Origin of the sequence: Actinoallomurus sp. CA-150999, from assembly GCF_050942425.1 — a bacterium.
GTDB lineage: Bacteria > Actinomycetota > Actinomycetes > Streptosporangiales > Streptosporangiaceae > Actinoallomurus.
In genome coordinates, this window is the sequence record NZ_CP192063.1 from 9,086,772 (window position 1) to 9,144,442 (window position 57,671).

46 protein-coding genes, 2 tRNA genes, 1 pseudogene and 1 riboswitch (2 of these 50 cut by a window edge) are annotated in these 57,671 nt (G+C 70.3%); of the genes and pseudogenes, 28 read left to right on the plus strand and 21 right to left on the minus strand.

Annotation, left to right across the window (positions count from 1 at the left end; translation table 11 throughout):
* From ACQP2O_RS42015 to ACQP2O_RS42025, 3 genes are all read left to right on the plus strand, one after another.
* Positions 1-414: the 3' portion of a 1-phosphofructokinase family hexose kinase gene (locus ACQP2O_RS42015; RefSeq protein ID WP_433174784.1), read on the plus strand. 645 nt of this gene lie to the left of the window's left edge; only the last 414 of its 1,059 coding nucleotides appear in the window; its start codon lies off the left edge, out of view; the stop codon is at positions 412-414.
* Positions 324-1,151, plus strand: coding sequence for a class II fructose-bisphosphate aldolase (locus ACQP2O_RS42020; protein WP_433174785.1), 828 nt, complete (start codon positions 324-326; stop codon positions 1,149-1,151). The genes ACQP2O_RS42015 and ACQP2O_RS42020 overlap by 91 nt, the downstream gene beginning before the upstream one ends.
* 684 nt (positions 1,152-1,835) lie before the next feature.
* A complete protein-coding gene (locus ACQP2O_RS42025) occupies positions 1,836-4,016 on the plus strand; it encodes a transglycosylase domain-containing protein (RefSeq protein WP_433174786.1) in 2,181 nt (726 codons plus the stop codon).
* A gap of 53 nt (positions 4,017-4,069) precedes the next feature.
* Here ACQP2O_RS42025 and ACQP2O_RS42030 read toward each other — a convergent pair whose 3' ends face one another.
* Positions 4,070-4,435 carry a hypothetical protein gene (locus ACQP2O_RS42030; RefSeq protein WP_433174788.1) on the minus strand — a complete coding sequence of 122 codons (366 nt, stop codon included), beginning with the start codon at positions 4,433-4,435 and terminating at the stop codon, positions 4,070-4,072.
* Positions 4,436-4,544: 109 nt separating this feature from the next.
* A riboswitch (SAM riboswitch) is annotated at positions 4,545-4,658 on the plus strand.
* 35 nt (positions 4,659-4,693) lie between these two features.
* Here ACQP2O_RS42030 and ACQP2O_RS42035 point away from each other — a divergent pair.
* From ACQP2O_RS42035 to ACQP2O_RS42050, 4 genes are all read left to right on the plus strand, one after another.
* Entirely contained in the window at positions 4,694-5,947 is a 1,254-nt protein-coding gene (locus ACQP2O_RS42035) for an aminotransferase class V-fold PLP-dependent enzyme (protein ID WP_433174790.1), read from the plus strand.
* 143 nt (positions 5,948-6,090) lie between these two features.
* Entirely contained in the window at positions 6,091-10,119 is a 4,029-nt protein-coding gene (locus tag ACQP2O_RS42040) for an SseB family protein (protein WP_433174791.1), read from the plus strand.
* A complete protein-coding gene (locus ACQP2O_RS42045) occupies positions 10,116-10,484 on the plus strand; it encodes a hypothetical protein (RefSeq protein ID WP_433174792.1) in 369 nt (122 codons plus the stop codon). Before ACQP2O_RS42040 ends, ACQP2O_RS42045 begins: the two co-directional genes overlap by 4 nt.
* Before the next feature lie 348 nt (positions 10,485-10,832).
* Positions 10,833-11,642, plus strand: a complete 810-nt coding sequence (locus tag ACQP2O_RS42050) for a hypothetical protein (protein ID WP_433174793.1) — start codon at positions 10,833-10,835, stop codon at positions 11,640-11,642.
* Between the two features lie 377 nt (positions 11,643-12,019).
* On the opposite strand, the gene ACQP2O_RS42055 is transcribed toward ACQP2O_RS42050, so the two are convergent.
* The 4 genes from ACQP2O_RS42055 to ACQP2O_RS42070 form a co-directional block, all read right to left on the minus strand.
* Complete coding sequence (locus ACQP2O_RS42055; RefSeq protein WP_433174794.1) at positions 12,020-13,258, minus strand: RNA polymerase sigma factor; 1,239 nt, start codon at positions 13,256-13,258, stop codon at positions 12,020-12,022.
* A gap of 4 nt (positions 13,259-13,262) precedes the next feature.
* A complete protein-coding gene (locus tag ACQP2O_RS42060; RefSeq protein ID WP_433191334.1) occupies positions 13,263-13,679 on the minus strand; it encodes a YciI family protein in 417 nt (138 codons plus the stop codon).
* Between the two features lie 162 nt (positions 13,680-13,841).
* Entirely contained in the window at positions 13,842-15,149 is a 1,308-nt protein-coding gene (locus tag ACQP2O_RS42065) for a carotenoid oxygenase family protein (RefSeq protein ID WP_433174795.1), read from the minus strand.
* The gene (locus ACQP2O_RS42070; RefSeq protein WP_433174796.1) at positions 15,149-15,712 is read right to left on the minus strand and encodes a hypothetical protein; all 564 of its coding nucleotides are present in this window, start codon (positions 15,710-15,712) and stop codon (positions 15,149-15,151) included. The genes ACQP2O_RS42065 and ACQP2O_RS42070 overlap by 1 nt, the downstream gene beginning before the upstream one ends.
* Positions 15,713-15,801: 89 nt before the next feature.
* Between ACQP2O_RS42070 and ACQP2O_RS42075 the strand changes: the two genes are divergently transcribed.
* On the plus strand, positions 15,802-16,350 hold the full coding sequence (locus ACQP2O_RS42075) for a PadR family transcriptional regulator (RefSeq protein WP_433174798.1): 549 nt from the start codon (positions 15,802-15,804) through the stop codon (positions 16,348-16,350).
* Positions 16,351-16,440: 90 nt separating this feature from the next.
* Here ACQP2O_RS42075 and ACQP2O_RS42080 read toward each other — a convergent pair whose 3' ends face one another.
* The gene (locus ACQP2O_RS42080) at positions 16,441-17,109 is read right to left on the minus strand and encodes a C39 family peptidase (protein ID WP_433174799.1); all 669 of its coding nucleotides are present in this window, start codon (positions 17,107-17,109) and stop codon (positions 16,441-16,443) included.
* Positions 17,110-17,271: 162 nt separating this feature from the next.
* On the opposite strand from ACQP2O_RS42080, the gene ACQP2O_RS42085 reads away from it, so the two are divergent.
* A complete protein-coding gene (locus ACQP2O_RS42085) occupies positions 17,272-18,219 on the plus strand; it encodes a DUF5996 family protein (RefSeq protein WP_433174800.1) in 948 nt (315 codons plus the stop codon).
* A 21-nt stretch (positions 18,220-18,240) separates the two neighbouring features.
* Here ACQP2O_RS42085 and ACQP2O_RS42090 read toward each other — a convergent pair whose 3' ends face one another.
* Entirely contained in the window at positions 18,241-19,176 is a 936-nt protein-coding gene (locus tag ACQP2O_RS42090; RefSeq protein WP_433174801.1) for a TrmH family RNA methyltransferase, read from the minus strand.
* Positions 19,177-19,584: 408 nt separating this feature from the next.
* Between ACQP2O_RS42090 and ACQP2O_RS42095 the strand changes: the two genes are divergently transcribed.
* The 6 genes from ACQP2O_RS42095 to ACQP2O_RS42120 all read left to right on the plus strand — a co-directional run bounded on the left by ACQP2O_RS42095 (position 19,585) and on the right by ACQP2O_RS42120 (position 29,828).
* Positions 19,585-22,059 carry a substrate-binding and VWA domain-containing protein gene (locus tag ACQP2O_RS42095; protein ID WP_433174802.1) on the plus strand — a complete coding sequence of 825 codons (2,475 nt, stop codon included), beginning with the start codon at positions 19,585-19,587 and terminating at the stop codon, positions 22,057-22,059.
* Between the two features lie 79 nt (positions 22,060-22,138).
* On the plus strand, positions 22,139-23,728 hold the full coding sequence (locus tag ACQP2O_RS42100) for an RNA polymerase sigma factor (RefSeq protein WP_433174803.1): 1,590 nt from the start codon (positions 22,139-22,141) through the stop codon (positions 23,726-23,728).
* 71 nt (positions 23,729-23,799) lie between these two features.
* The gene (locus ACQP2O_RS42105) at positions 23,800-25,485 is read left to right on the plus strand and encodes an AMP-binding protein (protein ID WP_433174804.1); all 1,686 of its coding nucleotides are present in this window, start codon (positions 23,800-23,802) and stop codon (positions 25,483-25,485) included.
* Between the two features lie 185 nt (positions 25,486-25,670).
* Positions 25,671-27,110, plus strand: coding sequence for a sigma-70 family RNA polymerase sigma factor (locus ACQP2O_RS42110; protein WP_433174805.1), 1,440 nt, complete (start codon positions 25,671-25,673; stop codon positions 27,108-27,110).
* 332 nt (positions 27,111-27,442) lie between these two features.
* Entirely contained in the window at positions 27,443-28,900 is a 1,458-nt protein-coding gene (locus ACQP2O_RS42115) for a hypothetical protein (protein ID WP_433174806.1), read from the plus strand.
* Between the two features lie 139 nt (positions 28,901-29,039).
* Positions 29,040-29,828, plus strand: coding sequence for an isocitrate lyase/PEP mutase family protein (locus ACQP2O_RS42120; RefSeq protein ID WP_433174807.1), 789 nt, complete (start codon positions 29,040-29,042; stop codon positions 29,826-29,828).
* Positions 29,829-29,939: 111 nt separating this feature from the next.
* Here ACQP2O_RS42120 and ACQP2O_RS42125 read toward each other — a convergent pair whose 3' ends face one another.
* Positions 29,940-31,010 (minus strand): phosphotransferase family protein, encoded by a 1,071-nt coding sequence (locus ACQP2O_RS42125; protein ID WP_433174808.1) that lies wholly within the window; start codon positions 31,008-31,010, stop codon positions 29,940-29,942.
* A gap of 279 nt (positions 31,011-31,289) precedes the next feature.
* Here ACQP2O_RS42125 and ACQP2O_RS42130 point away from each other — a divergent pair, with 279 nt between their 5' ends.
* Positions 31,290-31,979 (plus strand): hypothetical protein, encoded by a 690-nt coding sequence (locus tag ACQP2O_RS42130; RefSeq protein ID WP_433174809.1) that lies wholly within the window; start codon positions 31,290-31,292, stop codon positions 31,977-31,979.
* Here the strand turns inward: ACQP2O_RS42130 and ACQP2O_RS42135 are convergent.
* Positions 31,903-33,312 (minus strand): PLP-dependent aminotransferase family protein, encoded by a 1,410-nt coding sequence (locus ACQP2O_RS42135; protein ID WP_433174810.1) that lies wholly within the window; start codon positions 33,310-33,312, stop codon positions 31,903-31,905. The genes ACQP2O_RS42130 and ACQP2O_RS42135 overlap by 77 nt on opposite strands.
* A gap of 68 nt (positions 33,313-33,380) precedes the next feature.
* Between ACQP2O_RS42135 and ACQP2O_RS42140 the strand changes: the two genes are divergently transcribed.
* The 8 genes from ACQP2O_RS42140 to ACQP2O_RS42175 all read left to right on the plus strand — a co-directional run bounded on the left by ACQP2O_RS42140 (position 33,381) and on the right by ACQP2O_RS42175 (position 38,390).
* Complete coding sequence (locus ACQP2O_RS42140; protein WP_433174812.1) at positions 33,381-34,049, plus strand: pyridoxamine 5'-phosphate oxidase family protein; 669 nt, start codon at positions 33,381-33,383, stop codon at positions 34,047-34,049.
* 26 nt (positions 34,050-34,075) lie between these two features.
* Complete coding sequence (locus ACQP2O_RS42145; RefSeq protein WP_433174813.1) at positions 34,076-35,242, plus strand: DUF2510 domain-containing protein; 1,167 nt, start codon at positions 34,076-34,078, stop codon at positions 35,240-35,242.
* A 20-nt stretch (positions 35,243-35,262) separates the two neighbouring features.
* Positions 35,263-35,859: an oligoribonuclease gene (orn, locus tag ACQP2O_RS42150; protein WP_433174815.1), complete on the plus strand. Its 597-nt coding sequence runs from the start codon at positions 35,263-35,265 to the stop codon at positions 35,857-35,859.
* Between the two features lie 47 nt (positions 35,860-35,906).
* Positions 35,907-35,982, plus strand: a tRNA-His gene (locus ACQP2O_RS42155).
* Positions 35,983-36,184: 202 nt separating this feature from the next.
* Positions 36,185-36,736, plus strand: a complete 552-nt coding sequence (locus tag ACQP2O_RS42160) for a response regulator transcription factor (RefSeq protein WP_433174816.1) — start codon at positions 36,185-36,187, stop codon at positions 36,734-36,736.
* Between the two features lie 75 nt (positions 36,737-36,811).
* A tRNA-Lys gene (locus tag ACQP2O_RS42165) sits at positions 36,812-36,884 on the plus strand.
* Between the two features lie 496 nt (positions 36,885-37,380).
* A complete protein-coding gene (locus tag ACQP2O_RS42170; RefSeq protein WP_433174817.1) occupies positions 37,381-37,686 on the plus strand; it encodes an integrase core domain-containing protein in 306 nt (101 codons plus the stop codon).
* Between the two features lie 203 nt (positions 37,687-37,889).
* Positions 37,890-38,390 (plus strand): hypothetical protein, encoded by a 501-nt coding sequence (locus ACQP2O_RS42175; RefSeq protein WP_433174818.1) that lies wholly within the window; start codon positions 37,890-37,892, stop codon positions 38,388-38,390.
* A gap of 500 nt (positions 38,391-38,890) precedes the next feature.
* Here the strand turns inward: ACQP2O_RS42175 and ACQP2O_RS42180 are convergent, their stop codons facing one another.
* Positions 38,891-39,094 (minus strand): hypothetical protein, encoded by a 204-nt coding sequence (locus ACQP2O_RS42180; protein WP_433174819.1) that lies wholly within the window; start codon positions 39,092-39,094, stop codon positions 38,891-38,893.
* 112 nt (positions 39,095-39,206) lie between these two features.
* Here ACQP2O_RS42180 and ACQP2O_RS42185 point away from each other — a divergent pair, with 112 nt between their 5' ends.
* Complete coding sequence (locus ACQP2O_RS42185) at positions 39,207-42,686, plus strand: hypothetical protein (protein WP_433174820.1); 3,480 nt, start codon at positions 39,207-39,209, stop codon at positions 42,684-42,686.
* A gap of 338 nt (positions 42,687-43,024) precedes the next feature.
* Here ACQP2O_RS42185 and ACQP2O_RS42190 read toward each other — a convergent pair whose 3' ends face one another.
* From ACQP2O_RS42190 to ACQP2O_RS42215, 6 genes are all read right to left on the minus strand, one after another.
* Positions 43,025-43,969 (minus strand): peptidase inhibitor family I36 protein, encoded by a 945-nt coding sequence (locus tag ACQP2O_RS42190; RefSeq protein WP_433174821.1) that lies wholly within the window; start codon positions 43,967-43,969, stop codon positions 43,025-43,027.
* 35 nt (positions 43,970-44,004) lie between these two features.
* Positions 44,005-44,892 (minus strand): peptidase inhibitor family I36 protein, encoded by an 888-nt coding sequence (locus tag ACQP2O_RS42195; protein WP_433174822.1) that lies wholly within the window; start codon positions 44,890-44,892, stop codon positions 44,005-44,007.
* Positions 44,893-44,933: 41 nt separating this feature from the next.
* On the minus strand, positions 44,934-45,785 hold the full coding sequence (locus ACQP2O_RS42200) for a peptidoglycan-binding domain-containing protein (protein ID WP_433174824.1): 852 nt from the start codon (positions 45,783-45,785) through the stop codon (positions 44,934-44,936).
* 353 nt (positions 45,786-46,138) lie between these two features.
* Positions 46,139-46,549 carry a hypothetical protein gene (locus ACQP2O_RS42205; RefSeq protein ID WP_433174825.1) on the minus strand — a complete coding sequence of 137 codons (411 nt, stop codon included), beginning with the start codon at positions 46,547-46,549 and terminating at the stop codon, positions 46,139-46,141.
* Between the two features lie 283 nt (positions 46,550-46,832).
* Positions 46,833-47,810 (minus strand): helix-turn-helix domain-containing protein, encoded by a 978-nt coding sequence (locus tag ACQP2O_RS42210; RefSeq protein ID WP_433174826.1) that lies wholly within the window; start codon positions 47,808-47,810, stop codon positions 46,833-46,835.
* Positions 47,811-48,285: 475 nt separating this feature from the next.
* Positions 48,286-49,035 carry a TetR/AcrR family transcriptional regulator gene (locus ACQP2O_RS42215; RefSeq protein ID WP_433174827.1) on the minus strand — a complete coding sequence of 250 codons (750 nt, stop codon included), beginning with the start codon at positions 49,033-49,035 and terminating at the stop codon, positions 48,286-48,288.
* A gap of 69 nt (positions 49,036-49,104) precedes the next feature.
* Here ACQP2O_RS42215 and ACQP2O_RS42220 point away from each other — a divergent pair, with 69 nt between their 5' ends.
* The 3 genes from ACQP2O_RS42220 to ACQP2O_RS42230 are packed head-to-tail and all read left to right on the plus strand — an operon-like array spanning position 49,105 to position 51,185.
* Complete coding sequence (locus ACQP2O_RS42220; protein ID WP_433174828.1) at positions 49,105-49,410, plus strand: hypothetical protein; 306 nt, start codon at positions 49,105-49,107, stop codon at positions 49,408-49,410.
* Complete coding sequence (locus tag ACQP2O_RS42225; RefSeq protein ID WP_433174829.1) at positions 49,411-50,391, plus strand: ATP-binding cassette domain-containing protein; 981 nt, start codon at positions 49,411-49,413, stop codon at positions 50,389-50,391.
* Positions 50,388-51,185 (plus strand): ABC transporter permease, encoded by a 798-nt coding sequence (locus ACQP2O_RS42230; protein ID WP_433174830.1) that lies wholly within the window; start codon positions 50,388-50,390, stop codon positions 51,183-51,185. The genes ACQP2O_RS42225 and ACQP2O_RS42230 overlap by 4 nt, the downstream gene beginning before the upstream one ends.
* A gap of 229 nt (positions 51,186-51,414) precedes the next feature.
* On the opposite strand, the gene ACQP2O_RS42235 is transcribed toward ACQP2O_RS42230, so the two are convergent.
* The 5 genes and pseudogenes from ACQP2O_RS42235 to ACQP2O_RS42255 all read right to left on the minus strand — a co-directional run.
* A complete protein-coding gene (locus ACQP2O_RS42235; RefSeq protein ID WP_433174831.1) occupies positions 51,415-51,951 on the minus strand; it encodes a hypothetical protein in 537 nt (178 codons plus the stop codon).
* 258 nt (positions 51,952-52,209) lie between these two features.
* Positions 52,210-55,323 carry a WD40 repeat domain-containing serine/threonine protein kinase gene (locus ACQP2O_RS42240; RefSeq protein ID WP_433174832.1) on the minus strand — a complete coding sequence of 1,038 codons (3,114 nt, stop codon included), beginning with the start codon at positions 55,321-55,323 and terminating at the stop codon, positions 52,210-52,212.
* 418 nt (positions 55,324-55,741) lie between these two features.
* A complete protein-coding gene (locus ACQP2O_RS42245; protein ID WP_433174833.1) occupies positions 55,742-56,818 on the minus strand; it encodes a hypothetical protein in 1,077 nt (358 codons plus the stop codon).
* A 548-nt stretch (positions 56,819-57,366) separates the two neighbouring features.
* Positions 57,367-57,627 (minus strand): annotated as a pseudogene (locus tag ACQP2O_RS42250) (hypothetical protein); the annotation flags it as partial.
* A gap of 7 nt (positions 57,628-57,634) precedes the next feature.
* Positions 57,635-57,671: the end of a hypothetical protein gene (locus tag ACQP2O_RS42255; RefSeq protein ID WP_433174834.1), read on the minus strand. The gene runs 821 nt beyond the window's last position; only the last 37 of its 858 coding nucleotides appear in the window; its start codon lies off the right edge, out of view; it ends in the stop codon at positions 57,635-57,637.

Consider the following 57,671-nt stretch of genomic DNA (forward strand, 5'->3'; position numbering starts at 1 on the left):
GTCGCGGGCGCCCGTGCGCTGCGCGCCGGCGCGGACCATGCCGTCACGGGTGACCGGTCGCTCGGCGCACCCGCGGTCGTCGTCTCGCTCGGCGGCGAGGGCCTCATGGCCGTCGTCGGCGACGAAGTGCACCGCGTGGCCCCACCCCAGGTGGTGACCGGCAACCCGACCGGCGCGGGCGACGCGGTCGTCGCCGCGCTCGCCGCCGGGATCGGCTCGCCCTGGCCGGACCTGCTCAAGGACGCCGCCGCGCTGTCGGCCGCGGCCGTGCTCGCACCCGTCGCGGGAGCGTACGATCCCGCCGCCTACGAAGGATTCCGCAGATGCCTCTCGTCTCCGCAGGAGAGATCGTCGTCGCCGGACACGGCGTCGGCGCCTTCAACGTCATCCAGCTCGAACACGCCGAAGCGCTGATCGACGGGGCCGAGGCGGCAGGTCGCCCGGTCATCCTGCAGATCAGCGAGAACTGCGTGCGCTACCACGGCGCGCTCGAGCCCATCGCGCTGGCGACCCTCGCCGCCGCCCGCCAGGCGAAGGTCCCGGCCGCCGTCCACCTGGACCACGCCACCTCCCCCGAACTCGTACGGGAGGCGGTGGAGCTGGGGCTGGGCTCGGTGATGTACGACGCGTCCGCCCTGGACTACGACGCCAACGTCGCCACGACCGCCGAGATCACCGCGTACTGCCACGAGCGGGACGTGTGGGTCGAGGCCGAACTCGGCGAGGTCGGGGGGAAGGACGGCGTGCACGCCCCGGGCGCGCGGACCGAGCCGGAGGAGGCCGCCCGCTTCGTCGCCGCGACGGGCGTGGACGCGCTCGCGGTCGCGGTGGGCACCTCGCACGCGATGACGGACCGGACCGCGGCCGTCGACCTCGACCTGATCGCACGACTGTCCGCGGCCGTGCCGGTGCCGCTCGTCCTGCACGGGTCGTCCGGGGTGCCGGACGCCGACCTCACCCGCGCCGTCGAGGCCGGCATCGTCAAGGTCAACATCGCCACCCACCTGAACAAGGTTTTCACCGACGCGGTCCGGGGATACCTCGCCGACCATCCGACGGTTGTGGACACCCGAAAATATCTGGCACCGGGGCGGGACGCCGTGGCACGTGAGGTGGCGCGATTGATCGGCACGGTGCTCACCAGGGGCTGACGTGCCTTTTATCCTTCGTGGCTTAGGATCGTCAAGCCCCCGGACGCCCGGCACGCCGATCGGTGAAGCCGCGCCCCTCAGGTACCTTCGGGGGTTCACGCAGGTCACGGGGGACGAGTGAGTGACAAGGACACCGGCGTCGGAGCCGGTGAATCGCAAATGCCCGACACCTCTGCCAACGACGGCGATCCCACGACGCCCGTGGACGGCACCGACGGCGCCACGAGCGGAAGCGCGGCGGGCGGTTCGGGCTCTCCGCCTGCCGCGGCGGACGGCGCCGGCTCTCCGCCTGCCGCGGACGGTGCCGAGACTTCGCCGGATCTTACGAAGAGCCCGGGAACCTCGCCGACCGCCACGAACGGCAGCGGATCCGCGCAAGACGCGACGGACGGCACCGGCACCTCGCGGGACGACGCCGAGACATCGGTGGACCTCGTCAAGGTCCCCGGAACCTCACTGGCCGCGAACGAGGCCGGATCTTCGCAGGGCGGGACGAACACCGCCGGATCTTCGCCAACTTCGGGGGCGTCCGGTGCGTCCAACAACGATGACGCCGTAGGGCTCGAGGCCGCGGCCGGAGGGGAAGCCGCAGCCGATCCGCGCGGCGTCGCCGCACCGGCATCTGCCGTGGAGTCCGGAGCCGCTGATCGCGATGACGCCACTCGACCCGACATGGCCCCGCCCGTGGAACCCACGGCGGGCAGTCTGGTCCTGGCCGACGAAGGCCCGTCGGCCATGACCGCCGTACACGCCCTTCCCGAGGGCGAGAAGTCCAAGAAAGAGCCGAAGAAGCCGAAGAAGAAGCGGAGCCGGCGGGCCAAGTGGCTGCGCCGCTCGGCGTACGTGCTGGGCGTGCTCATCCTGCTGCCCGTCGCCGGCTTCATCGTCGCGTACCTGATGACGCCGGTACCGACCTCCTCCCAGCCCCTGGCCAACGCTCAGCCGTCGACGTTCTACTTCAGCGACGGCAAGAGCGTCATCCTGACGAAGGGCACCAACCGGCAGCCGGTCCCCCTGTCCAAGGTGCCGAAGCCGGTACGGGACGCCGTGATCTCCGCGGAGAACCGCAGCTTCTACAGCGATCCCGGGGTGTCATTGAAGGGCTCGGCCCGTGCGATCTGGGCGACGGCGACCGGCGGCTCCATGCAGGGCGGGTCGACCATCACCCAGCAGATGGTCCGCAACTACTACAGCGGCCTCAGCCAGCAGCGCACGGCGTCGCGAAAGCTGAAGGAGATCATGATCGCGCTCAAGGTCGGGCGCGAGAAGGACAAGAGCTGGATCCTCCAGACGTACCTCAACACGATCTACTTCGGCCGGGACGCCTATGGCATCCAGGCGGCCGCCCAGGCGTACTACAACAAGGACGTCCAGGACCTGACACCCGCCGAGGGCGCCTACATCGCCGCGGCCATCCAGGTGCCCACCACCGCGACCGACACGTCCAACCCTCGAGCTCGCGCCTACATGCAGAGCCGCTGGAAGTACGTCGTCGACGGCATGGTCCAGATGAGGAGCATCACCCCGCAGCAGGCCGCGGCCATGCGGTTCCCCTTGCCCAAGAAGGAGAAGATCAAGTCCATCTTCGCGGGCGAGAAGGGCTACATGTACGACCTGGCGAAGGCCGAGTTGCTACGCATGGGCTACACCACGGACCAGATCAACTACGGCGGGCTGAAGGTCCGTACGACGTTCGACAAGGACCTGATGGACGACGCCAAGGCGGCCGTGGAGGACAGCATGCCCTCGAGCGCCTCCAGCAAGATCATGGCCGGCCTGGTGTCCGTCGACCCGTCGACCGGTGAGATCAACGCGTTCTACGGCGGCAAGCAGTACCTCGACAACAACTTCAACAGCGCGTTCGACGCCAAGGTGCAGCCGGGGTCCGGTTTCAAGCCGTACGTCCTCGCCGCGGCCCTGAACGACGGGATGTCCCTGGACGACCAGGTCGACGGCAGCGACGACCAGACGTTCGACGGCAGCAAACAGCCGATCCAGAACGACAACCACGAGGACTTCGGCCCGGTCAACCTCGTCACCGCGACCCAACAGTCGATCAACACCGCGTACGTCAACATCGCCCAGAAGATCGGGAACGACAAGGTGATGGAGATGGCGGAGAAGCTCGGCATTCCCAAGGCGCAGCTGACCGCCAACGGCGCCAACACCGCCGTCACGTTCCCGCTCGGCGTCATCGACGTCAGCGTGGAGCAGCAGGCCGCCGCGTACGCCGCGTTCGCGTCCGAGGGCGTCTACCACGCGCCGCACGTCATACGGTCGGTGACCGACCGGAACGGCAAGAAGCGCGTCGTCCCGACCACCGGCAAGCGGGTCTTCAGCACGCAGATCGCCCGGGACGCGACGTACGCGATGCAGAAGGTCGTCGACGCGGGCACCGGCACCAATGCCGCGCTGCCGGACCGGAACGCCGCCGGAAAGACCGGGACGACCTCGAGCGGCAAGCAGATCTGGTTCAACGGGTTCATCCCGCAGCTGGCCGCCTCGGTCGGCATCTTCCGGAGCGACAACAAGGCGCTGAGCCTCCCCGGTTACTCCTCGTACGGCGGTGACCTGCCGGCCACGATCTGGCACAACTTCCTCGTCAAGGCCGACGCGGACATGCCGGTGAAGTCGTTCGGGGATCCGTCGGTGTACGTCGGCGGGCGCCAGTACCCGACGACTCCCGTCCAGCCGCAACCGCACCCGAGCTTCTCGAGGCCCCGGACGACCAGGCCGTCCCACCCGTCCTCGCCGACTCACCATCCGCCGACCGGGGGCCCGCCGAGCCACCCGCCGACCGGCGGCCCGACCGGCCAGCCCACGGGCCGCGTGTACGAGGGCGGCGACCCCAACTCCATCTTCTGAGCGTTCTGAGCGGCTGAGCGCCCGCGGCCCTGCGGCGGCGGGCGCTCACTCGTTCACTTGCAGGCCGTGGCCAGGGCGGTGGGCTGGTGCTGGACGACGCTCTGCATGCGGGAGATGTCGCGTGGGCTGATGCCCGTGCTGACGCCCCGCCATTCGGTCGCCATGCCGCTCAGCGTCCGGCTCAGCTTCTTGTCGTCGGACTCGCGGGCGAGCGCGTCGAACCGCGTGGCGAGGGACGCCGCCGCCTGCTTCCACTGGGTGATGTCGTCCGGTGAGATGCGGTTCAGGGTCGCGTTGTAGGACCCGACCGCCTTGACGGCGTCCTTGCAGACCTGGCCCTTGTTCGTGCCGACGCCACACCCGGCCGCGCACACCGCGACCAGGACGACCCCCGCCGGCCGCCGCCATCCACCCCGCATCGCCCTGCTCTCCCTTCGTCGAACTCCCGTGCCCGTATTCAATCGTGGAGAAGCGGTCACGCGACGCCGAAACGGCGTTCTTCGGGCGGGTGCTCTATACTCGCCGTCAGGTCACGAGTGCCAGCGCGAAGCCCCGGCTTGCTGGCCGGCAACCCTCCGTCCGTGGCGGGGTGCCCCGGGTGATGACCGGGTCCGACACGACCGTGCCGGACAAGCGCGGACCCCTCGCGGGGTCCCAGGCCCCGCTGGAGGTGTGTGTTGTCCGCTGTACTCGATCTGCCCCCCATCACCCGTCCCGCCCTGCGCGTCGTGGGTGAAGGCGTCCCCGTGCCCCTCGCCGACGGCCGGACCGTTCCGTACGCGAACCTCGACTACGCGGCGAGCGCGCCCTGTCTGGAGGCGGTGCGCGACGCGCTCGACGCCGCCCTCCCCTACTACAGCAGCGTGCACCGCGGCGCGGGATACGCCTCGCAGGTGACGACCGACCGGTACGAGCGCGCCCGCGAGGTCGTCCGGGAGTTCGTCGGCGCGTGGCGGCGCGACGCCGTGGTGTTCACCCGCAACACCACCGACGCGATGAACCTCCTCGCGCACGCCCTGCCGCGCGGCACCACGGTCGTCGTGTTCGAGTCCGAGCACCACGCGAGCCTCCTGCCCTGGGAGCGCGGCAACCGCGTCGTACGGCTCCCGGCTCCCGAATCCCCGGCGGCGGCCCTCGCGGCGGCCGGCGAGGCACTCGCCGCGGCGCCGGCCGGGCCGCGCCTGCTCGTCGTCACCGCCGCCTCCAACGTCACCGGCGAGCTGTGGCCCGTCGCCGAGCTCTCCGCCGTCGCCCGCGCGCACGGCGCCCGCATCGCGGTCGACGCCGCACAGCTCGTCCCGCACCGGCCGTTCGACATGGGCGCGCTCGACGTCGACTACGTCGCGTTCTCCGGGCACAAGCTGTACGCGCCGTTCGGCGCGGGCTGCCTCGTCGGCCGCGCCGACTGGCTGCGCGCCGCCGAGCCGTACCTCCTGGGCGGCGGCGCCACCGCGAGCGTCGGCGAGCACGTGACGTGGTCGGCGGACCCGCAGCAGCGACACGAGGCCGGCACGCCGAACGTCCTCGGCGTCATCGCGCTCGCAGCCGCGTGCGAGGCCCTGACCGACTGGGAGACCCTCGTCGCGGAGGAGGAGCGCCTCCTGCGGCGGCTGCGGACCGGCCTGGCGGCCATCCCCGGCGTACGGGAACTGTCGCTGTGGGGCGACCAGTACCCGCGCGTCGGCATCGTGTCGTTCGTCGTCGAGGGCCGCGAGTCCCGCGCCGTCGCCACCGCGCTGTCCGACGAGTACGGCATCGGCGTACGGGACGGGAAGTTCTGCGCGCACCCGTTCGTCCGGCGACTGGTCGGCGACGGGCGAGGCGGCTGCGGTGACGGCGACGGCACCGCGCTGCGGGCCAGCTTCGGCATCGGCACCACGGACGAGCACATCGACCGTCTGTTGGCCGCGCTACGGCGGCTCACCGCCTGACGATCCGCTCCGCTGCTGGTCAGCGGTATTGAAAGTGACAGTTCGTCCGGGTAAGTCCGATCGGCTGCCGATACTCGTGCGCGCCGCCGGTTTGCTCCCGGTACGGTGGACCTCTTGTGCAAAGAGCTTCCGGGGGGTGGCGAATGACCGGCACATGGGAGCCCGCGAACCAACTCGAGCAGCAGCTGCGCGACGCCCTAGGCGACGGCGACCAGAACGCCTACTTCAAGCTGCTGAGCGTGGCGGAACTCGTCCTTCCGCTGCCACAGGTCGAACCGGACCCCGGACAGCCGGCGTTCACGTGGCCGACCAGCACGCACGAGGGTCGCACCCACATACTCGCCTACACGTCGGTCGAGGCAGCGCGCGCCTGCCTCGGCCCCGGCTACGAGCACTTCGTCCGAATGCCGCTGGCGGAAATGGCGAACACCTGGCCGGACAGCGACTGGTGGCTCGCGGTCAACTCCGGGCTGCCGATCGAGGGGTACCTGCCCGCCTGGTTCGTCGGACAGCTCACCGCGAACCTCCCGCCCGCCCAGGAGGCGCCGCCCGCCCCGGAAACCGGTCCCGCCGGCCAGCCGCCGACGGAGCAGGAGGCGCCTCACGGGACGCACACCGCACCGACCGGGCATGAGGCGATCCACGACTCGTCCGCCGGGCAGGAGATCACTCACGACGCGCAGGCCGACCAGGAGACGCCGTACGGCTCGCAAGCCGAGCAGACGCCCTTTGGTGCACAGGCCGAGCAGACGCCCTTTGGCACGCAGGCTGAGCAGGGAACGCCCTACGGCGCGCAAGCCGAACAGACACCCTTTGGTGCGCAGGCCGAGCAGGGGACGCCCTACGGCGCGCAAGCCGGCCAGGAGATGACGTACGGCGCGGCGGCCGAGCAGGAGGCGACTCACGGGCAGGCCACGCCCACCGGGCAGTACACCGGCGAAGCGGCACCGGACCACGGGTCGCTGTCGTTCCCACCGGTATCGGAGACGTCACTCCCGCCCGTACCACCGGCCGAACCGTCCGCTCTGGAGTCGGGTGCCGTTCCACCGTGGCCCGGAGACGCCTCGGCGCCTCCCGCGGACGCGCATCCTCCGCTGGGCGGACCGGCCCCCGCGCCTTTCGGGGACGCGCACCCTCCGGCCCCGGGCGGACCCACCCCGGCACCTCTCGGGGACACGCATCCTCCGGCCCCGGGCGGACCGGCTCCCACTCCTTTCGGGGACACGCACCCTTCTGCGGCGGGTGAACCCACCCCGACTCCATTCGAAGACGCACACCCGCCGGTCCAAGGTGAACCGGCCCCGGCTCCTTTCGGGGACGCGCACTCGCCGGTCCGGGGCGAACCCGGCCCGGCATCTCTCGGGGACACGCACTCTCCGGTCCGAGGCGAACCGGCCCCGGCTCCTTTCGCGGACGCGCACCCTCCGGCCCCGGGCGAACCCGGCCCGGCGCCTCTCGGCGACACGCACTCTCCGGTCCAGGGCGAACCCGCCCCGACGCCCCTCGAAGACGCACACCCGCCGGCTTCGGGCGAACCGGCCCCGGCACCCGTCACCGACACCGCGCCCTTCCCCGGCCTCGCGTTCCCCACTCCGCCGCCGCAGGGTCCCCCGCCCGCGTCCGGCCCGTACCCGGCCCCGCCGGCCTGGGAGGAGTCGTTCGGCGAGACGACGATCGCGGACGCGCCGACCGCGGAGGCGTTCGCCCGAGAGGCGTCGATCAGGGAGCAGCAGTCCGGCGGAAGGCCGGCCGAAGAGCCGACCGGAGGCGCACCGACCGCAGAGCCGGCCGACGACAGGCCGGCCTGGGGCGGACCGACTGCCGACTCGGCCGGCGGCAGGCCGACCGCGGAGCCGACCGGGAACGCGCCGACCAAGGGGTCGGCCGACGACAGGCTGGACGCGGGCGCGCCGGCCGCAGAGTCAGCCGGCGGCAGGCCGACCGAGGAGTCGGCCGGGGGCGCGCCCGACGGATGGACACCGGCCGGAGAGGCACCGCCGTACCCCTCGTTCTCCACCGCCGGCGCGGTGCCGCCCGCCCCGGCGGAGGGCACCCCACCGGTGGCGGCGACCGCCCCCATGCCGATCGTCTCCGACGACGAACCGATGCCCCCGGGACCCGGCCAGGCGGACGTCGGCCCCACGTCCTCCCCGGCCGACGCACCCACGCCGGGCGAGCCGCGGCCGGTCTCCTCCGACGCGCCCCTCACGCCACACTTCACGCCGGACGCCGACTTCATCCCCCTGGACGAAGAAGAACGCCTGCTCTACGACGCCGCCTCGCGCGACGACCGCGAGGGACTCCTGCGGACGCTCCTGGGCGCAAGCCAGATCTGGGTACCCATGGTCGAGGGCGGCGACCTCATGCTGGGCCCCGGGCGTCCCGGTTTCCAGTGGTACACCCGGGAGTCCGGCGGACGGACCGTCGTGCCGCTGTTCACCGGGCCGAGCCGGATGCGCGAAGCGATGGGCGGCCACCCGTTCATCCTGTCCGACCTGACGAAGATCCTGCGGTACTGGCCGGACCCGGCGTGGGACCTCGTCATGAACGACGGCTCCGCGATCGGCGTCACGATCCCCGGGGACCACATCACGGCGATGTCGCGCCGCGTCGACGACGAGGCCGCCGAACGCCTGGCAAGCGACTTCCCCGCACAGAACGACGCCGAACGGCGCCTGTTCGAGGCTCGGCACGATCCGGACGAGTTCCTGCAGGCGCTGCTCGAGGCCTCGGTCTTCCTGCCGGTCTGGAGCCGTACGCCGCCGACCGTGCAGACGCCGCCGAGCGACCCGGCGTTCCCCTGGGCGGAGGTGTCCGTCCGGGGCCGCGCGTCGGTGCTCGCGTTCACCTCCTTCGACTGGATGAAGGAAGCGGTCGGCACCACCGGGTTCGTCATGCCGACCTTCGCCGACCTCCTCACCGCATGGCAGGAGTCGAGCTGGGACGTCTCGGTGAACCCCGGAACCCCGATCGAGATCGCGTTGTCCGGCGAGCGGATCCACGCGATCGCCACCTCGCTCGCGAACCGCGCCGCCACTCCGACCGCGCCGTCCTCCGCGTTGGCGGCCCCCGGCAACCTCACTCAGAGCGGCTCCGCCGAACCTCACCAGCCCCCCGCCGGGCCACCGCCGGAGCCGATCGCGGCCCCGGGGTCGCTCGCGGCACCCACGGCCCCGCCGCTGCCGCAGCCGGCGCCGGGCCCGGCCGGTATCCCGGTCCCGGCGGAAGCGGCACCGTCGGCCGCCCGACCAGGACCGGCACAGATTCCGGCAAGCATGCCGGTCCCGACGCCGACCGCACCATCGGGCGCCGAACCCGGACCGGCACAGATCCCAGCGACCATCTCGCTCCCGACGCCGACCGCCGAACCGGGACCGGCACAGGCCCCGGCGAACATCCCGGTCCCGACGCCGACCGCACCATCGGGCGCCGAACCCGGACCGGCACAGGCCCCGGCGAGCACCCCGGTCCCGACGCCGACCGCACCGCCGACCGCCGAACCCGGACCGGCACAGATCCCGGCGAGCATCTCGCTCCCGACGGCGACCGCACCGCCGGCTGCCGAGCCGGAGTCGGCACAGGCGCCGACCGGGGTCCAGGTCCCGGCCGAGATGATGCCGCCGACCGCTGCCCGGCTTGAACCCCAGGCCGTGGTCGCCGATCAGGCTGAGCCGCGCACCCCCGCCGACGGGGCGTTCACGATCATGCAGAAGGTGCTGGTCCACGACCAGGTCCCCTGGTACCTCGACAAGGCGTATGACCGGGTCGCCGGATTCGTGCACCGCGTCCAGGACGTCATCGACCTGAACACGCCGCAGCGGCTCTACGAGTGCCTGGGCCTGACCCGCGACGGGTCGCCCTTCACGGTCGACGACCGGGAGGTGTACGTCATCCGCTGGGCGGCGTACCGCGCCGGGCTCTACCGCACGCCGTTCGGCGGCACGAACGAGGACGCCGTCAAGGAATGGGGCGAGGACGGCTGGGTGGTGGAGCCGCCCCCGTTCACGGGCGACGGCTTCGCCCCTGGCAGCGCGGGCAGCATCCCGGAGTACAAGGCTGAAAGTTTCAGGCTCCCGCACAGCTCGGAGATGTACGTCATCAGCAGCGACGGGTCCGAACGGTTCGTCGCCAGGTACGACGCGGATCGGCTCGTGTGGGAGAAGGACAATTGATCAGAGACGGCTACGTCGCTCGTTGGCAGGGCACCGACTATGACGCGGTGCCCGGAGTCGACGGTGAGGTCCGGCTGTACTCCACCGTGCCGGTGGACGGCTTCACCGAGGTACGGCCCGACCGGTTCCTACTGGTCGTCCGCGAGGACCAGGTCGGCGGCCTGCGCTACGTCCGGACCCGCTGTACCTGGCGCGGCGAGCCGTTCGTCGTCATCGGCGAGCATGAGGGCTGGGTACGCGTCGAGTACAGCGGCGGTCGCGCGCCCGTTGCCGCAGCCCTCGAGCTCGAACGCGTGGACATCGGCGTCTATCAGGCCTGGGTGTCCCAGGACGAGATCACTGGGCTTCACCAAGAGCTCATCTAGAGGTTGCTGCGATATAACTCCGTTAGCACGGTTGATTGATCGGCTTTCACGTGATCGCATGATTCATACCTGACTCCCCGGGGTAAGCCGGGGTGATGTCTTTACGGTGCGATGGGGAGGTTGTGAGCAGTGCTCGCACGATCGGCACGAAACCCGCTGGTCATCGTTCTCGGCGCAGGGATCGTCCTGATCGTCGGCAACTCTCCCCCAGCCCTGGCATCCGGTGATACCAGCAAATCGGCGACACCTTCGAGCGGGACGAGCAAGTCTTCATCTCCCTCCACGTCGGCGTCACCGACGAAGAGCTCGACGGACACCCCTACTCCCACGCCGACGCCGGATCCGACTATGTCGGTATCCGTGCTGAACGCTCCTAGTTCGGCGAAGTCGGGCGGAAGCTACGCCCTGGACGTGCTGGTGTCGCCAAAGGGGGGCACGGTTACCGGCGCGGTGCTCACGGTGGACAGCAACCAGGCCACCGTTACCTGCAACGTCACGCACGACCGCGCTTACAGGATCGGGTCGCTTACATACTCCCGGCATGTGGCGATCACGGTCTCCGTACCGAGCAGTTTCACCAAGGGCACCGTCACCGTAAGGGCTTATGTCGCCTCCACCAACGCGAAGGAAGCGAGCGGGGCAGGGAGCTTCACGGTGACGAAGCCGACGCCGTCGAAGTCGTCGACGCCGAAGCCCTCGCACTCGAGCGGATCCGGGTCAGGGTCCGGGTCGGGCAGTGGGTCAGGGTCCGGGAGCGGGAGTGGCTCAGGGGCGTCGACGCCGACGGGGAACCTGAACTCCGGCAGCGGGGCGACGAACGGCGCGAACACGTCGCCGTCGGTCGCCGCGCAGCAGAACCCGGCGCTGCCGAACATCGGGCAGGGCCAGAACAACACTCAGGCGCAGGATCCGGCCACGGCGCCGATGCAGAACGCCGGCAACTCGCAGTCGATGCAGAACGCCGCCGACGGGCCGGACGAGCTGACGTTCGACAAGCTGGCCAGCACGCAGGCGGCCTGGCTCGCCGCGCTGCTGGTGGCGTTCGGGCTACTGCTGACGCAGGTGCGGCTCGGCAAGGCGAACACCAAGGACGCCAACGCCGCCGCCAAGGCGAAGGGCGCTCACCGTAAGGTTCGCGGCCCCCGCCGCGCGCGCTGACGGTCTTCGCATAACGAACGGCCCCCGCTCCCGACGACAGCGTCGGGACCGGGGGCCGTTTCGCGCACGAAGTGCTGTCGGACCGCGCATCCGTCCTGGTCGTCAATGGAGTTACGGGCCATTCGTGTGCGGGCGGGACCGGGTATCGCCGCGCGGCCGCCAAAAAACGGAGACGCGTCCCCGGCCGTACGGAAGAAGGCGGGCTGGTACGCCCCTGGCGCGACGATCCACCGGAAGACTCGACCGTAAGACCCGCGGGCAGGGCCGTCGCCCACGCTAACGCGTCCGCGGCCGGCCGTACGGCCCGGTCCCGGCCGGAGCCGCCGCCCGGCTACCGCACGAGAGGCTCACCTCGCACGCCCGGGCACCGCCTGAGGTCACCGGTCGTCGGTGAGACGGGTGGCCTGGGCGTTCAGGTAACGCTGCTGGGGAAGACTGGTCGTGCGCCGGGCCGCCGCCGCGTAGGCCGTACGGGCCGCTGCGGGATGTCCCGCCATCTCCAGCAGGTGGGCGCGGACCGCGGTCGGGCGGTGGTCCGCCGGGAGCCGGTCCTCCTGTTCCAGCCGGGTGAGCAGGTCGAGGGCCTCTCGTGGGCCGCGGGCCATGGCGACGGCGACGACGTGGTTCAGCCGCACGACCGGGTTGTCGCGGATCCGCAGCAGCAGTTCGTACAGCGCGAGGATCTGCGGCCAGTCGGTCGTCGCGGCGTCCAGTGCCTCGTCGTGCAGTGCGGCGATCGCCGCCTGGAGCTGGTACGGGCCGGGCGGCCCGTGGGAGAGCGCCCGGGTGATGAGCGCGACGCCCTCGGCGATGAGGTCGGCGTTCCAGAGCGTGCGGTCCTGTTCGGCCATGGGGATCAACGCGCCGTCCGGTCCGGTGCGCGCGGTGCGGCGTGCGTCGGAGAGCAGCATGAGCGCGAGCAGACCCGTCACCTCGCCGTCGTCGGGCAGCAGCCGGTGGGCGAGGCGGGTGAGCCGGATCGCCTCGGCCGCCAGGTCCGCCCGCTGCAGGTCCGGGCCCGCGGTGACGGCGTAGCCCTCCGTGAAGACGAGATAGAGGACGTGGAGGACGGCGCCCAGCCGGTCGGCGCGGTCGGCGGCGCTCGGCGGCGCGAAGGGCAGGCCGCTGTCCCTGATGCGCTGCTTGGCGCGGGTGATGCGCCGGGTCATGGTCGCCTCCGGCACGAGGAACGCGCGGGCGATCTCCGCGGTGCTCAGGCCGCCGACCGCCCGCAGCGTGAGCGCGATCTGCGCGGCGGGCGACAGCGCGGGATGGCAGCAGAGGAAGAGCAGGGTGAGCGTGTCGTCCGCGTCGGCGGGCCGGTCCGCAGCGGGCGCGAGCCATCGGTCGGGCGGGATCGACCGGGCGACGAGGTCCTCGCGGCGGCGTCGCGCCTGTTCGCCGCGGAGCAGGTCGGTCAGCCGGCGTGCGGCGACGGTGATCAGCCACGCCCGCGGGTCGTCGGGGAGACCGTCCTTCGGCCACTGGGCGGAGGCGGCGAGGAGCGCCTCCTGCACGGCGTCCTCGGCCGCGTCGAAGTGGCCGTAGCGGCGGACGACCGCGCCGAGGACCTGCGGCGCGAGGCGGCGCATCAGGTCCTCGGTGCCCTCGGTCATGGGTTCACAGGTCCAGCTCCGCCGCCGAGCCGACGATCGGCCTGATGTCCACGTGCCACTCGTTGTCGAGGACGGCGTTCTCCGGATGGGGGGTGTCCGCCAGGCGGGCGGCGATCTCGGTCGCCCGGTCGAAGCTCGCGCAGTCGACGATCGTGTACCCGGCGAGGACCTCCTGGGTCTCCGCGTACGGGCCGTCGGTGGCCACGGGGACGCCGTCGCGGAGGCTGATCCGCCGGGCGTGCACGGGGGCGGTCAGACCCTGGGCGTCGACGAACTCTCCGGACTCGACCAGGTCGTTGTTCCACTTCCCCATGAACCCGTGCAGCGCCGCGACGTCCTCCGGCGACCAGGCCGGCCGGTCGCCGGCCGCCGTCCCGCTGAGGACGTCATAGTCGCGCTGTGATCCGTAAATCAAGATCATGTACTTCACGATCTCTCCTCTCCGCCGGCACCCGTTCCGGTGCCTCTCACCCGGGACGTCGGAGCCGGGGGCACGACCCGGACACGTCTCCGGGACGAAGTTCGCGGATTCGCTGAGGCCACCGTACGGACTCGGCCGCGACCTGGGGAAGCGCCCCCCAGCTCAGTCCGTCAGCCAGTTGCCGTGGAAGCCCGCCGGCACGCGGCGCGGCAGGCGTACGGAGGCGGCGAACTCCAGCTCGGCGGCGTCGAGGACGAGCAGTTCCGAGCCGTCGCCGGCGCGGTCGGTGACGATCGACAGCAGCCATCCGGCGTCTTCGGCGCGGGCGTCGGCCGCGGGGACGAACACCGCCTCGCCGGGAGACTTCCCCAGGTCCCGTACGCGGGCGCCGCCGTCGCGGGTGTCGTACTTGACGATCGCGTCGCCGATGACGGTGTAGAGGAAGCGGCTTCCCCTGCCGAGCCGGTCGTCGTTGAGGGTGGGGAACTCGACGTCGCGGTCGTCGAGCGGCTCCTCCTTGACCGCGCCGGTCGCCGGGTCCAGCGTCCACCGGTACAGGGACGCGCCTCCGCTCGCGGCCGCGGCGGCGGCCGGGTCGGGCGTGCCGCCGATGCTCCTCCAGAGACCGGTGAAACCGGCGCGGGTGTAGCGGACGGCGTCGAGTGTGATGCGGCCCTGGGCGTCCTCGGAGGCGTTGCCGACGTGGAAGACGTAGCAGGGGTCGATGGGGTACCAGCGGGTCTCGCCGCCGTCCCGCGGCATCACCCCGAGCCGTGCGCCGTACGCGTCGTCCCAGCGGTACGGCATACCGGATCCGAGGAGCTCCCGGTCGAACACCACCGGCAGGTCCAGCCAGATCACGTGGTGCTCGGTGATCGTGAAGTCGTGGATCATCGTCGGTCCCGGGACGTCCACGACCCGGCTCTCCACCAGCTCGCCCGCTGCCGAGAGGCGGTGGTAGGTGAGGTACGGGGGGCCGAAGCCATAGCCGAAGAAGTGCAGTTCGCCGGTGACCGGGTCGGTCTTCGGGTGCGCGGTCATGGCGGTCGTCAGCCGGCCGCCGAAGTCGTACGGCCCGACGGTGTCCAGCTCGGGCGTCATCTCGTACGGCAGGCCGGTCTCGACGAGGGCGAAGATGCGGCCCGCGTGCCGGATGACGCTCGTGTTCGCCGGTGTCGCGGTCAGGTCGACCCCCTCCGGGCCGACGAACGGCGCGCCGTCCAGCTCGCGGGTCCGGACCCAGCGGTTGCGGTACCACTCGGCGCGGCCGTCGCGGAGCCGGACGCCGTGGAGCATGCCGGCTCCGGCGAACCAGTGGCCGGGGTCCCGGCCGGGGAGGGGGTTGGGGCCGTTGCGGAAGTAGCGGCCGGTCAGCTCGGGGGGCAGGGTGCCGGTGACGGCCAGGTCGACGGCGTCGATCTCGTCGGGGACCGGGGCCTTCAGGCCGGTGAGGTAGTCGGGGAGGTTCATCAGGCGGCGGCGTTCTGGCGGGCCCGGACGGTCTCGGGGTAGCGGGCGGTGAACAGCGCCGGGAGGACGAAGCCGACGACCTTGACGGCGATGCTCAGCCCGGTGGCGTGGGGCGCGACGTCGACCAGCACCGCCAGCACGATCGCCATCGCGGTGAAGGAGAGCGCCCACGCGGCGGTGATGACGGCGTTGACCCGGTAGAAGATCGGGCTGCCGTGGATCTCCGGCGGGGTCATCGTCCGGGCGATGCCGAGAGTGAAGGGCCGGCGGATGGCCAGGGACCCCCAGGCGACCAGGGCGAGCCAGGCGTCGGAGACGGCCGAACCGTACGCGCCGAGGGGCGCCTTGGCCACGGTGAACGCCGCGATGGCGAGCGCGCCGAAGAACGCCATCGAGGTCACCTCGATGATCAGGGCGTCCCAGGGGCGGCCCTTCCGGCGCTCGGACGCGAGGAGCACGACCGCCAGGACGGCGCCGACGAGCGCGCCGTACCGCGAGTCGTGCGGGGTGCTGATCACCGCGAAGGCGATCCAGGGGAGAAAGGTGCGGAGGTAGCTGAGCACGGGGCGCTCCCGATGACATTCCAGTAGTGACAGGTCGAAAGTAGAACCTCCACTAGCGACATGTCAACAGTGGAATGTAGGCTCAGGTCATGAGCCTCCGACACGCCGTGCTCGGCCTCCTCTCCGAAGGGCCCGCCAGCGGCTATGACCTGCTGAAGATCTTCGAGATCTCGCTCGCCAACGTCTGGCCCGCCACCCAGAGCCAGCTGTACGGCGAGCTCGGCAAACTCTCCGACGCCGGATTCGTCACCGTGGTCGCCGAAGGCCCCCGTGGCCGCAAGGAGTACGCGATCACCGACGCCGGCCGGGCCGAGCTGCGCCACTGGCTGACCGAGGTCGAACCCACCCCGGTGGCCCGCCGCAGCGACATGCTCCTGCGCGTGTTCTTCCTCGGCATCCTCGAACCCGAGGAGGCCCGCGCGTACCTCCGCCGCCGGGCCGAGGCCGCGGAGGAGTATCACCGGAACCTCGGGGAGCTGCTCCCGGCCGTCGCCGAGGGCGAGGACTCGCTGTCGGTGTACGGCCGGATCGCCCTCGAATGGGGCCTGCGGTTCACGGCCACGCAGCGGGACTGGGCCGAATGGGCCGAGCAGGAGCTCGACCGGATCCGGAAGTCTCAGGACGCCCCGGGTTCATGACCCCGGACGCGCGAAAGGCCGGCCCCCTCCGAAGCGTCGGAGAGGACCGGCCGTTGCCGTACGGATGCCGAGGTGAGGCGGGCGTCCGGCTCAGCTGGGGTAGAAGCCGAGGAGGTTCTTGTTGCCCTTCGAGATCGCGGTCCAGGACGAGCTCAGCGACGAGTGGTGGAAGGTGTTGTCCGCCGGGTCCCACCAGTACAGCTGCTTCCCCTTGGAGTCGGAGTGGTAGCCGTAGATGACCATGAAGTGGCCATCCTTGTTGCTCGAATGCGACCAGGGCTTCGCACCGACCAGTACCCGGGCGACGAGCGGGTGCTTCTTGGTGCCGACGTCGTAGGTGACCGCGTTCCATACGAAGCCCGAGGACGTGGGATGGAGGTTCTGGTAGTAGGACCCGAGATGGATGGCCTTGTTGATGCCGATCGCGACCCAGTTGGCGCCGGTCCCGCCCGGCGGCTTGGTGTGCATGTACCCGGCCATCGTCTTCTGGCTGGGCAGGGACTTCTTCGGCAGAAACGACGACACGACGGCGCGCCCGGCGGCCGGGCCACAGTAGTAGTTCTTCGACTGCTCCTGCGTGACCAACTTCAACGACTTCGTGACCGCGGCCGCCGACACCGCGCCGGCGGGCTTGGCCGGAACGGCTGCGGACGAGGAGGCGGAGGAGGAGACGGTGGACGCCTGGGCACCGGTCGCGGCCACGAGGACGAGCGGCGACGTGAGAGCGAGGGCGGAGGCGAATATACGAACCTTTGCCACAAGAGCCTCTTTCGGGGGATTAAAAGCGGCGGAGAGGACCGGTCCGGGTGCTCAGTATTGGGTCCGGATAACGCCGCATACAGAGCCTGGAGCCCTATTTCGGATTGAGCCGCTGGACCCACCGCAGGTCTGGGCGCGGCCCGTGCAGGGAAGAGGGATCGCATGGAGCTGTTCCCCGCGATGCCGCTCGCCGAATGGCGGGACACCAAGGAGACGATTCACCGTTTCGCCCAGGTGGTCGGGAAGGTCCGGCTCGCCGCCGGGATTCGGCGCGACCACTGGTGGGGCGTTCCCTTCCACCTGACGGGACGCGGGCTGACGACGCGGCCGACGGGCCGGGCCGACGGCGGCCCGATCTTCACCATCGACTTCGACTTCGTCGCCCATCGGCTGATCGTCACCACGCTGGACGGCGAGGCGGCGTCGTTCCCGCTGTGCCCCCGATCGGTCGCGGCGTTCTACCGGGACGTCCTGCGCGTGCTGGCCGGCCTGGGGGTCGAGGTCGACCTGGCCATCCCGCGGCCCTTCGACCTGCCGGACTCCGGCCGGCCGTTCGCCGAGGACACCGAGCACAGGGCGTACGACCCCTACCTGGCCACGCGGTACTGGCAGGTGCTGAGCCAGGTGAACCTCCTGCTGGAGGAGTTCGCCGCGGGCTACTCGGGGAAGATCAGCCCGGTCCACCACTTCTGGCACACGTTCGACATCGCGTGCACACGCTTCTCCGACCGCGTGATCGACCAGCCGCCCGAGGCCGATCCGGTGACCCGCGAGGCGTACTCCCGAGAGGTGATCAGCTTCGGCTTCTGGTTCGGTGACGAGGCGTTCCCCGAGCCGGCCTTCTACTCCTACACGGCGCCGGAGCCCGGCGGGCTGGCCGAAGAGCCCCTGGCTCCCGCGGCCGCGCAGTGGACGCCGTTGCGGGGCGGCCACCTGGCCGTCCTGCGGTACGACGACGCGCGGGCCGAGCCGGATCCCCGCGCCGCCGTGCTGGCGTTCTACGAGAGCGCCTACCAGGCCGGCGCCCGCCTCGCCGGCTGGGACGTCACCGGGCTCGCCTCACCGGGCGGCGTCACCGACCCGTACTGGACCGACCCGCCGCCCGCGTGACGAACGCGTCTCGAGGCGGGCTCAGTCGCGGATCAGTTCGTGGCAGGCGATGGCCGTGGCGGCGACCACGTTGAGGGAGTCGACGCCCAGTGCCATCGCGCCCGCGCTCATGGGGATGCAGACCGGATGGTCGGCCTCCCGCAGCCAGCGCGAGGACAGCCCGTCGCCCTCCGTACCGAGCAGGAGGGCCGCCCGCTCGCCCCGCGGCACCTTGTGGAGCGGCACCGCCGACTGGTCCGGGGTCAGGGCGAGCAGCGTGAACCCGGCGGCGCGCACCTCGGCCAGGCCGTCGCGCCAGTCGGCCATCCGGGCGTACGGAATGGCGAACACCGCCCCCATCGACACCTTCACCGACCGCCGGTAGAGCGGGTCGGCGCACCTGGGCGAGAGGATCACGGCGTCGATCCCCAGTGCCGCCGCGCACCGGAAGATGGCCCCGACGTTGCCGTGGTCCACCAGATCCTCGAGCACGAGGATCCGGCGCGGAGGCGCCGAACGTCCCCGGCCACCGGCGTCCCCATCGTCACCGGCCCCGCTGGCAGGCCCGGTGCCGCTCGCGGACCGGGCGGCGTCGCCTTCGCCGCGCCCGCCGGTCCCTCGGGCGGGCCGGTCACCGGCCAGCACGGCGGCGACCGACGGCAGGGGCAGGCGCTCCATCGAGGCCAGCGCCCCGCGATGCACGGCGAACCCGGTCACCGCCTCGACCACGTCATCGTCCGCGACGTACACGGGAGCGTCGCCGAACACGTCGGACAACGACTCGACCCACCGCCGCGCCGTCAGCACCGACCGCACCGGATACCCGGTCGCGACCGCCCGCCGGATGACCTTCTCCCCCTCGGCCATGAACAGTCCGTGCTCGGCCTCCAGGCTCTTGCGCAGGTTGACGTCGCGAAGGCGCACGTAGTCGGCGAGTCGCGGGTCGGCGGGGTCGGTCACGGGGATCAGGCTGGCCATGACCTTCAGTATCGCGTCATGCCGGGAGTGACCACTGCCGACGCCTCCGATGCGGCTGCGGGACGAGAGAGTCACCGGCGAGTTGACCCGCGCTTGACAAAGCGGTCCGCGTCGTCAGTGCGGTGCGGCCGGTGCGACTCCGGGTGACAGAGTGACCACATTCCACGGGCGGGCCGGTGAACGGACGGTAAGAACGTCGACGCCCCGGTCCGGCGCGGTCTCGAAGGGTGATAGCGCGCTCCGGATACCGGAAATGAGCTTCCGAGACGGGACACCGCAGGGTTTGCAGTGGATCTTTACTGGACTGACCTGCGGCATCATCGTATTTGATCATCTTTGTTACGAATTGCGAAGACCGCTACAGTTCCGCTCTACACTCAGCCCAGACCGCCGCGAGATGGGACAGCCGTGAGCCGACGTCGCCGCAACGACATGCCCCCGGGTGAGACACCCGGCGACGGCCATCCGCCGTCGGGAGACGGTCACACGACCGGGCCCCAGGCGTACGGCGACGGTTCCGGTCCCTTCGCGCCGCGCCCGCCCGGGTGGGGCGGTCCCGGCCAGGACGCGCAAGGCGCTTACGGCGGCCCCGGTCCGGCCCCGAATGAGGGGAATGGCTACGGCAACGTTCCCTACGGCACCGGCAACTCCGGCCCAGGCGAGCGCGACGGCCACCGCAGTGGCTCCTACGGACCCGGCGGCGGGCCGAGCGAGCGCGATCCCTACGCCAACGGCTCGTACGGGCCCGGCGGTCGACCAGGCGGACGCGACCCCTACGGCAACGGCTCCTACGGAGCGGGCGGCGGTCAGCCGGGCGAGCGTGACGGCTACGGCAACGGCTCGTACGGACCCAGTGGCGGTCGCCCGGGTGAGCGCGACCCCTACGGCAACGATCCCTACGGACCCGGCGGCAATCAGCCGGGCGACCCCTCGTACGTGGCGAGCGGCGGGTTCTTCGGCCGGCAGGGCGGCGGCCTGGCCGGGCCCGGCGGCGGCTCCGGCTACGGCGGTGGGCCTGGACAGCCGGGCTCCGGTCCGGGCGGTCAGGGTCACGGCCCGGGAGAAGGCGGTCCCGGGGGTCCCGGCCGTCCGGGTTCCGGTGGGCCGGGACAGGGCGGCTCCGACGAGGGCCGATCGGGGCCTCCCGGTGCCGGCCGGCGCCGGATTCAGCGGCGGCGCTCCATCAGCGCCCTGGTCGGCCCGCTGGCGGGTGCGGTCGGGCTGGCCATCCTGCTCGGCGCGGGCGTGTACGCGCTCGCCGACAGCACCAAGTGCGGCGGCACGCCCATCAACCTCAAGGTCGCCGCGGCGCCCGACATCGCCCCGGCGGTCAGCGACATCGCCACGTCGTTCACCAAGGAGAGGCACTCCGTCGACGGCAAGTGCGTCAAGGCGACAGTGAAGGCCTCCGACCCGGCGAGCACGTCCACGATCCTGTCCGGTCAGGGCGCGGTGCCGGGTGACGTGTCCCCGGACGTGTGGATCCCGGACTCCTCGCTATGGATCACGCTGATGCGCAGCTCCCCGAAGGGCGCTGCCGCCGTCAACAGCACGCCGACGAGCGTGGCCGAGACCCCGCTCGTCGTCGCGACCACCCGGTCCTTCGCCAACAAGATCCAGGGCCAGGGCATCCGGCCGACCTGGGACATGCTGCTCAAGGCCACCGACGCCCTCGCTGCGGGCGCGGTCAGCAAGAACGACATGCTGCCCGCCGACTCCGTGCACCTGCAGATCCTCGACCCGAGCCGCAACGCGGGCGGACTGGGCGCGGTCGTCATGACGCGGATGCTGCTGCAGGGCGACCCGAACGCCGACGCGATCTTCACCCAGATCGCCCGCAAGGTACAGAACAGCATCTCGCCGAACACCCAGGCGCTGTTCGCGAGCTTCCACAAGAACCTCCATGGCCGGGCGCCCGTCGTGATCGCGCCCGAGCAGGCCGTGTGGAAGTACAACCAGGGCAAGCCCGCCGCGCCGGCCAGCGCGATCTATCCCAACGAGGGCATGCTCAACCTCGACCACCCCTTCGCGCTGACCACCGACGATGACACGAAGGTCCGTGCGGCGGCGCTGCTGGAGAAGGCGATGAGCACCGATCAGGCCCATGCCGCGGTGCGCGCCCTCGGCTTCCGTACGCCCGACGGCCGGGCGGGCACCGGGTTCGGCAACACGAGCGGCCTGAGCCCGCGAATCCCGCGGGCCCTCCCGACGCCCGCGTCGAACGACGTCACCGACGTCATGCAGGCCTGGACGAAGCTGTCGCTGCGCACCCGGATGCTGACGCTCCTCGACGTGTCCGGGTCCATGTCGCAGCCGGTCGGCAAGGGCGTCACTCGGATGGAGGCGACCGCCCAGGTGGCCCAGGGCGGCCTCGCGATGCTGCCCGACGACACCGACCTGGGGCTGTGGACGTTCTCCACGAACCTGCAGGGCACCCAGGACTACCGCACCGAGGTGCCGATCGGCCCGCTGTCGACCCGACTGGGGTCGGGGACGCGCCGCCAGGCGATCCTGTCCGCGCTCGGCCGCGTACGGCCGAAGCCCGACGGCAACACCGGGCTGTACGACTCGGTGCTGGCAGCGTTCCGGTCGATGAAGAAGACGTACAAGACGGGCTACTACAACTCCGTCCTCGTGCTGACGGACGGCAAGAACGACGACGTCAACGGCATCTCGCTGAGCAACCTGCTCCGGACGTTGCGGAAGGAGCAGGACCCGACCGAACCGGTCATGGTCCTCTTCATCGGGTTCGGCCCGGACGTCGACATGGCGTCCATGCAGCGGATCGCCGCGGAGACCGACGGCGCGGCGTACCAGGCGATGAAGCCCCAGGAGATCCAGCGGATCTTCCTGAACACGATCGCCCGGCGTATCACGCACTGACCTGCGGAAATCCGGCTCGGCGACCCGCCCGCAGAGTCGGCTGAAAAAAATCTGGAGATCGTGTGAACCGTGGTCTCCGATGCGGCGTCTTTCATGTGGAGGCCCGACGGGAGCGGGGCGTCGGGCCTCCTTCTTATTTCCGGGGGCGCGTCCGACACCACACCTCCGGGAGGTCGCTGTGGCCGGTTGGCCCAGTCTCGGTCGCGTCGATGACCGCCGGTTGGCGCAGGAGCTGCGCGCCGGCGACGCCAACGCGCTCGCGCAAATATACGACGTCTACGCGCCACGTCTGTTCGACTACTGCCACGCGTTGCTGCGCGACGAGAACCTGGCGGCGTACGCGCTCCACGATTCCCTGATCGCCGCACTGGTGCACATCGACAAGCTGCGCGAGCCGGAGCGGTTCCGCAGCTGGCTCTACGCGCTCGTGCGCAACGAGTGCCTGCGGCTCCTCCGCGATCCGGAGACCCCGCAGGAGCGAAACCCGGCCGCCGAGGAGGCCGACGACACGTTCCTCGACGCCGAGGAGCGGCGGCGCCGCCTGGAGACCCGCCGGCTCGTGCAGAGCGCCCTCGCCGGGCTGCCGGGCCGGCACCGCGAGGCGGTGGACCTGGCCGTCCGCCACGAGCTGTCCGCCGAGGAGCTGACCGGCGTTCTCGGCGTCTCGGCACAGCAGGCGATCGAGCTGGTCGCCGAGTCCCGCGACGAGCTCGAGGACGCCCTCGCCGCCGCCGTCATCGCGCGCACCGGCCGGGACGACTGCCCGAGCGTCGCCGCGCTGGTCGACGAGCACGAGTGGCCGCTGCCGCCGGAGGTCTCCCGGAGGCTCGTCCGGCACACCGTCTCCTGCCCGACCTGCCGGGAGCGCCGCAAGCGCAAGGTGTCGACGAACCGGTTCCTGCAAGTGCTGCCGGTCGCGGCGCTCCCCTCCGGCCTGCGCGAGGCCGTCCTGTCCCTGGCCGCCGCCCCGGACCGGCACGAGACCCGGATGCACCTCGCGCAGCGCGCCGAGCCGTTCGACGCCTGGGGCTGGCCGGCGAACGCGGAACGCGTCCGGCCGGCCCACGAGGACGCGCGGAGGGGTGTGCCCCCGCTGTGGCCGGCCGTGGGCGCCGCCGCGTGCGTGCTCCTGGTGGCCGGCGCGATCTTCCTGGTCACCGGAGGCTCGTCCTCCCGGCACCCGTCCGGCGACGCGCGGCGCCCCGCCGCGGCCGGGACCGCCGGCCCGTCCGACAGCCCGTCGGCCGAGGACAGCCCGGACTCCCCCGACCCGTCCCCGACGTCCACGACGCCGACGCCGACCCCCACGCGTACGTCCAGGACGCCGACGCCGACACCGTCGAGGCGGAAGGCGACGCCGCGGCCCACCCGCAGCCGGACGCCGACCACGAGCCCGACCCCGGGCACGCTCGTCGTCGCGTCCACCGGGACCGGCGACTCCCGTACGGTGAAGCTCACCGCGCGGGGCGGCACCGTACGCTGGTCGGCGAGCCGGGGACAGTACGTCAACCTCACCGGCCCGACGAGCGGCAGGCTCGCGGCGGGGCAGTCGGCCGTCCTGTCGGTCACGGCCGACACGATCGCCGCGTGCGCCGCGCTCCCGCCCGTGGCGAAGTCCGGTGTCTCCTTCTCCCCCACGGGCGCGGTCGCGCTCTCCTGGACCTGCTGAGGCGGTCCGATCACCGGAGGGAGTGACAAGGCCCTTACGGAACGCGCGGGTGTGGTGCCAAGATTCGCGACATGACTCCTGACGTCGCGACATTCCGAGCCGCCCGCGACTTCCTGCTGGCGAACGCCGAAGACTACGAGACCGCCTACCGGGGCTTCCGCTGGCCGGACGTCATCGGATTCAACTGGGCGCTGGACTGGTTCGACGGCGTGCTGGCCGCCGAGACCCCCGACCGGCCGGCCCTGTGGATCGTCGAGGAGGACGGCTCCGAGCTGAAACTGACCTTCGCCGAGCTGGCCGACCGGTCGAGCCGGGTCGCCGGCCGGCTGCACGAATGGGGCGTACGCCGCGGCGACCGGATCCTGCTCATGCTCGGCAACCAGGTCGAGCTGTGGGAGACGATGCTCGCGGCGATGAAGCTCGGCGCCGTCGTGGTCCCGGCGACCACCCTGCTGACAACGGACGACCTGCGCGACCGGATCGAGCGCGGCGGCGTCGCCCACGTCGTGACCGGCGCCGCCGACACCGCGAAGTTCGCGGGCCTGGAGGGGGACTGGACGCGGATCTCCGTGGGCCCGGCCGAGGGCTGGCTGACGTTCGCCGACGCGTACGGGCACGAGCCGTACGACGCCGTCGGCGAGACGACGCACGCCGGCGACACGCTGCTGCTCTACTTCACCTCCGGGACGACCGCCAGCCCGAAGCTGGTCGAGCACACCTACGCCTCGTACCCGGTGGGGCACCTGTCGACGATGTACTGGATCGGCCTGCGACCCGGTGACGTCCACCTCAACGTCTCCTCGCCGGGCTGGGCCAAGCACGCGTGGAGCAACGTCTTCGCGCCGTGGAACGCCGGGGCCTGCGTGCTGGTCCTGAACTACACGCGGTTCGGCGCGCCCGCGCTGCTGGAGGTCATGCGGCGGTGCGAGGTGACGACGTTCTGTGCGCCGCCGACGGTGTGGCGCATGCTGATCCAGGAGGACCTGACGGCGTGGCGGCTGAGCCTGCGTACGGCGGTCGCGGCGGGCGAGCCTCTCAACCCGGAGATCATCGAGCAGGTCCGCGAGCAGTGGGACCTGACGGTGCGCGACGGCTACGGCCAGACCGAGACGACGGCGCAGGTCGGCAACCCTCCGGGGCAGCCGCTGAAGCCGGGATCGATGGGCCGTCCGCTGCCGGGCTACCGGATCGTGCTCGTCGATCCGGTCAGCGGGGAGCCCGCCGACGAGGGAGAGGTGTGCATCGACCTGGCGGAGCGCCCGCTCGCGCTGATGGCCGGGTACCGCGACCACGCCGGGCGGACCGACGAGGCGATGTCCGGCGGCTACTACCACACGGGTGACGTCGCCTCGAAGGACGCCGACGGCTACGTCACGTTCGTCGGCCGCACCGACGACGTCTTCAAGGCCTCGGACTACAAGATCTCACCGTTCGAGCTGGAGAGCGTGCTGCTCGAGCACGACGCGGTGGCCGAGGCCGCCGTCGTGCCCGCCGCCGATCCGGTGCGCCTGGCCGTGCCGAAGGCGTACGTCTCCCTCGCGGCCGGGCACGAGGCGACGGCCGAGACCGCGCGCTCGATCCTCGCCCATTGCCGGGAACGGCTCGCCCCGTACAAGCGCGTGCGCCGCCTGGAGTTCGGCGAGTTGCCGAAGACCATCTCCGGGAAGATCCGGCGGGTCGAGTTGCGGGGCCTGGAGGGCGAGGAACGCCACGCCGGTGAGTACCGCGAGGAGGACTTCCCGGACCTGACGACCTGAGGGGTTTCGGTCACTCAGCGTCAGGGTTTCTCGCACAACACGGAAATCGATCACTGCCCGTTGTCAGCTATGCCACATTTGCTACCAAAACTGGCGTATCACGGTTTGATTGGTGGCAGGATGCGTAAACCAGTGATGCCTATGGGGCGTCTGTGTCCATTTTGGCGAGCACAACGGGAGGATCAGTGGCCGGGTGGCCGACGATCGACAGGGCCGATGACCAGCGGCTGGCACAGGCTCTGCGAGCGGGTCACACCACCGCGATGGCCGAGCTCTACGACGCCTACGCGGCGCGGCTGTACGACTACTGCCACGTGCTGCTCCGCGACCAGGAGCTGGCCGCGCAGGGTCTGCAGGACTCTCTGATCATCATCCAGGAACGCATCGGATCGCTGCCGGACGCCCGGCTGTTCCGGGGATGGCTGTACGCCGTGACGCGGGCCGAATGCCTGCGCCGCCGCGCCGAGTCGGGGATCCCCGAGAACCGGCAGAAGGCGCGCGAGGCCGAAGGGCTCGTGGAGACGGACGAGTCGACGCGCCGGCTGGTCCACGCCGCGCTGATGGTGCTCGGCGGCCAGCAGCGCGAGCTCCTCGACCTCGCGCTGCGGCACGAGCTCGACCCGCACGAGCTCGCCGAGATCCTCAACATGACGCCGCAGAACGCGTCGGTGCTCCTCGAACAGGCCCGCAACGACCTGGACGACGCGTTCGCGGCCGTCGTCGTCGCGGCGACCGGGCGCGACGACTGCCCCAGCGTCTCGGCGCTGGCCGGCCCGGAGGGCCGGCCGCTGGACGCCGACACCTGCGGCAGGCTGGCGCGCCACATCGGGAACTGCCCGATCTGCGGGCTGCGCGCCAACCGGAAGGTGGCGACCGCCCGGCTGCTCCACGCGATGCCGATCGCCGCCGTGCCGGAGGACATGCGACCACGCGTGCTCGGCATGGCGACGCCCCAGTACGCCGACATGCGGGCGACGGTCGCGATGCGGTCCGACCCGCCGACGCCCGCACCCGACTACGAGCCCGACGACGAACCACGCCGCAAGGCGGGCGTGTGGGTCGCCGTCGGCGCGGCCGCCTTCGGCATCCTGGTCCTCGCGGGGATCTTCCTCGTACTGCCCGGCTCGGGCGGCAAGGAGAACTCCGGCAACCAGGCCGTCGCCGCTCCGCCCAGCGACTCGCCGAGCGGTTCCCCGTCCGATTCGCCGGGCAGCGCGTCGCCGTCCAAGAGCAAGAAGTCGGACACCCCCACGCCGACGCCGACGCCGTCGAAGAGCAAGACCCCGAAGCCGAAGCACAGCTCCCACTCGCCCGGGACGACCACTCCGACCGAGACGTCGCCCGCGCAGCCGCCGACGACCACGGGCACACTGTCCGTCTCCGGATGCGACATGGGGTGGTCGAGCCACTGCAGCGTGACGGTGACCGCGCAGGGCGGGTCCGTGCACTGGGCCGTCAGCGGGACCAGCGGGGCCGTCAAGGCCGGTGGCAGCGGCGACCTCGGCGCCGGCGAGTCGGCCCATGTCACCGTGTCCCGCACGTACCAGGGCATCTGTATCGGCGGCGGCAGCGGCTCGGTGTCCTTCTCCTCCGGCGCGTCGGCCGGCGTGAAGTGGAACTGCTGACGGTTCCGGGCACGGTCCCGGTCGCACTGATCGAGAGCGGCTGATGACGCCGAGCACGGTCCCGCCGCTCTGATCGCGAACCGCTGACGGGGCCGAGCACGGTCCCGTCCCGCTGATCGGGCACCGGCGACCTGGCCGCCCGAGATTTCGGTCGCCCCTGACCGGAGCGCCTCCGGTGCCGGAACGGGCCGTGCGGCACTGTCACCATGAACACATTCATCGCGGAAGACGGCGAATATCCGGCCCGTTGATGGCAGGATTCGTGAACCGTACGGTACGCCTGGGACGACCGGGCTATGGGGGACACGAACCGATCAGCGGGGAGGATCAACGTGGCCGGTTGGCCGGGTATCGACAGGGCCGATGACCAACGGCTCGCACGGGCACTCGAGGCCGGCGACACCAACGCCCTCGCTCAGCTGTGCTCCGCGTACGTCGCGCGGTTGTTCGACTACTGCCACGTCCTGCTGCGCGACCAGGAGACGGCGGCGCAGGCCGTGCACGACTCGCTGATCATGGTGCGGGAGCGCATCTCCGCGCTCCCCGACCAGCGGCTGTTCCGGGGATGGCTGTACGCCACGACCCGCGCCGAGTGCATGCGCCGGCGGGCGGAGCTCCCGGCCGAGCGCCGGCGGGCGCCGGAGGCCGACGCCGAGGGCGGCATCGACGAGGCGACCCGCGCGCTCGTGCACGCCGCCCTGCTGGCGCTCAGCGGACAGCAGCGTGAGGCGCTCGACCTCGCCGTACGGCACGACCTGGACGCCGAGGAGGTCGGCCTGGTCCTGTCGAAGACGCCGCACGAGGCGTCGGTGCTGGTCGAGCAGGCCCGCAACGACCTGGACGAGGCGTTCGCGGCCGTGGTCGTCGCGGCGACCGGGCGCGACGACTGCCCCAGCGTCCCGGCCCTGGCGGGCCCGCCCGGACAGCCGCTGGACGCGGTGCGCTGCGTAACGCTGGCGCGGCACATCGCCGGCTGCCCCATCTGTGCCCTCCGGGTGAACCGCGACGTCCCCACGGCGCAGCTCCTGCGCGCCATGCCGGCCGCCGCCGTCCCGGAGAACCTTCGCGGCCGCACCCTGGCCACGGCGTTCTCCCCGGAGCACGCCCCGGCCAGGGCGACGATCGCGATGCGCCTCGATCCCCCGCCGCCCCCGCCACCCGCCGCGTCGGAGCCCGGGGAGCGGTCGCGGAAGGCGTCGCGCGTATGGGTCGTCGCCGGAGCGGCGGCCTGCGCGGTCCTCGTCCTGTGCGGCTTCCTCCTCGTGTCACCCGGGTCGAGCGGAAAGCGACCCGCCGGCGGCCACGCCGCCGCGGCCGCCCCCGGCGACTCTCCGTCCGAGGACGGAGGCACGTCCTCCCCTTCCGCCGACGTCTCACCGACCGCCAAGAGCGGCTCGCCGACGCCGTCCACCACCCCGACGCCGTCCGTGACCCCGACGCCGTCCACGACGAGCCCGACGGCACTGCCCACGCACCACGCGCGGCCCGGCCACCATCGGCCGCCCTCGTCGGCACCCTCCCCCCAGCAGCCGGGCAGCCTCGCGGTCAGCGGATGCTCCATGGAACACGACGATTACCAGTGCCAGGTGAGACTGGTCGCCGTGGGAGCCCCCGTGAACTGGGCCGTCGCCGAAACCAAGGGCGTCAGCACGGGTGGCAGCGGCACCGCGTGGCCGAACCGTCCCGTGTACCTCAACGTCAGCCGCCCGCACGAATGGTGCTTGGGCGATGGCAGCGGACAGGTCTTCTTCTCCACGGGCCAGGTCGCCCAGGTCACCTGGACCTGCTGACCACACGCGGAGCTCTCCACAGGAGGTGCCGACGGGTCGTACCGTTCCATATCGGGACGGCGGGATGATCGACTGGTTCCCGGCGACGGTCGCCGAGTGGCCATTCCGGCCGCCCGGCCCAGCCCGTACGGTCGGCGTCATGGACCTGTCTGCCAAGAAGGCGCTGCTGCGCGCCCTGCACGAGGAACACCGACCCCTGATCCTGCCGAACGCGTGGGACGCGGCGAGTGCCCGCGTCCTCGTGGACGCCGGGTTCGCGGCCATCGCCACCGCCAGCCACGCGGTGTCCGCGAGCCTCGGTTACGACGACGGCGAGGCGGCGCCGCCCGAGGAGATGTTCGCCGCGGCCGGCCGGGTGACCCGTAGCGTCGACGTGCCGGTCTCGGTGGACGCCGAGGCCGGGTACGGCCTGCCGGCGGCCGAACTGGCCGACCGGCTGCGCGAGGCCGGAGCGGCGGGCTGCAACTTCGAGGACACGTTGCACGGCGGACCGGCCGAGGCGGGCCGCGTCCTCGCCGACGTCGAGCGGCAGGCCGAGCGGATCGCCGCGCTCCGGGAGGCCGACCCCGAGCTGTTCATCAACGCCCGGGTCGACGTGTACGGCAGCGGGGCGATGCCGGACCTGTCGGACGCCGAACGCCTCGAGGAGGCGGTCCGCCGCGCCCATGCCTACCTCGACGCCGGCGCCGACGGAATCTTCACGATCATGGTCGCCGACGAGGCGGTGATCGCCGCTCTCGTCGAGCGGATCCCCGCGCCGCTCAACGTGCTGCACCACCCCGGCATGCCCTCCCTCGCCCGGCTCGGCGAGCTGGGGGTCCGGCGGGTGACGTTCGGGCCCGGTCTGCACAGTGCGACGCTCGGCCTGCTGGGCCGCCTCGCCGAGGGCCTCCAGGCCGGTGAGGCCCCGGACGTCCTCACCTCCTGAGGGACTCTCAGCGAGCGGCCTGACCGTACGGGCGCGACGGCGAGGCCCCGGGCCGCCGCCGAAGTCTCGGCAGGCGGCCCAGCCGCACGAGCGGCGGGGCGGTGTCGGATCTCAGCGGGCGCCGTCGTCGAGGGTGCGGTGGGCGCGGTCGAGGAGGATCGGAACGGACGCGCCGATCCCCTCGAAACCCTCGCCCACCGTCGCCTTCTGCAGGTACCGCACGTGGATGCCCTCGAGCACGACGGCCAGCTTGAAACAGCCGAACGCCACGTAGAAGTCCAGGTCGGTGAGGTCGTAGCCGGTGGTCGCGGCGTAGCGTTCGGCGAACTCGCGGCTCGACAGGAACCCGGGCGCCGTCGTGACGGTCGAGCCCACCGGGATCGATCCGCGCTCGTCGTCGCCGGGATCGGTCCAGTACACCAGTGTCAGGCCGAGGTCGGACAGCGGGTCGCCGAGGGTCGACATCTCCCAGTCGACGACCGCGGCGATCTCGGGCTCCGGCCGGAGCCGTACGAGCGCGTTGTCCAGCCGGAAGTCGCCGTGCACCAGGCCGGTGAGCCCGTCGCCGGGCAGGCGGGTCGTGAGCCGCTCGACGAGCCGCTCGTACGAGGCGCGGGTGGCGTCGGGGAGGGTGGGGTCGGCGGGGACGGACGCGTCCCACTGCTTGCGCCAGCGGGCGAGCTGGCGCGCCATGTACCCCTGGGGACGGCCGAATCCGGCGAGCCCCGCCTTCTCGACGTCGAGGGTGTGGATCGCGGCGAACGCGTCCGCCAGGCGCTCGCTGAGGGCGCGGGCCTCCTCGGGCGTGACGTCGGCGGCGTCCTCGACGGTGCGCAGTACGCGGCCGTCGACGTGTTCCATGAGGTAGAAGGGCGCGCCGATGACGTCCTCGTCCTGGCACAGCGCCAGCGGCGTGGGCACCGGGACGTCGGTGCCGGCCAGCGCGGACAGCACGGTGTGCTCGCGGCGCATGTCATGGGCGGTGGGCAGTACGTGGCCGAGCGGTGGGCGGCGCAGCACGACGCGCCGGTCGCCGAGGCGGATGAGGTAGGTCAGGTTCGACCGGCCGCCGGCGAGCAGCTCGATGCCCGAGATCGGACCGCCGCTCGACAGGTTGTCCGCCAGCCAGGACGACAATCGCGGAACGTCGATCCCGGGAACTCCGGCGACCTGCTCGATCATGGACCCTCCACTCCGTTCCATGGCGACGCGCCGGGTGACGTTCGCCGGTCACGCGCCTATTAGAACGCGACTCGGTCTCGGGACGCCAACCGGCCCCGTCCGGCCGGATCCGGCCCCGGCGGGGTACCGGCGTGTCACCAGGGGTAGGCATTCGGCCCGTTGGGGTATCAGAAAGGCGAAAGGTGACCGTTACCCCAAATGTCCTATCAGTGGGACAAACTTCCTAGTCAGCGGAACACCATCCGGGCACGGATCCGACCCGATGGAGGGAAACCGATAGTGGCCGACGCTTGGCTGCCTGGAGCCGGACGCCTGCACACCGCGCATGACGGTGGATCGCCCAAGGGAGGCGCGCCCCGTGCGGTCTGGCACACCAGCGAGAACGACCCGCACCAGATCTCCGCACGCTCGGTGGCTCAGCGTCTGGATCATGAGGGCCTCAGCGCCCACCTCGTATGGAACCCTTCCACCGGCGAGATCGTGCAGATGGTGCCCGCCACGCGGGCGGCCAAACTGCTTTCCGGCGAGGTCGGCCGAGAGGGCCGCTCGTGTTTCCAGATCATGGTCGTCGGGTTCGCCCGCGAACCGTTCACGGCGGGTCCGCTGAAGGGCCTGGAGAGGATCGTCGGCTGGCTCGACGGCTGGCGCGTGCCGCGCCGCTGGCCCGCCGGCGAGCCGCTCCCCCGGCCGGAGGCGTACGACGCCGTCCGCGAACGCCGGCCCTGGGCCCGCGGCGGGCACTACGGGGCGTCCCAGGTGCCGGAGGCGACCTCCTCGGACCCCGGCCGGATCGACATCCGTAAGATCACCGGCCCGGAGGCACCCATGGGAATCCCGCGACCTCGGATCCCCCCGAGTGAGGAGACCGGACCGGCCGACCCGGACGAACTGCTCAGCCGGCGGCCGCACGCGCTGGGCCGGATAGAGCCTCCCGGACCAGCGCACGCACCAGCGAGCAGCCACTCCTGATCTGCGCGAGCGTGGCACTGCCGTACCCGAGCTCGAGGCCGTGCACCGCCGGCGGTCCGTCGAACCGCCGGTCCAGTGTGGCGAGCAGGACGCCGCGCTCCGCCGCGCGCTCGACGACCCACACGGCGACGTCCCGGGGCAGCGCGACCACGATGTGGAGCCCGGCGGTGTCCCCCAGAAGCGGAAGGTGGCCCAGCGCGTCGACGACGGCCGCGCGCCGGCGCGCGTACTCCGCCCGCATCCGCCGTACGTGGCGGTCCAGGTCACCGCGTTCCAGGAGGATGCGCACGGCCTCCTGCGGCACCACCGCCGTACGGTCGTTGACCTGCTCGCGCACGTCCGTGATCGCCTCGACGAGGTCGGGGCGCCCCACCAGCCAGCCGACGCCGACGTCGGGCGCCAGCGTCTTGGACGTGGTGCCGAGGTAGACCGTCACCTCCGGATCCAGCCCGTACAGCGCGGGAAGCGGCGCCACGTCGTACCGGAACTCGCTGTCGTAGTCGTCCTCGGCGATCAGCGCGCCGTTGCGACGCGCCCACGCCAGCAGCGCCTGGCGGCGGGGCACCGGCAGCCGGCCGCCGAGCGGGTACTGGTGCGACGGCGTGGTGTAGACGATGCGCAGCCCGTCGGGGATCGCGTCGACGATCAGGCCGGACTCGTCCACCGGGCACGGCACCACCTCCGCGCCCCGCATGGCCAGGGTCGACCGGGCCTTGGTGTAGCCCGGCTCCTCGACGCCGACCCGGTCGCCGGGTCGCAGGACCACCGCTCCCAGCAGATCCAGGCCGTTCGTCGCGCCGCGGGTGACGAGCACCCGGTCCACCGGGCACGTCACGCCGCGGCTGCGCCGCAGGTAGTCGACGAGCGCGGCGCGCAGGCCGGGCAGGCCGCGCGGATCCGGCCGTCCCGCCGGGGGCACGGTCGCCGCGAGCCGCCAGGCGCGCCGCCACGCGGGCGTGTCCAGCCCGTCGACCCACGGCATGCCGGGCCGCAGGTCGATGGCCGCCCCCTCGCCCCGGGACCGGTCCTCCGGCACCGGCCTGAGGGCGCGGAGCGACCCGGCGCGCGGCGGCGCGATGTCGGCCACGTAGGTGCCCGAGCCGTGCCGGCCCTCGATCCAGCCCTCGGCGTACAGCTGCTCGTACGCCTCCGTGACGACGGTGCGGCTGACCTCCAGCGCGGACGCCAGCGCCCGGCTGGACGGCAGCCGCTCCCCCGCCTTGAGGCGCCCGTCGTTCATCGCCGCGCGCAGCTGCCCGCCGAGCTGGACGCTGAGGGGCGTCCCGGCCCCACGGTCGACGGTGAGCGGCAGGTCGAACTGGTCCCGCGACAAAGTGGTTCCCTTGTTCCGCAACGAAGTGGCCATACTGGACAGGCCACTTCGACCTTATCGTCATGGCCATGACGACTTCCGCACCGCATGACGCGACCTCTCCGGGCGGCCAGGCGCTGTCGGGGCTGTCCGGCACCGAGCGCACGCGTGTCCGCCGTCTCTCCGAGCGCGGCGCCACCGACCGGCAGGCGCTGTACGAGGTCCTCGACGCCGGGCGGATCTGCCACCTCGGCGTGATCGTCGACGGGAGTCCCCGGGTCCTGCCGACCGGATACGGGCGGGACGGCGACACCCTGTACCTCCACGGTTCCACGGGCGCCGCGAGCCTGCGCGCGGGCGGCGAGATCTGCGTCACCGTCACCCACCTCGACGGCCTCGTCCTGGCCCGCTCGGTCTTCCACCACTCGATGAACTACCGCAGCGCCGTGATCTACGGCCAGCCCCGGCTCGTCACCGACCCGGAGGAGAAGCTCTCCGGGCTCCGCGCGGTGGTGGAGAACCTCGTGCCGGGCCGCTGGGACGCCGCCCGGCAGCCGACCCGCAAGGAACTCGCCGCGACGGCCGTCATCGCCCTCTCGCTCGAAGAGGCGTCGGTGAAGATCCGGCAGGGACCGCCCTCCGACGACGACGAGGACTACGAACTGGACGTCTGGGCGGGCGTGCTCCCGGTACGCGAGGTCCTCGGGGACCCGGTCCCCGACCCACTGTTGCGGCCCGGCATCGGGTATTCCAAATAGTGATATGAGCCACATACTCTGACCCCATGACTCCTGCGGGCTGGTACCGCGATCCGTACGGCAATCCGGGTCTCCTGCGGTGGTGGGACGGTCACCAGTGGACCCAGGCGACGCAGCCCACCGGCGAAGCCTGGGAAGGGCAGCAGACGGTCGGCGAGGGCCGGCAGGCCACCCAGGAATGGGACGGCGCTCAGCCCACCGGCGAGGGCCGGGAGACGCCCCAGGGCTGGAGCGGCGTCCAACCGCCGGGTGGGGGACAACAGGCCACGCAGGAATGGGGCGGTGCCCAACCGCCAGGTGGGGGACAGGGCTGGATCGGCGCCCAACCCCCGGGCGAAGGGCAGCAGGCCACCCAGGGCTGGAGCGGCGTTCAATCCCAGGGGGAAGGGCAGCAGGGCTGGAGCGGTGCCCTCCAACCCCCGGGCGAAGGGCAACAGGCGGCCGGCCAGGGCTGGGGTGGTGTTCAGCCCGCGGGCGGAGGCCCGCAGGCCTCCTGGGAGTGGAGCAGCGCCCCGCCGACGTGGGCACAGAGCGCGCCCGCGCCGTCCGCCGGCCGCCGCTCCCGGCTCCCCCTCCTGGTCGGCGGCGGTGCGGCAGTTGTGATCATCATCACGGTCGTCGCGGTCCTGTTCGCCACCGACGTCTTCGGCGGAGGCAAGGGCGGCCGCTCCCCGGTCACCGGGACGATCACCGACGCCCAGGCCGGGATCTCCTACGCGAATCTGGGCGGAAAGTGGCACACCGAGGCCGTCACGGCCACGAGCCCCCTCGGCAAGCTGGGCTTCGACCAGGGAGAGGCCGCCCAGGTCATGGCCGACTACCAGAACGGCCAGCCGTACCTCGCGAGCGTCTACGGCGGAGCGGCCACCGACACCACCGCCGTCCCGCCGGAGACCGAGGCCAAGGCGCTTCTGGCGGCCTTGGAGCCGGTCGCCTACCCGGCGCACACGCGCCAGGACCTCACCTCCGCCTCCCACCCCGTCGACGGGCACGACGGCTGGCTCCTGAAGGTGAAATTCACCTTCCCACAGGCAAAATCCCAGGGCTGGAACTTCCGTACGGAGACGGCCGCGATCCTGATCGTCGACCGCGGGAACGGCCGATCGCCTGCGGAGTTCTACGTCTCGATCCCCGACAGCCACGGACACCAGGGCGACCTCGATCTACTCCTGTCCTCACTCAAAGTGTCCTGACAGGACTTATGGTGAAGGTCATGAACGACCGGCTGGTCTGGATCGACTGTGAAATGACCGGGCTCGACCTGCAGCGCGACGCGCTGATCGAGATCGCCGCCCTGGTGACCGACAGTGAGCTCAATATCCTCGACGCGGGCATTGACCTGGTGATCAAGCCGCCTCAGGAGGCGGTGGAGCAGATGTCGCAGGTGGTACACGACATGCACACGACCTCCGGGCTGCTCGAGGCGCTGCCCGGCGGCATCACGCTCGCCGAGGCCGAGGACCGCGTCCTCGAGTACGTCCGCGCCCACGTCCCCGGGGTGAAGAAGGCTCCCCTGTGCGGCAACTCCATCGCGACCGACCGGTCCTTCCTCGCCCGCGACATGCCCGCCCTGGACGCCCACCTCCACTACCGCATGATCGATGTGTCCTCGATCAAGGAATTGGCCCGCCGCTGGTACCCACGCGCGTACTTCGCCAGCCCGGTCAAAAAGGGCGGCCATCGGGCCCTCGCCGACATCACCGAGAGCATCACCGAACTCCGCTATTACCGGGAGACCGTCTTCGTCCCACAACCGGGTCCCGACTCCGAGACGGCACGCGCCATCGCGACGAATATCGGTGACCGATGAGGTCCGAGGAACCGCTACACTTCATCAAGCCGCCTAGTGCGGACATGGTGGGTGTAGCTCAGTTGGCAGAGCACCAGGTTGTGGTCCTGGGTGTCGGGGGTTCAAGTCCCCTCACTCACCCCACTACGACGGCCCCAGCGCGCACGCGCCGGGGCCGTCGCCCTTTTCCGGCCCACCCCGACCTTCGACGTCCCGCCCTCACCCGGGTCCGGCTCCCCGCCGAAGGCGCCCGGGTCGGTCTTCCACCGGACACCATCCGGGCCCGTCCCCCCTCGGACACCACCCGGTACGCGCCCCGCCGTGACAGGCGTCCCCCGGAGGCAGGATGAATTCCGAAGGTCCGCTCCCCCTACGGGTCATGGTCGTCGACGGCGACCCCACCCTCCTCTCGTTGCTGGAGGACAGCGACGAGTTGGACGTGGTCAACGAGCCCGGTGATGCCGCCGAGCCCGCAGACGCCTTGGAGGCCGCCGAACGCCTCCGACCCGACGTCGTGATCCTCGGCCCCGAGTTCGCGGCCCACACGGCCCCTCTGAGCCGCAGAGCCCGCGTCTTCGTCGTCTGCAGCGAGCCCACCGCCGCCTCGGCGGCCCTCCGCGACGGCGCGACCGGTCACCTCACCCCCGGCCGGTTCACCGCCCGAGAACTGCTCCAGGTCTTCCGCGACGCCGGCCGCGACGACCTCGACCTGTCCGCCCGCGAAGCCGAGGTCATGGACCTCATCGCCAGCGGCCGCTCCAACGGCGAGATCGCCCGCGAGCTGTTCCTCAGCGAGAAGACCGTGAAGAACCACGTCAACCGCATCTACGCCAAGCTCCGGGTGGGCTCACGAGCCGCCGCCATCACCCTCTGGCAGGCCCGCCGACAACCCCTGTGACCTGGGCCTCCGACGGTGTGGATCATTCGATTCGCAAGCAGGGCAAGGGGGCTGCTAAAGTTACGGACGTCGCAAGCGCCGTTAGCTCAATTGGCAGAGCAGCGGACTCTTAATCCGCGGGTTCGGGGTTCAAGTCCCTGACGGCGCACCGGCAGTGACGGCGGCGATGCCCTACACGGGCATCGCCGCCGATCTTGTATGGGGCCGAGCTGAGGCCGTTGTGAGGCCCGAATCCGGACGACCTGTTCAGGTTATTTCGCACGTCCCTCTCCATGGCGAAGGCGAGCAGGCCAAGCCGCGCGCCGAACCTTTCCTGTTCGACGCATCGCAGGGTGTTCAGTCGGCTCTTTCCGTGAGCTCGGTCGACGACAGTGGGCCCGGGTGAGCCGATGATCTCGGGGACCGGTCGTCAGATCCGGGGTTTGTGTCGTCGGCGGCGGTGAGGCCGGCCGATCTGACGCCCCGGATGAGCCTGCGGGCTTGTGGGGCTCGAAAACCTCAGTCAGGGCTGCTGACCTGCAGCGTTACCGCCCGATCATCGTGGCCGATACGGCAGGATCAGCGCTCGTGCTGGCCTCGTTTCTGTATAAGTCGATCATTCGCTCCGCGACCGCGACACCAAATTCACCGCCGGGTTCGACGACGTGTTCGCGTCGGCCGACATCGAGATCATCAAGACGCCTCCGCGGGCACCGCGGGCGAACGCGATCGCCGAACGCTGGGTGGGCACCGTCCGCCGCGAATGCACCGGCCGAATGCTGATCTTCGGTGAGCACCATCTGCGGGTCGTGCTCACCGAGTACACCCGGCATTACAACGCACACCGTCCCCACCGATCGCTCCAGCAGCACGCACCCGAACCTCCATGCGCAGCGGATATCCAACACGCACGGGTCACCCGCCGGAAGATCCCCGGCGGCCTGATCAACGAATACTCGCAGGTCGCGTAGCCAAACCGAAGTTTTCGAGCCCTACAGGGTTCTGCTGCGACCACGCTCAGGGACCGTAGACCTACTGAATGTAGCGAAAGTTGGGTCCCGGGGATCTGTCGGGAGCCGAATCCGACATGACAGGGTAGCCCGATCCCAGAGAAGCCGCCACGAGCCAGTAAATCATCATAAGGAGGTCCCCGACCTTGCCGAAGAAGACAACGATGAAAGCTCTGATCCACTCGGTGATGGTCACGGGAGGCCTGGTAGCGACGCTGACTCCTGGCGTCTCCGCGCAAGCGCAAACCAGTCCTGCCCCAACGGCTACAAGTTCCACGGTCTACGCAAAGGCCGGATGCCGCGATCACAAGAGCAAGTTGACCCTACCCAAGGAAAAGCCCAAGGGCGTAAATGTCTGGGGCTACATCCACTCCTTCTACAATGAGTACGGAATTTCCTGCAAGACTTCCTATATCTGGCTCAAGGTCACCGACACGGCCAACGACAGCAAGAAGGCCTACGTCAAAATAAAGGCCAGAAGTTGCGACAACGGCTGCCACACATTCTACGACGAAAAAAGAGCGCCGGGCGGCAAGGGGAAGAGCGCCACCATTACATACTACCCGGTTGGATACATAGGCTGGTTCAAAGGCTGCGTCGATAACGACAGCTGGGGAACTAAATCCAAGTGCACTAAATACAAGGTCATGTACAATTACCACTAGAGGATACCCTGGCCCGGAGCGTTACCGATGAAGTAGGGACTCCGGGCTCCACGAGGTAGCGACTCTGGACTCGTCCGCGACTCCCAAGCTCTTAATCCGCTGGTTCGGGGTTCAAGTCCCTGACGGCGCACCGGCAGTGATCGGCGGCGATGCCCCACACGGGCATCGCCGCCGATCTTGTATGGGGCCGAACTGAGGCCGTTGTGAGGCCCGAATCCGGGCGACCTGTTCAGGTCAATTGAGGCGTCCGTGAGTAGTGCGAAGGCGGGTGGGTCAAGCCGCGCGCCGAACCTTTCGTGTTCGGCGCTTCCCGGGCGGACGAAACCGGGCGGCCTTGCGGGCCGCGCCGATGGCGGCGGTCTTCTCCGTCAGGGCCGCTGCCCGCCGGTCGAGCGCGACCGGAAACTCTCGAATCGACGCGAAAGCTAACAAAACTCCCTCCCAGAACCTGCGGAACGTTCGACCGGGATAGGGAGAAGGTTCCACCCACCGCCCCGTCGTCATGTTGAAGCGGAAAGGTCCTCGGGTTCCCCGGGCAGGTTCGTGGCGGGTGGTGGGTCTGGTTCCGGGGTGCGTAGTTCGTGGAAGGCGTCACGGACGAGTCGGCAGGAGCGCAGCAGGTCCGCGAGGGCGGCAGGGAGCCGGGCGGCGGCGTGCAAGATCAGTACGGCGGTGCCGATCAGGGTGAGGATCGTGGTGGCCATACCCCGACGGTCGCCTCGTCGGTTGTTCGGTCGCATCCGGCGCGCGCAAGTCGCGAAGACCCGCTGGAAACGGGCGGTGGGGGATCTAGGCTCGGCGGAGAGACCGAACAGCATGCCGGACAAAGGGCTGGTGGGCGGCGTGGTCGACCCGGACCGGATCCAGACACGCTCTGACCTGCATGCTGCGCTCCGGAGCATGTTCGAGACGTTCGACGGCAGCTATGACGATCTCGTCAACGGCCTCGGGGTCGGGAGGAACACCGCCCACGATTGGGTCTCTGGCAAGAGCTTGCCGCGCTGGGATTCACTCAAGATCGTTCTGCCCCGGTTCGGGATCCCGGCGAGCGGCCTTGCGGCGTGGCGGATGGCTCACTCCCGCGCCGCGGCGCAGCCGCGGCGCGGGCGAACCGGGCCGGGCCATCCGTTGGCGGACTACACCGATCCGTTCGCGCTGGAGGTGCACCCGCCTTTCCGCGTCGATGCCCCTACCTTGCCGCTCCTGCCCGAGTACCAGCCGCGCGCGCACGACGCCGAGTTGTCGGCGGCCGCAGCTGAGGCGGCGACAGGGGTGAGCGGGATGGTCGTGGCAGTGGGCGAGTCGTCGTCGGGGAAGACAAGGGCGTGCTGGGAAGCGTTGGAGGTACTGCGAGCGGACGGTGGCTGGCGGCTGTGGCGCCCGATGGACGCGGCCGAGGCTCTGGCAGGCCTGCCGAAGGTGGAGCCGCGAACGGTGGTCTGGCTGAACGAGGCGCAGCTGTATTTGAGGGACCCCGCAGTGGGCGGACAGGTCGCCGCGGAGCTGAACAGGCTGCTGGACGACCGACTGCGCGGTCCCGTACTGGTGTTGGGGACGCTCTGGCCCCAGCACTGGAAGGAGCTGACCTTCCGCACCGTTTCCGGCGAGCACGAGCAGGTGCGGCGGGTGCTGGAACGCAGGACCGTGAGCGTGCCTGACGCGTTCACCGAGGCCGAGGTACGCGTGCTGGCCGAGCGCGCGTCTGTTGACCCGAGGCTGCATCAGGCCATCACGGGGGCCGCCGACCGGCGGATCACTCAGTATCTGGCTGGGGTGCCGCTGCTGCTGGAGCGGTACCGCCAGCTGGGCGTGGTCTCCACCGCGCTCATCCACGCGGCGATGGACGCCCGCAGGCTGGGGCACGGCCCCGCCTTGCCGCTGCCGTTCCTGGCCGACGCGGCCCCCGGCTACCTGTCCGACGACGACTGGAGCGTGGTCGGGGGTATGTGGGACGTTCGGCTGGCCGAGGCCTTGGCCGACTGCGAGCAGCGGTGCAACGGGATCCGAGGCCCGCTCACCCGCCTCACGCCACGGCCGGGCGATGCCGGAGGCTCGCCTGAGGGGCAGGTCCACCTGCTGGCCGACTATCTGGAGCAGATCGGCAGAACCACGCGCGCCGATCTTCTGCCACCGGCCGGGTTCTGGGTGGCGCTGGCCCGCCACGGCCACCCCGACGACCTCCGGGCGGTGGCGGCCGAGGCGGATGGACGCGGCCTGTACCGCCAGGCTGCCGTCCTCGACGTGCAGGCGGTCGCACGAGGAGGAAGCGGCAGGGCTGAGAACCTGCTCAACCGGCTGGCGCTGGTCGACCCCGCAGGGTTCGCCGAGGCGGCCGAGTGGGTCGCGACCACCGTGACACTGACCAGACCCCGCGACATCGCCGACCTGGCCGACGGCCTCTGGCAGCACAACGCTCCCCCGGCCGGCCGGGCAGCCGATCTGCTGGCCCGCCGTGTCCTCGGCCGTCTGCGTGAGCGGCCTGAGCTGCTGCGGCCCTTCGAGAAGGCGGTCTGCCGGCTGCTGCTGGCGCTGGACGAGCTGGGCGGTGACACCGCGGAGCTGGCGACCCACGTGGCCGACCACGCAGCGCAGGCCAGCCTCGCAGGACAGCTCTCGCTGATCTGGGCGCTGTCGACGACAGACGAATGTGAGCAAGCCGCCGCTGCGATAGGCGCGGTGGGCATGGCCGCAGCGCTGCGGGCGAACCCAGCGGATGTGGCGGTCGTCGCCGAGGTTCTCGACGCTCTGTCACGTGCGGGGGCGAGGGAGGCGATCGAGGTGGTGGCCGCTCGGGCCGTGGCCAGTGCCGACCTCACCTCCGTCGCGGTCCTCGAACCCCTGCTCACGGCTCTGCTGAGGGCGGGAGCGCCCGAGCACACGACCGTACTGCTGGAACGCGCACCGGCCTGCGGTCCCATCTCGAAACTGACCGGTGACCTCCTGGACCTTCTGCACCGGTGGGGGGACCGGGACGCCGTCACCGCCCTGGCGGCCAGAGCGGCGGCCGAGACCGACCCCACCGATCACGACACCGCCATCTCCATGATCAAGACCCTGGGTGTGGTCGGCGCGGACGACCAGGCCACCGTTCTCACCAAGCGGGTGACGGCCGCGCTCGACCGCACCGACCCTGCCACCGTCACCGCACTGCTCGAGAAGCTCAGCTACGCCCAGCAGGACCCCGCGTTCCTCAGCCGCCCGGGTGCGGAACCACGGAGCCACCCCTCGATGACCGCCGCGATCTACGCGGTCCTGGCCCTGCACCCCGAACTGTCGGTGGACCTCACCCACCCCGGCCCCGTCGCCGAGCTTCTGACAATGCTCCACGACGCGGAACTGGACCTGGCGGTGCGGAAGCTGCTGAGTCGCGACCCGGCAGGGCATGCCGACCTCACCGACACCACCGGGGTGGCCGCCCTGATGGACGCGCTCGTCCGCGTGGGAGCCGACGACCAACTGGCCGTTCTGCTCGCCGGCGACCCGGGCGGCCGGGCCGACCCCTCAGACCTCGAGGCAGCGGCCGTCCTGCGGCACGCGCTGCGCCGCGCGGGCGCGGACAGCGCGGCCGCGGTGCTCGAGGCACGGGCCATTCAGCACGTGGACGCCACCGACACCGCCTTCATCGCCTACCACCTGTGCATGGACACCCCGCTGGCCGTCGCCGTCGACCTGCTCATCGCCGCCCACCCCGGACGCCACGCCGATCTCAGTAGCCCGGCAGCGACCGCTCACCTGCTCGCCATGCTGACTGGAGTCGGCGCGACGGAGGAGGTGCGCTCACTGCTGGACCGTGACCCTTTCGCACACCTGAACGTGGCCGGCCCAAGTACCACCGCCGAGGTTCTGAACGCGCTCGCCGCCGTGGGTGCCGCCGAGCAGATCAACGCGGTGCTCGCCCGCGACCCTGCGGGCAAGGCCGCCATCGAGGAACCACGACCGGTCTGTAGCCTGCTCCAGGCGCTCAACGCCGCGGGTGCCACCGACGCGGTGGCCGCTCTGCTGGCCCGTGATCCCGCGGCACACGTCACCCTCACCGATGCGCGCGCGATCCGTGACCTGCTGGGCCTCCTGGACGCGGCAGGCGCCCGCGAACGCGCCGACGCGCTTGCTGTCCGCGCCGCCAATGCCGGGCACTTCTCACTGCTCATCGCCCGGGACACTCGGTACCGGCTGGACAGGGTGGCCGAAGGCCGACCGCCGGCAGGATATTTCCAGAGCAACGAGTTCAGCTTCGGCAGAACTCAGGACGGACAGCCGACGGGAAGATGGACGTGGCGGGGCCTCGGCAGGCCGTAGTGATAAAGATCGCGATGGTCCATCTGAGCCTGTGGGGTACGGAGACAGCCTTGACGCTTCCTTTTATAGGTCCAACTGCGGGCGATCAGCTCCCGGTGCCAGCGCAGCAGAGTCGTCGGCGTCACGAAGAAGACCGGCCACGAGGGGCGGGGCAACAGCCGCGACAGGGCCGCCGGCAGGACACGAGAGCACTGCCGCTCCACGGGTTCTGCGCTCTGGCCCGTGAGGTTCTCATGACCGACTGAAGTGCTCCGCTGGCAACGGATTGCGACGTGAGGCCCGGCAGGCCGCGGTGGTGAGGCCGCTGCCTGCCGGGCCCGCGCCGGTCAGCCCAGCCGTCAGTTGACGGTGCTTCCCCGGTAGTAGTACTTAAGGATCCTGGAGTAGCTCCAGCCCGCTCTGGCCTTGTCGCGAGAGCCGTACTGCGACATCCAGTTCCCGTCGACCCAGCCGCTGCACGCCGTTGTGGTGGAGCAGTACTGGGCCTGCAGGATCTTCCCGTTGCGGGTCATTCGGATGCTCCACGTCGCGTCCACCGCGGCGTTCGTCGACGCCTTCGCGGAGCCGGGTCTGTACACCTGGCTCGCCGTGGTGTCGGTGACGTCGTAGCACTGGCCCCACGGCGTCTTGCTCGCCGAGTGCAGCGCCCAGTACCAACCGAAGCTCTTGACGGCCATCGCCCCGGCCCGGAGGGACTCCCTCGGCCAGCTCGGCACCCACTCGTTGGGCAGGACGTTCTTGACGTAGGTCTTGAACGCCACCCGGTCCACGCGCCCGAGGGACACCCGGTACACGAGGATCGTCGTGGGCAGTTTGCTGTTCGTGCCGTCGGTCTTGCACCCGGTCGGCGGCGTGGAACTCAGGAACCGGTGCGAGGCGTTCTGGTTTTTCAGGCCGGAGTTCAGGTTGCCTTTGGAGCCCGGCTTGAAATCCTGATACCTGCCGCCGTAGTTGCTGTTGAAGTAGACGCGGACGGTCTTGCTGCTGCGATTCCAGACCGAGGCGGCGCTGTTCTTGACGCACTTGCCCTTGCCGGCTCCCGAGCCCTTGAAGTCGAAGCATGAGGGCTGCTTGGCGCCGTAGTCGGCGACCGAGCCGGTGAAGTCCGAGACCGATCCCTTGTTGTTGCTGTTGAAGTAGTAACAGAACTCGCCGCTTTCACACACGCCGTTGCGGCTCGCCGCCGAGGCGGGCGACGCGGTGGCGAGCACCGCCCCACCGAGCGCCACTGCGGCGGTCGCTGCCGCGAGTCGCGCGACCAGCCGTGCAGTTCGTGTCGACACGGTTTCCCTTCGCTGCAGTTAGCGGCCGCAGCGCGCTACCGGACGTTGTAGCCCTGGGAGATCCAGAACGAAGTCGGGTTCGGGTTGTCCAGGTGGGGGTCGCCGACGCTGACGGCCGCGCGCGTCTGCCGTCCGAGGCGCATCTCGACGTGGGTGTGCGCGGCCGAGCTGGACGACACCCCATGCCACGACTCGTCGGCGATGATCTGGCCGCGGCTGATCGTCTGGCCCACGCGCAGGGAGGACCGCGGAGCGGAGTGCAGGTAGATCACCGTCTTGTTCGACGAGGCGTTGTAGACGGAGATCGTGGAAAGCCCGCCACTGCCGGTGCGCCCACGGGCAAGGTAGATGATCTTGCCGCTCACCAGGGCGTGAACATCCGAGCCGACACCACGGGAGATGTCGATGCCTTCATGTCGGCCGGGGGTGGTGGTGTAACCGTCGAAGCCGCAGGTGATCCGGCCGCCGCCGGCCTTATACAGCGCGTACGACATGTTCGTGCGGGATGACGGCGCGAACTGGTGCGAGGCGTTCTGGTTTTTCAGGCCGGAGTTCAGGTTGCCTTTGGAGCCCGGCTTGAAATCCTGATACCTGCCGCCGTAGTTGCTGTTGAAGTAGACGCGGACGGTCTTGCTGCTGCGATTCCAGACCGAGGCGGCGCTGTTCTTGACGCACTTGCCCTTGCCGGCTCCCGAGCCCTTGAAGTCGAAGCATGAGGGCTGCTTGGCGCCGTAGTCGGCGACCGAGCCGGTGAAGTCCGAGACCGATCCCTTGTTGTTGCTGTTGAAGTAGTAACAGAACTCGCCGCTTTCACACACGCCGTTGCGGCTCGCCGCCGAGGCGGGCGACGCGGTGGCGAGCACCGCCCCACCGAGCGCCACTGCGGCGGTCGCCACGGTGAGGATCTTGTTGAGCGTTCTCATGCTGTTCTCCTTCTTGGTCGTAGCCGGGGATTTCGGGCGGGTCAGCGCTTGTACTCCTCCCAGGTGTGGATGGTGACCTTCGGTCCGTCGTCGGGGCCGCGGTTGGCGAGCCCGTTCTGGCCGAGGTAGTAGTCGCCGATCTGGTGCTGGGCCTGGGAGGAGAGGTCGGTGTCGTTGATGGCGGCGGCGTGGATGTGCCAGGGCCAGTTGCCTTGGTTGGGGTTGCGCACCCATGCGGCGAAGCCGACACGGCGCAGGGCGCGGGTGACGGTGATGCGGGTGGCCGAGCTCATTCCCTTGACGTTGACGTCGATGACGCCGCCGCCGTCGTGGGTGCCCGCGGAGGTGGGGTCACCGCCGGGGTTGTAGGAACCCTGGTCCAGGACGAGTTTGCGGCCGAGCAGCCGTTGTGCCTCGTTCAGCATGGTCCGGGTGCGGGTGTTGATGACGAACTTGCCGACGTGCACCCGGGCACCGGGCCCGATGACGTGGGTGACCGTGAAGCGTCCGGCTCCGAGCTTGACGAGCGATGTCTTGCCCGGCAGGCCGTTTGCTTGGAGCCCCTTGTAACCGAGCGACTTCTGATACTTCGCGAAGGCGGTGACGGTTGTGGTGCCGAAGTACCCGTCCACCCACTTCTTGTCGAGCAGGTGCCGGTCGCGCAGCGCCCGCTCCACGAGGAGCACGCTGGCCTTGGCGCCGGGGGTCAGTTTGTTGTCGGGCCGCCGCGGGTCGATCTGGGCCGCCTTGACGACGGCTTCCATGTTCACGCTCGGAAGGGCCTTTGAAAGGGCCTTGCCGTGGGTCGTTTGTGCCGCCGCCTCGGCGGCTCCGGTCAGGGGGACGAGCAGGGTGGCCGCCGTGAGGGCAGCGGCGTATGAGGACAGCTTCATTGCTTCTCCTGGTCGCAGGTGGGGGGCGATGCCGAAGCGAAGATCACTGGGCCCTTCCACCCTGAAGTTGCAGGTGGGGCCTCTTGTGAGCCGGCTTGGGGGCGCTCGTGCAGAACTACGTCGTCGTGACGTTGACCGCGCGGTTGGGTTCGTCGCCGGCGTCGTAGTACAGGTAGACGTGACTGAGTGTGTTCACCGGTGACGTCACCGCGTAGGTGTCGATGAGGGAGCCGGAGCAATCTCAGCGCCGGCGTACGCCGCGGGTGACACGGCCAGGGTGGCCCCCGCCACGGCCGTGAACGCGGCGGCGACCGCCGCGTCACGGACGCGCAGACCCGTGGTTTCCTTCGTCCTCAGCAACGTTCGCTGGTCTTGGCGGACGCTCCGTCCGGGATCCAGCCGATCGCCTGCGTGCAGTGCGCGAGAGTGTTGGCGCCGAGCGACCAGATCTCCGTTGATTTGGACCTGCACTGGGTGCCTTCCAGCGAGTTGCTGGTGTTGTCGCCGACGGCGACGCAGGCGTTCCAGGAACTATGCGTGCTGCGATATCCCGACCAGACGTATAGATAGGCCCAGTTCTTGCCACAGCCCTTGTACTGCTTGACCGAGGCGAATGTCGTGCCGCCCGAATAAATGTGTGCGGTCGTGCCGATCTGCACGGCGCTGGAGCACCCAGGAGCTGATCCGGCGTAAGCGACGGCGGGAATCCCCACGACCGCGGGCACGGCGAGGAGACCGGCCAGCGCCGCCTTCGCGAGCTTCATGATTTCGATCGACCCTTCTGTTCGAGATCCGCCCTAGCGCGGACGCGACAAGCCAGCGAGGAGCGAGGCGACGGTGAGCAAGGCGCCGAAGCAGGCCTTGACCTTCACTCTTGGTCCCCGATGGAGCAGGTTCGACGGACTCCCGCGGTGTTCTTGTCACCTCACGGAGGTCGTCATCTGAAGCGTGCCGTGGGATGGCCCTCGAGTCTTTGACCGTCAGTCCACAGGCCTTGACGATCAGTCCACGCCGGGGTCGAAGCTCGGGAGAAGAGCGTTCAGGGCGTCATTCGGCCGCCGCGCCGGACGGTTCGAGCATGTGGAAGCGGTAGTCCCTGGGCGGGAGGTCGTAGACGGCGCGGAAGGCGCGGGTGAAGGTGCTGTGATCGTTGAATCCCCAGCGAGCCGCGATCTGATGGACGGGAGTGAGTCGCTGCGCGGGATCGGCGAGGTCGCGGCGCGCTCGTTCGAGGCGTTGCCGGCGGATCCACGCCGAGACGGTGGTGCTACGTTGCTGGAACAGCCGGTGCAGGTAAGCGACCGAAATGTGGTGGGCGGAGGCGATGGACCGCGGCGTCAGTTCCGGATCACGCAGGTGCCGTTGGACGAACGCCTCGATGCGCAGAAAGAGGGCGTCCTGGCCGGAGTCGTACGGCGTAACGGCGTCGTCATCGAGATGGTGGGCAAGTGACGCGGTCATCAGGTCGGCGACGACACCGCTCAGCCGGGGCACGTCCATCGCCCGGTAGGAGGCGGAGTCCGCGATCAGTCGGGTGAGGAACTGCCTGAGCAGCGCGCCGACACCGTCCTGCCCGGAAAGGGACACACCAAGAATGCTGTCGAGCCGGCGTCCGGGCAATGACACGAGCGCCCGGGGCACTTGCGCGCGCATCAGCGAAGCCGTACCGCCATCACCGGCGATTCGCGCCTGAACCGGATACCGGCTGTCGTACAGCGCGAAATCCCGCGTGCCCAGCATGGCTTCACGGCCGGCCTGGCTCATCACGAGCGGTCCGTGCAGTGGGAACAGCACACAATACAGATCCGGATCGCATTCGCGGACCAGCCGAGGTGTCCGCCGCACTTCAGACGGCGAGCAGGTCAGCTCCACCACGTTGATGTCCGCCAGATCCAGCGCCCGCGCGATGGCGTGGAAGTTCGCCGATTCCGGACTGATGAACCGCATCGGGTGCCCGCTATTGAGCTGGAGCTCATCGAAGGCGGCCTTGCGGTCCTGTGGCGGAAGGTCGTCGCTGCGGAACACCGTTTTGATCACAGGTCCATACTCCTCGAGGAGCGCCGGTGAGGGAACGGTCGCCTCTTCCTGCGCCAGTTCTTCACGTCGGTGAAGCGGTATGTCGGCCGCCGGTGCACGTCAGCTGCGAGATTTCGCGGTGGCGAGTACTTGGGCGGCGTGGTGGTGGTCGCGTCACCTCCGGCCAGACGCTGCTGGTGCACGGCGCCGGGACGACGGTCGGATTCGCCGCCGTGCAGATCGGCCTGATACGCGGCGCCCGGGACACACGCCCTGCACCGTTGAGTGGTGCAGGACGTGTCCTCTTATCGTTCACTCGGAATCGTTGGCGGTCATGGCCGGTAGGCGGGTCCTAGGTTGCCGGCCACCGCCAGCAGTTCGACGCCGCACGTCTGGCGTGCGCCGATCATTGCGGTACCGAAATAGGTGCCCGTCGGGTCGCCCTTGTGAAAAGCGATTTTGAACTGCAGTGTCTTGGATCTGTTCAGTCGAGCTTCAGCGCGGTGGCGAGTCCGTCGAGGAGCGCGGCGAGGCCGCGTTCGAACTGGTCGGCCAGGGTGTCGTCGGTCATCGCGGGTGCGGCCGATTCGGGGTCGTCTGGATGCTCGGTGAGTGCGTTGAGGTGTGGGAACTCCCCGCTGCGGAGCAATTTCCTGCTGTATTCGACGATCGCGGCCGTCGCGTCGGGATTGGATTTCGCCTGATTCGCGCGCGATAGCGACTCGACGGCGTGCAGTGACGCGCCGAGGACGTAGGCGTCCACGGCGGCGATGAATTCGAGCTTCGCCTGTGCAGTGAGGTGGGTGTCGGCGAGTGTGGCGAGGTTTTGCTCCATGTGTCGCAGGGCGTTGGGGCCGAAGGCGGCGCTGGTGAAGACGCTCGGCGACCAGGGATGGGCCAGCAGGGCCTCGCGGGTGCGGCGGGCGATGGCGATCGTGGCCGCTCGCCAGCCGACGTGCAGTTCGGTGTCGGGCACCAGGAGGTCGGCCAGGATCGCGTCCTGCATCAACGCCACGATGTCGGCTTTGTTGCGCACGTAGTAGTAGAGCGTCATCGTGCCCGCGCCCACCTCTGCGGCGATGCGCTTCATGGTGACGGCTTCGAAGCCCTCGGTGTCGGCGATGCGCAGTGCCGACTCGGCGATCTGCTCGCGGGTGAACCGTGGTTTGCGGCCGGCTGGTTGGGGCCGGGCCCAAATCGGCATGTGCTCGACCGCTGACTCCGCTGTTGCCATGCGTACAGCATACGAATAAGCTCCTCGTACCACGTACGAATAAGGCGTACTGCATACGAGGAGTAGGTCATGACACACGACAACGCCATGCACGACGGCCTCCACCAGGCCATGCACCGACTGCCCGGCTTCCCCGACCACGATCAGGCCGAGGAGATCAACCGCAACCGGCCCGGCCGGATTCGCGCGGTCAAAATGAACGCGGCGGGCCGGGGCGCGGCCCAGCGCTGGAGCACCGACCTGAACGCGGCGGGCGCCATCACGGCGGCACGGCTGAACGCCAACGTTGCTGCAACGCGGGCGCACGCCAAGCCGCCGCGTGTTCTCCTCGGCGTACAGGAATTCATCGCGCGCGTCTTCGGCCAAGGCGAGTAGATGGTGCTCGAAGCCGGCTCCGCCGCCGTCACCGCGATCGGCGTCACCAAGCAATTCCCCGGCGGCGCTGGTCTGCACGGCGTCGACATCCACACCTCCGCCGGTACCGTGACCGCGCTGCTCGGCCCCAACGGCGCCGGCAAGACCACGATCGTACGGATCCTGTCGACGCTGCTGCGCCCTGACTCGGGCACCATCCGCGTCGCGGGTCACGACGTGCTGCGCACGCCTGAACGCGTCCGATCCCTCATCGGAGCGACTGGGCAATCGGTCGCTATCGACGCCAGACTCACCGGGCTGGAGAACCTACAGATGTTCGGCCGGCTGCAACGACTGCCCTGGCCGGTGCTGCGGGAGCGGTCGACGAGGCTGCTGGAGACACTCGACCTGGCCGACGCAGGCGGCAGAGCGGTCAAGACCTACTCCGGCGGGATGCGCCGCAAACTCGATCTCGCACTGAGCCTGATCGCCGAACCCACGATCCTGTTTCTCGACGAGCCGACCACCGGCCTGGATCCGGCAAGCCGCCACGCGCTGTGGGAGGTGATCCGCACCTTGGTCCGCCAGGGCACGACGGTGCTGCTCACCACACAGCAGCTCGACGAGGCCGACGCGCTGGCAGACTCGATCATTTTCCTCGACACCGGCCGGGTGGTCGCCACCGGAACCCCGGCCGAGCTGAAAGCGCGTGCCGGAAGCACCCAGCTCATCCTCACCACGGCGGCCGGTGATGACACCACACGACTGGCAACCTGCCTGGCCGGTCACCACACCGTTACCGACATCGACCACCAGACCGTGCGCATCGCCCTGCCCACCACCGGAAACGCCGGCCTGCACGAACTCCGGGCGGTGCTCGACGCGGCGCTGAGCGCAGGAGTCGACATCGTGAGCCACACCGTGCGCGAGCCCGACCTCGACGATGTCTACTTCCAGCTCACCGGACACGCCCGCCCCACCGATCTCAAGGATGCGGCATGACCTCGGGCCCGCTACCGCTGCGCCGGGACTCGCTGTGGTGGATGCTCAGCGACCACTGGGAGATGACACGGCGCAGCCTGCGCCACATCCGCCACGATCCCGAACAACTGATCAACGTCACTCTGCAACCGGTACTGACCGTGGTGGTGATGAACTTCTTGCTCGGCGGGGCGATCAGCACAGGGGGCCGCGAGCGCTACATCGACTTCGTGATGCCCGGGATCCTGATCATCGCAATCGCGTTCGCAGCGGTGACCACTACGACCAGCGTGTCCGCCGACGTAGCCGACGGCGTGGTGGACCGGTTCCGCACACTTCCGATGGCCAAGTCCTCGGTGGTCACCGGTCACGTCGTCGCCGACCTGGCGCGCAGCGCCCTAGGGGCGACCGTCGCCATTGTCGTCGGCATCACGATCGGCTTCCGCCCGCACGCCGGCATCGGCGGCTGGCTCGCCGCGGCCGGCCTATTGGCGGTGACCGCGCTGGGATTGTCCTGGCTGGCCGCGCTGATCGGGTTGCTCGGCAGATCACCCGAGGTCACCCAGCAACTTGCCGCGCTGATCATCCTGCCGGTGTTCTTCAGCAGCGCGCTGGCACCTACCGCCACGATGCCCGGGTGGCTGCGGGTCCTCCTCGCCAACCAGCCGGTCAGCCAGACCATCGACGCGCTCCGCGCGCTGCTGCTGGACCGGCCCGTCGGCGACCATCTGCGGTTGGCGCTGGTCGAGTTCGGCGCAATCAGCGTTGCGGCCGGCATCCTTACAGGGGCGCTGTTCCGACGATCCGCACGGTAGGCGCGCAAGATCACCGATCTGGACGACACCCACCAGGGGTCCAGCCCACATAAGCCCAAAACCCACATTGAGATGATCTTGAAGACCTGACCGGGACTGTACGGTTCGCGCCGGACGGACCCGGCGCCGGCAGAAAGATCTAACAGGGCCTGGACATGACGGCGCCCCGGCGGCGTGGGGGCCGTCCGGGGCGGTTGTCTGTTCGGGGGGTTGCGGGTCGGGGTTGCCGTCACCGGTTGGCGGTCATGGGGATGGTCGGCCGGGGCGCCCGCTGCGGGGTGACGCGCCGGGCCTTGGCGGCCAGGGTTGCGGTGCGGGCCAGCAGCATCGCCAGGGACAGGAAGATCAGGCCGTCGGTCAGCGCGCCGACGGTGATGTGGTTCGTCATTCCCCACTGGACGAGTTGCCTGTTGAAGACGTGGGTGGATCCGTAGGCGAAGTAGATGCGGCCGCCGACGACCGCGGTCCAGATCAGTGCGTACGGGAGGCCGGCCCGCGAGGTGACCTTGCCCGTCCGGTCGTCGTGGGAGACGCGCATCGCGGCGGCAGCGAGTACGCCCAGGGCCAGGCCCGCTGCTGCGAGGGCGATCTCGAGCACGAGGCCGTTGCCGGAGGTGGCGGCGTCCTTGAGGAAGAAGGGGACGATGACGGCCGCGGCGATGAACGGGCGGGCCAGCCGCAGCGCGGTGACCTTGCGGTGGCCGAGGTCGGAGATCAGCACCATGAACAGGATGACGAGGTTGGGGATCAAGACGCTGGCGTCCACGGGAGCTCCTTGGTGAGCGGGTCGGTGTGGTGCGGGACCGGCCGGTCGGTGTGGTGCGGGTTTGCCGGTCTGTTTGGTGCGCTTACGTGGACAACGCTAGGTAGCGGCCCCCTGCCAAGGCGTCTGCCCGGGGGTGGACACCGGGTGGAGGGCGGGTAGAGACCGTCGCGTATACCCGGAGTCCACCGCCCGCCGGCGGGGTTGCGTCCAGGGAGGTGGTGTACGACAGAGCGGCGGGGCCGACCGCCGACGTCGCGGTCAGGCGCGCGCGGCGACCGTGTACTCGAACGCGGTGATCACACCACTCTGGGCGGCCGCGATGAGGGTGCTGCCGTGCGGTCCCTCCACTGTGGCGAAGGCGCGGAGGGTCGCGGCCTGGTCGTCGAGGTCGTCGAAGGGCCGCACTTCGGTGATCAGGGTGTGTGTCTCCATGTCCCAGAACTTCAGCCCGCCGTTCGGGCTCGCGTCCAGGAGCAGCGGCCGTCCGCCGGCCGACGCGGCTTGGACGAGGGCGGGATCGTCCCGGTAATCGTCCATCAGGCCCAGGCTCCGCCGTCCGGCCAGATCCCACAGGTGTCGCCACCCGCCGGCGACGACCGCCACGGGACCTGAGCGGGTGGTGACCAACGCGGCCGACTCGGCTGCACTGTCGCCGGTTCCGAATACGGCGATCCGGGCGCCGTCCAGCAGCCCCCACAGGCTCAGCAGGCCGCTACGGTCGCAGGCCATGACCACCGGGCGGCCGTCGAGCCGGATGATCTCCACGGAATGCACGTCCCGCACGGCGAACGTGGCGACCTGGCGGCGGCTGGTGAGGTCCCAGACGCGGCCGATGTCATCGGCCCCGCCGACGGCGGCCAGAATGTGGCCGTCGACGGTCGTGCAGGCGAGCGATAGCGCCTTGTGCCGCTGGCAGCTCAGCGGCGGCAGTTGCCCTCCGTCGATCCCCCATACCCCCACCTTCCCGGTGTGGTCGGCGGCGGCCACGCCGGGCCGGCCGGCAAAGGAGACACAGCGGACGAGGTCGGGTGAGAACTTCTCGCTTCTGACGAGCGGGGTCAGCGGTGTTCGGGCGGCGATGTCCAGCACATGCAGCCCGCCTTGCATGGCGATGGCGGCCAGCGAACGGCCGTCGACGACGGCGCAGTCGACACTGTCCGTATAGTCGTTCCGTTCGGTGAGGACTCGCCGGTCGCCGAAGCGGACGACCAGCTCCGGCGGTCGTTCGGACGCTCGGCGCCCGGCGACTGGACGGCGGGGCGGCGGGGCGGGCTGGGTCACCGGTGGCCAGGCGGGCGAGGGCGGCAGGCCGGTCAGGTCGACGACCTTGACCTCGCGACCGTGGCTCCCGAGCCCGTACGACACAACGGTGATCAGCCGGTCTGCGATCCACCGGCACACCATGCGGTCCGTCCGCTTGCCGCTCTTGTGCAGCTCGGTCGCCGCCACTTGGCTGAGCGTGCCCAGATCCCAGGTCCACAGATGGCGGTCGCCGGCCACGATGGCGACGGGGCGTCCATCGATGACGGTGCGACTGAGGGCGTCGACGTCCCAGCCGGTCGGCGTGGCCAGGAACACCGGCGCCTCCGGGTCGTCGAGATCCCAGACCGCGGTCCTCCCTCCCTCGGCCGCTGCCAGTACCAGGGACCGGCCGTCGGCCTTGGCGCACATCATCGCCGAGAAGATGTCGGGTCCCTTCGCGCCCGTCGACAGCTCGTGGAGCGGCGACCGCGTCTCCAGATCGGAGATGACGAGCGTGCCGCGCTCGGCGGCGAGCACGACGGGACGACCGTCCAGGACGTCCACGGCCGTGCTGTAGGTGGAGGAGATGGCGATCTCATCGCCCGCACGCTCGATCTCGGCGTTGTCCTGCAGGTCGAAGACGCGCAGGAAGCCCTCGTTGTGGATGGCGGCGGCCACGACCGGGCGGTCGCCGACATGGGCGCATTGAACCCATAGGACCTGGTAGGGGCCGTAGGCCTGATGGGTGTCGATGGTGTGCAGCGGCGTGCAGTCCAGCAGGTCCCAGACGCGCAGCGTGCCGTCGGCGCCACCGGTGACGGCACAGGGACGCCCGCCCAAGATGGTGCAGGACACCGACATGACCCCGGGATCGCTGGGAACCAGACCGGGGCCGTGGCCGTCGAGGGTGCCCAGCCTGGTCCGGGTGGTGAGGTTCCAGACGGCGGTCCGGTTCTCCTCGGCGGCCAGCACAGCCAGCATCACGCCGTCGTGAACCACGCAGTCCATCAGGCCGCCGCTGACCGCCAACGTCTGCGGCTGGGGTGCGGGCACCACCGGCTCAGGCGTAGGCACCACCGGCTCGGGTGTAGGCGCCACCGACTCGGGTGCGGGTCGGTCCGACGAGACCGGGGCAGGGGTCGAGGCGGAGTGGGCGGGCGCCACGGTTCCGGGATCGGGCGGGCGGTGGCGGCCCGTGCCGAACCGGCGGCCGAACCAGCCGGTCGATGCCTTGCGGGTGGGTGTGCGGGTGGGCACAGGCAGCCCTCCCTGGAGGAGCGTGGCCGCCAGCGCCGGCGGCAACCACGTCCCGTCGCTGATCCCCTCGCCGATCCCGCCACCGGTGCCCAGCGCCGCGAGTAGGTCGGCGACGCCGGGCCGCCGCGCCGGGTCCTTGGCGAAGGCGCCGGTGAGCACGCGGCGCAGCCCCTCATCCAGGCCGGTGAGATCGGGCTCCTCGTGCACGATCCGGTACATCACCGCCTGCACGGACCCCTGGCCGAAGGCGCCCGTCCCCGTCGCGACATGCACCAGCACAGCCGCCAGCGAGAACACGTCGCTGGCCGGACCGACCCGTTCGCCGCGCAACTGCTCGGGTGACATGTACGCGGGCGTCCCCATCACCGCGCCGGTGCTGGTGAGGACGCTGTGGTCGGTGGCGGCGGCGATGCCGAAGTCGATGACCCGCGGGCCGTCGGCAGCCAGCAGCACATTGCCCGGCTTGAGGTCGCGATGCACGATCCCGGCCCGATGCACCGCCTCCAGAGCCTCCAGCACGGCCGCACCGAGGGCCTGAACCGAGCCTGACGGCCACGGACCGTGCACGGCGATCGCCTCGGCGAGCGAGGGACCGGGAACAAAGAGGGTGGCCAGCCAGGGCCGGGCTCCCTCGGTGTCGGCCGCCACCACCGGAGCGGTGAACGCCCCGCTCACCCGCTGGGCGGCGGAGACCTCACGGGCGAACCGCCGACGGAACTCCTGGTCGAAGGCCAACTCGTCGCGGATCACCTTGATCGCGACATCGCGCCCGCCACGCGAACGCCCCAGGAAGACCTGCCCCATGCCGCCGGCGCCGAGCCGCCGCACGATCCGGTAAGGGCCGATCTGTCGCGGCGGCTCCGGGAAAGTCATCTCAGCCCTTCATTGTCGAGTAGGCCATGATTGTCGCGGAAATTACCCTTCGCCGCTACCGACTGCCAGGTGTCACCTTGACATTCCCCAGGGGCGACCAGACGCCGAAGCGTACGCTTTATTGCGGCCCCTGCCCGCCGACTCGCGACCGCTCGAAAGCGCCTGGAGACGCCCCCTCGTGCTCCCTTGCGCGCCCCTCACACGAACCCCTACAGGAAGGCCGCGCGGCTTCGGCGCGTTATCCCGGTACATCGCCGCAGCCACCGCTGGACGAGGCTCGGCGTGAACGCCGTCACCCGGAAGGTAACCTCGCCCCGCGGCGACGGCTAACGGACGGCAGGACAGGAACGAAGCCGATCCTGCCGCCGATTGCATCACCTGGAATGAATCTGCCTCACAGGGCCGGGGCCCGCTGAGATCAGGGAGCCATGGATTGGCGCCACGGCAACTTCGAGCCCGCGTTGTCCCGCCAGTACTCGCCCCGGACACCGTTGGGTTGCTGCGCTATCACATCGAAGTTTCCGGGGCCGCTCCAGCCATGGCTCTGGATCACGCTGACGTTCTGGTAAGTCGTTCCGTTACCGAACTCGACCGTGTTGTCGCGAAGGTTGCCAGGGCTCCACGGGTACCCCGAGGCATCATTGTTGCGATACCAGACGCCGACGCCGCCGCCGACATATGGCGCGGCCACCTCGAAGTTACCGCGCTTACCGAAGGTGCTCTGGATCAAGGCGGGAGTGCCTATGCGCACGAAACCCGACTTGGTGAGCATCGTCGGCCCGTGCCAACCGTGGCCGTCCCGGTAGAAATGCGCCAGGTCGGCGCCGATAACTCGCCCATTACGGGTCGTCGCGACGACGTCGAGGTTGCCACCGAAGTTACCGCTCTGGATGAGAGCAACCCCGCTGAAGTACTGGTTTCCGGAAGGCTGGATGAAGGTCGGCGCGCTCCAGGGATTCCCGGCGGTGTGGTTGTTCCTCCACCAGTGCATGAGCCCATGCCCGAATGAGGCCGCGACGACTTCGAAGTTGCCGGACGCGCTTTGGATAAGTGCTCCATTACCGTACATGCTCGTTGCACCCGGTAGGGTCACGCCGGCATGCCAGCCGTTCTTGTCGCGGTAGAAGTGCCGCAGTTCCGTGTGCGGTGCCCTACCGACCGGCGCGATGCCTTCGAGGTTGCCGTTCTGGCGGTTCTGGATGATCGAGATCGGCCGCTGAACGCCGGTCAGGTTCTTCAGGACGTGTTCCGGGCCGTGCCAGGGGTTGCCTGGAGCGTCGTTATCGCGCCACCAGTGCAACAGGCCGACGCCCGTATTGTCCGCAGTGACGTACTCGAAGTTGCCGCGCTTGCCGAAAGTGCTTTGGATAAGTGAGCCGCTCGATGTTGCCGGGAGTGGTCGCGGTGCCGCATTCGCCGTGGCAGGTGTTACAGCCAGCGCGGTCAGGGTCAGGCCGAGCACGGCTAGTGCGGATTGCCACCCTCTCTTGTGCATGCATGTCCTCTCAGCGGGGTCTGCGAAGGCGTTCTGCCTGCGCCAGATACTCCTCCTTCCCGCCAACCGACGCATGTCCCCTATTTGCTCTACAACGCTCGAAGGTCTTTCAGTCCCCACTTTGAAGCGTGCGACCGGCTCCCCTCGGGGCCGGGGCGCTACAGGCGAAATCCGCATAAGCCGCCGCGCTGGATTGCCGTCGCCGTTGACTCCTTGCCGCCGGTGCGGCCGGCCGGGCGCCGGAATTGCCGGGATTTGCGCGTCCACAGTGGCGGCAAAGCCCCGCCTCACCGTGTACCGCCTCGAATATTCGGTCACGTGGCCTAAGTTGCGCCGATCACCGTGGTCGCTCGCGTGCCGGAACTTGGTACTTCTGCCCCTGGCAGCGCCGGAGCGGCGTTGCGCCTGCGGAGAATCTCATCCGTGCAGCTCACGCGGCATGCTCGTACACGTTGAGGATTCCGCCGAGCCGTTGGCGTCGCAGGTCGTTCAGGCAGGCGATCTGGTCCGGATCACTGATCACGGCGCCAGGTCTGTACCCACCGCTCCAGATGCCCGATCCGGGCGGGGCCGGGCGCAACCATCGGCGGTCGTCGTCACAGCGCAGCAAGACCTGGGCCGTGGCGATGCGGATGAGTTCGGCATCGCTGAGCGGCCGGGGCCGGCTCGGCCCCGGCCGGCTCCGCTTTGGGCGGGGCATGGTCGTCCAGCTGGACGTCGAGTTCGATCAGAAGGGCGTCCAGGTCCGTCTTCGCACACCGATCGTGGGCGCCCTTCGTCGTGGTCGCAGCCCGTTCAGGAAATCCCATCAACGATCTAGGCCGTAAGCGTGGTCCAGAAGTCTGGGTCCTCA

Excerpts from the sequence above, each read along its gene's own strand:
- ACQP2O_RS42020 (WP_433174785.1), top strand. The coding sequence starts at position 324 with ATGCCTCTCGTCTCCGCAGGAGAGATCGTCGTCGCCGGACACGGCGTC.
- ACQP2O_RS42030 (WP_433174788.1), bottom strand. The coding sequence starts at position 4,435 with ATGCGGGGTGGATGGCGGCGGCCGGCGGGGGTCGTCCTGGTCGCGGTG.
- ACQP2O_RS42040 (WP_433174791.1), top strand. The coding sequence starts at position 6,091 with ATGACCGGCACATGGGAGCCCGCGAACCAACTCGAGCAGCAGCTGCGC.
- ACQP2O_RS42050 (WP_433174793.1), top strand. The coding sequence starts at position 10,833 with ATGTCGGTATCCGTGCTGAACGCTCCTAGTTCGGCGAAGTCGGGCGGA.
- ACQP2O_RS42055 (WP_433174794.1), bottom strand. The coding sequence starts at position 13,258 with ATGACCGAGGGCACCGAGGACCTGATGCGCCGCCTCGCGCCGCAGGTC.
- ACQP2O_RS42060 (WP_433191334.1), bottom strand. The coding sequence starts at position 13,679 with ATGATCTTGATTTACGGATCACAGCGCGACTATGACGTCCTCAGCGGG.
- ACQP2O_RS42065 (WP_433174795.1), bottom strand. The coding sequence starts at position 15,149 with ATGAACCTCCCCGACTACCTCACCGGCCTGAAGGCCCCGGTCCCCGAC.
- ACQP2O_RS42075 (WP_433174798.1), top strand. The coding sequence starts at position 15,802 with ATGAGCCTCCGACACGCCGTGCTCGGCCTCCTCTCCGAAGGGCCCGCC.
- ACQP2O_RS42085 (WP_433174800.1), top strand. The coding sequence starts at position 17,272 with ATGGAGCTGTTCCCCGCGATGCCGCTCGCCGAATGGCGGGACACCAAG.
- ACQP2O_RS42090 (WP_433174801.1), bottom strand. The coding sequence starts at position 19,176 with ATGGCCAGCCTGATCCCCGTGACCGACCCCGCCGACCCGCGACTCGCC.
- ACQP2O_RS42100 (WP_433174803.1), top strand. The coding sequence starts at position 22,139 with ATGCGGCGTCTTTCATGTGGAGGCCCGACGGGAGCGGGGCGTCGGGCC.
- ACQP2O_RS42105 (WP_433174804.1), top strand. The coding sequence starts at position 23,800 with ATGACTCCTGACGTCGCGACATTCCGAGCCGCCCGCGACTTCCTGCTG.
- ACQP2O_RS42120 (WP_433174807.1), top strand. The coding sequence starts at position 29,040 with ATGGACCTGTCTGCCAAGAAGGCGCTGCTGCGCGCCCTGCACGAGGAA.
- ACQP2O_RS42125 (WP_433174808.1), bottom strand. The coding sequence starts at position 31,010 with ATGATCGAGCAGGTCGCCGGAGTTCCCGGGATCGACGTTCCGCGATTG.
- ACQP2O_RS42140 (WP_433174812.1), top strand. The coding sequence starts at position 33,381 with ATGACGACTTCCGCACCGCATGACGCGACCTCTCCGGGCGGCCAGGCG.
- ACQP2O_RS42145 (WP_433174813.1), top strand. The coding sequence starts at position 34,076 with ATGACTCCTGCGGGCTGGTACCGCGATCCGTACGGCAATCCGGGTCTC.
- orn (WP_433174815.1), top strand. The coding sequence starts at position 35,263 with ATGAACGACCGGCTGGTCTGGATCGACTGTGAAATGACCGGGCTCGAC.
- ACQP2O_RS42160 (WP_433174816.1), top strand. The coding sequence starts at position 36,185 with ATGAATTCCGAAGGTCCGCTCCCCCTACGGGTCATGGTCGTCGACGGC.
- ACQP2O_RS42175 (WP_433174818.1), top strand. The coding sequence starts at position 37,890 with ATGAAAGCTCTGATCCACTCGGTGATGGTCACGGGAGGCCTGGTAGCG.
- ACQP2O_RS42180 (WP_433174819.1), bottom strand. The coding sequence starts at position 39,094 with ATGGCCACCACGATCCTCACCCTGATCGGCACCGCCGTACTGATCTTG.
- ACQP2O_RS42185 (WP_433174820.1), top strand. The coding sequence starts at position 39,207 with ATGCCGGACAAAGGGCTGGTGGGCGGCGTGGTCGACCCGGACCGGATC.
- ACQP2O_RS42195 (WP_433174822.1), bottom strand. The coding sequence starts at position 44,892 with ATGAGAACGCTCAACAAGATCCTCACCGTGGCGACCGCCGCAGTGGCG.
- ACQP2O_RS42200 (WP_433174824.1), bottom strand. The coding sequence starts at position 45,785 with ATGAAGCTGTCCTCATACGCCGCTGCCCTCACGGCGGCCACCCTGCTC.
- ACQP2O_RS42205 (WP_433174825.1), bottom strand. The coding sequence starts at position 46,549 with ATGAAGCTCGCGAAGGCGGCGCTGGCCGGTCTCCTCGCCGTGCCCGCG.
- ACQP2O_RS42215 (WP_433174827.1), bottom strand. The coding sequence starts at position 49,035 with ATGGCAACAGCGGAGTCAGCGGTCGAGCACATGCCGATTTGGGCCCGG.
- ACQP2O_RS42220 (WP_433174828.1), top strand. The coding sequence starts at position 49,105 with ATGACACACGACAACGCCATGCACGACGGCCTCCACCAGGCCATGCAC.
- ACQP2O_RS42225 (WP_433174829.1), top strand. The coding sequence starts at position 49,411 with ATGGTGCTCGAAGCCGGCTCCGCCGCCGTCACCGCGATCGGCGTCACC.
- ACQP2O_RS42230 (WP_433174830.1), top strand. The coding sequence starts at position 50,388 with ATGACCTCGGGCCCGCTACCGCTGCGCCGGGACTCGCTGTGGTGGATG.
- ACQP2O_RS42240 (WP_433174832.1), bottom strand. The coding sequence starts at position 55,323 with ATGACTTTCCCGGAGCCGCCGCGACAGATCGGCCCTTACCGGATCGTG.
- ACQP2O_RS42245 (WP_433174833.1), bottom strand. The coding sequence starts at position 56,818 with ATGCACAAGAGAGGGTGGCAATCCGCACTAGCCGTGCTCGGCCTGACC.